This window comes from Roseospira marina, assembly GCF_014197855.1.
GTDB classification, from domain to species: Bacteria; Pseudomonadota; Alphaproteobacteria; order Rhodospirillales; family Rhodospirillaceae; genus Rhodospira; species Rhodospira marina.
This window is the reverse complement of record NZ_JACIGJ010000013.1, coordinates 1-57,671: the sequence shown is the minus strand read 5'-3', so window position 1 is coordinate 57,671 and position 57,671 is coordinate 1. Positions and strand designations below refer to the sequence as shown.

47 protein-coding genes (1 of these 47 running past the window's edge) are annotated in these 57,671 nt (G+C 67.0%); 25 read left to right on the top strand and 22 right to left on the bottom strand.

Going from position 1 to position 57,671, the window contains the following annotated elements; all coding sequences use genetic code 11:
- A protein-coding gene (locus GGD82_RS15400; RefSeq protein WP_150063016.1) for an ATP-binding protein crosses the window boundary here: on the top strand, positions 1–1,440 show its 3' portion. The gene continues 60 nt to the left of window position 1, outside the view; 1,440 of the gene's 1,500 nt are visible here — the last part of the coding sequence; the start codon falls outside the window, past its left edge; it ends in the stop codon at positions 1,438–1,440.
- A gap of 36 nt (positions 1,441–1,476) precedes the next feature.
- Here GGD82_RS15400 and GGD82_RS15395 read toward each other — a convergent pair whose 3' ends face one another.
- From GGD82_RS15395 to pdxH, 4 genes are all read right to left on the bottom strand, one after another.
- The gene (locus GGD82_RS15395) at positions 1,477–3,093 is read right to left on the bottom strand and encodes a Calx-beta domain-containing protein (RefSeq protein WP_150063015.1); all 1,617 of its coding nucleotides are present in this window, start codon (positions 3,091–3,093) and stop codon (positions 1,477–1,479) included.
- A 72-nt stretch (positions 3,094–3,165) separates the two neighbouring features.
- Positions 3,166–4,983, bottom strand: a complete 1,818-nt coding sequence (locus GGD82_RS15390; protein ID WP_150063014.1) for an autotransporter outer membrane beta-barrel domain-containing protein — start codon at positions 4,981–4,983, stop codon at positions 3,166–3,168.
- Between the two features lie 184 nt (positions 4,984–5,167).
- Positions 5,168–6,169, bottom strand: a complete 1,002-nt coding sequence (locus GGD82_RS15385; RefSeq protein ID WP_150063013.1) for a cation diffusion facilitator family transporter — start codon at positions 6,167–6,169, stop codon at positions 5,168–5,170.
- Between the two features lie 52 nt (positions 6,170–6,221).
- Complete coding sequence (gene pdxH, locus GGD82_RS15380) at positions 6,222–6,827, bottom strand: pyridoxamine 5'-phosphate oxidase (protein ID WP_150063012.1); 606 nt, start codon at positions 6,825–6,827, stop codon at positions 6,222–6,224.
- Positions 6,828–7,042: 215 nt separating this feature from the next.
- Here pdxH and GGD82_RS15375 point away from each other — a divergent pair, with 215 nt between their 5' ends.
- From GGD82_RS15375 to GGD82_RS15360, 4 genes are all read left to right on the top strand, one after another.
- Entirely contained in the window at positions 7,043–8,194 is a 1,152-nt protein-coding gene (locus GGD82_RS15375) for a PAS domain-containing sensor histidine kinase (protein ID WP_150063011.1), read from the top strand.
- Positions 8,195–8,387: 193 nt separating this feature from the next.
- The gene (locus GGD82_RS15370; protein ID WP_150063010.1) at positions 8,388–9,128 is read left to right on the top strand and encodes an ABC transporter ATP-binding protein; all 741 of its coding nucleotides are present in this window, start codon (positions 8,388–8,390) and stop codon (positions 9,126–9,128) included.
- On the top strand, positions 9,125–9,874 hold the full coding sequence (locus tag GGD82_RS15365) for an ABC transporter permease (RefSeq protein WP_150063009.1): 750 nt from the start codon (positions 9,125–9,127) through the stop codon (positions 9,872–9,874). Before GGD82_RS15370 ends, GGD82_RS15365 begins: the two co-directional genes overlap by 4 nt.
- A 203-nt stretch (positions 9,875–10,077) precedes the next feature.
- Complete coding sequence (locus GGD82_RS15360; protein WP_150063008.1) at positions 10,078–11,760, top strand: methyl-accepting chemotaxis protein; 1,683 nt, start codon at positions 10,078–10,080, stop codon at positions 11,758–11,760.
- Between the two features lie 120 nt (positions 11,761–11,880).
- On the opposite strand, the gene GGD82_RS21455 is transcribed toward GGD82_RS15360, so the two are convergent.
- Together GGD82_RS21455 and hemN are read right to left on the bottom strand one after the other, a co-directional pair.
- Complete coding sequence (locus tag GGD82_RS21455) at positions 11,881–12,762, bottom strand: cold shock domain-containing protein (protein WP_150063007.1); 882 nt, start codon at positions 12,760–12,762, stop codon at positions 11,881–11,883.
- A 433-nt stretch (positions 12,763–13,195) separates the two neighbouring features.
- Positions 13,196–14,548: an oxygen-independent coproporphyrinogen III oxidase gene (hemN, locus tag GGD82_RS15350; RefSeq protein ID WP_375782133.1), complete on the bottom strand. Its 1,353-nt coding sequence runs from the start codon at positions 14,546–14,548 to the stop codon at positions 13,196–13,198.
- A 314-nt stretch (positions 14,549–14,862) separates the two neighbouring features.
- Between hemN and GGD82_RS15345 the strand changes: the two genes are divergently transcribed.
- The 5 genes from GGD82_RS15345 to GGD82_RS15330 all read left to right on the top strand — a co-directional run bounded on the left by GGD82_RS15345 (position 14,863) and on the right by GGD82_RS15330 (position 19,301).
- On the top strand, positions 14,863–15,648 hold the full coding sequence (locus tag GGD82_RS15345) for a hydroxypyruvate isomerase family protein (protein ID WP_150063005.1): 786 nt from the start codon (positions 14,863–14,865) through the stop codon (positions 15,646–15,648).
- A 21-nt stretch (positions 15,649–15,669) separates the two neighbouring features.
- Positions 15,670–16,068: a DUF1491 family protein gene (locus GGD82_RS21155; RefSeq protein WP_150063004.1), complete on the top strand. Its 399-nt coding sequence runs from the start codon at positions 15,670–15,672 to the stop codon at positions 16,066–16,068.
- 122 nt (positions 16,069–16,190) lie between these two features.
- Positions 16,191–17,117, top strand: coding sequence for a type 1 glutamine amidotransferase (locus GGD82_RS15340; RefSeq protein WP_246163942.1), 927 nt, complete (start codon positions 16,191–16,193; stop codon positions 17,115–17,117).
- Positions 17,118–17,242: 125 nt separating this feature from the next.
- On the top strand, positions 17,243–18,586 hold the full coding sequence (locus tag GGD82_RS15335) for an MFS transporter (RefSeq protein ID WP_150063003.1): 1,344 nt from the start codon (positions 17,243–17,245) through the stop codon (positions 18,584–18,586).
- A 4-nt stretch (positions 18,587–18,590) separates the two neighbouring features.
- Positions 18,591–19,301 carry an HD domain-containing protein gene (locus tag GGD82_RS15330; protein ID WP_170284346.1) on the top strand — a complete coding sequence of 237 codons (711 nt, stop codon included), beginning with the start codon at positions 18,591–18,593 and terminating at the stop codon, positions 19,299–19,301.
- A gap of 13 nt (positions 19,302–19,314) precedes the next feature.
- Here GGD82_RS15330 and GGD82_RS15325 read toward each other — a convergent pair whose 3' ends face one another.
- Positions 19,315–19,710, bottom strand: a complete 396-nt coding sequence (locus GGD82_RS15325) for a RidA family protein (protein WP_246163941.1) — start codon at positions 19,708–19,710, stop codon at positions 19,315–19,317.
- A gap of 110 nt (positions 19,711–19,820) precedes the next feature.
- Between GGD82_RS15325 and GGD82_RS15320 the strand changes: the two genes are divergently transcribed.
- Positions 19,821–20,186 (top strand): hypothetical protein, encoded by a 366-nt coding sequence (locus tag GGD82_RS15320; protein ID WP_150063002.1) that lies wholly within the window; start codon positions 19,821–19,823, stop codon positions 20,184–20,186.
- The gene (locus GGD82_RS15315) at positions 20,183–22,102 is read left to right on the top strand and encodes a pyrroloquinoline quinone-dependent dehydrogenase (RefSeq protein ID WP_150063001.1); all 1,920 of its coding nucleotides are present in this window, start codon (positions 20,183–20,185) and stop codon (positions 22,100–22,102) included. The genes GGD82_RS15320 and GGD82_RS15315 overlap by 4 nt, the downstream gene beginning before the upstream one ends.
- 145 nt (positions 22,103–22,247) lie before the next feature.
- Here GGD82_RS15315 and GGD82_RS15310 read toward each other — a convergent pair whose 3' ends face one another.
- Positions 22,248–24,428, bottom strand: coding sequence for a methyl-accepting chemotaxis protein (locus GGD82_RS15310; RefSeq protein ID WP_150063000.1), 2,181 nt, complete (start codon positions 24,426–24,428; stop codon positions 22,248–22,250).
- A gap of 428 nt (positions 24,429–24,856) precedes the next feature.
- Between GGD82_RS15310 and GGD82_RS15305 the strand changes: the two genes are divergently transcribed.
- Positions 24,857–28,531 (top strand): hydantoinase B/oxoprolinase family protein, encoded by a 3,675-nt coding sequence (locus GGD82_RS15305; RefSeq protein WP_150062999.1) that lies wholly within the window; start codon positions 24,857–24,859, stop codon positions 28,529–28,531.
- A 21-nt stretch (positions 28,532–28,552) separates the two neighbouring features.
- Here the strand turns inward: GGD82_RS15305 and zapE are convergent, their stop codons facing one another.
- The 3 genes from zapE to GGD82_RS15290 form a co-directional block, all read right to left on the bottom strand.
- Positions 28,553–29,737 carry a cell division protein ZapE gene (gene zapE / locus GGD82_RS15300; protein WP_150062998.1) on the bottom strand — a complete coding sequence of 395 codons (1,185 nt, stop codon included), beginning with the start codon at positions 29,735–29,737 and terminating at the stop codon, positions 28,553–28,555.
- Positions 29,734–30,462: a LuxR C-terminal-related transcriptional regulator gene (locus GGD82_RS15295; RefSeq protein ID WP_150062997.1), complete on the bottom strand. Its 729-nt coding sequence runs from the start codon at positions 30,460–30,462 to the stop codon at positions 29,734–29,736. Before GGD82_RS15295 ends, zapE begins: the two co-directional genes overlap by 4 nt.
- Positions 30,463–30,667: 205 nt before the next feature.
- Positions 30,668–31,174 carry a hypothetical protein gene (locus GGD82_RS15290; RefSeq protein ID WP_150062996.1) on the bottom strand — a complete coding sequence of 169 codons (507 nt, stop codon included), beginning with the start codon at positions 31,172–31,174 and terminating at the stop codon, positions 30,668–30,670.
- A gap of 391 nt (positions 31,175–31,565) precedes the next feature.
- Here GGD82_RS15290 and GGD82_RS15285 point away from each other — a divergent pair, with 391 nt between their 5' ends.
- Positions 31,566–32,495 carry an exopolyphosphatase gene (locus GGD82_RS15285; protein ID WP_150062995.1) on the top strand — a complete coding sequence of 310 codons (930 nt, stop codon included), beginning with the start codon at positions 31,566–31,568 and terminating at the stop codon, positions 32,493–32,495.
- Between the two features lie 561 nt (positions 32,496–33,056).
- A complete protein-coding gene (locus GGD82_RS15280) occupies positions 33,057–33,341 on the top strand; it encodes a hypothetical protein (RefSeq protein WP_150062994.1) in 285 nt (94 codons plus the stop codon).
- Positions 33,342–33,391: 50 nt separating this feature from the next.
- Here GGD82_RS15280 and arfB read toward each other — a convergent pair whose 3' ends face one another.
- The 4 genes from arfB to GGD82_RS15260 form a co-directional block, all read right to left on the bottom strand.
- Positions 33,392–33,811, bottom strand: a complete 420-nt coding sequence (gene arfB, locus GGD82_RS15275; RefSeq protein ID WP_150062993.1) for an alternative ribosome rescue aminoacyl-tRNA hydrolase ArfB — start codon at positions 33,809–33,811, stop codon at positions 33,392–33,394.
- Positions 33,812–33,910: 99 nt separating this feature from the next.
- Complete coding sequence (locus GGD82_RS15270) at positions 33,911–34,174, bottom strand: glutaredoxin family protein (protein WP_150062992.1); 264 nt, start codon at positions 34,172–34,174, stop codon at positions 33,911–33,913.
- A gap of 140 nt (positions 34,175–34,314) precedes the next feature.
- Entirely contained in the window at positions 34,315–35,313 is a 999-nt protein-coding gene (trpS, locus tag GGD82_RS15265; protein ID WP_150062991.1) for a tryptophan--tRNA ligase, read from the bottom strand.
- A 114-nt stretch (positions 35,314–35,427) separates the two neighbouring features.
- Positions 35,428–36,510 carry an AI-2E family transporter gene (locus GGD82_RS15260; protein WP_150062990.1) on the bottom strand — a complete coding sequence of 361 codons (1,083 nt, stop codon included), beginning with the start codon at positions 36,508–36,510 and terminating at the stop codon, positions 35,428–35,430.
- 474 nt (positions 36,511–36,984) lie between these two features.
- On the opposite strand from GGD82_RS15260, the gene GGD82_RS15255 reads away from it, so the two are divergent.
- The 6 genes from GGD82_RS15255 to GGD82_RS15230 all read left to right on the top strand — a co-directional run bounded on the left by GGD82_RS15255 (position 36,985) and on the right by GGD82_RS15230 (position 43,206).
- Positions 36,985–38,025 carry a rod shape-determining protein gene (locus GGD82_RS15255; RefSeq protein WP_150062989.1) on the top strand — a complete coding sequence of 347 codons (1,041 nt, stop codon included), beginning with the start codon at positions 36,985–36,987 and terminating at the stop codon, positions 38,023–38,025.
- Positions 38,026–38,178: 153 nt separating this feature from the next.
- Entirely contained in the window at positions 38,179–39,054 is an 876-nt protein-coding gene (gene mreC, locus GGD82_RS15250; RefSeq protein ID WP_150062988.1) for a rod shape-determining protein MreC, read from the top strand.
- 6 nt (positions 39,055–39,060) lie between these two features.
- Positions 39,061–39,576, top strand: coding sequence for a rod shape-determining protein MreD (gene mreD / locus GGD82_RS15245; RefSeq protein WP_150062987.1), 516 nt, complete (start codon positions 39,061–39,063; stop codon positions 39,574–39,576).
- 12 nt (positions 39,577–39,588) lie between these two features.
- Positions 39,589–41,571 carry a penicillin-binding protein 2 gene (gene mrdA, locus GGD82_RS15240; protein ID WP_150062986.1) on the top strand — a complete coding sequence of 661 codons (1,983 nt, stop codon included), beginning with the start codon at positions 39,589–39,591 and terminating at the stop codon, positions 41,569–41,571.
- Entirely contained in the window at positions 41,568–42,731 is a 1,164-nt protein-coding gene (gene rodA / locus GGD82_RS15235) for a rod shape-determining protein RodA (protein ID WP_246163939.1), read from the top strand. Before mrdA ends, rodA begins: the two co-directional genes overlap by 4 nt.
- 85 nt (positions 42,732–42,816) lie before the next feature.
- Positions 42,817–43,206, top strand: a complete 390-nt coding sequence (locus tag GGD82_RS15230; protein ID WP_150062985.1) for a hypothetical protein — start codon at positions 42,817–42,819, stop codon at positions 43,204–43,206.
- 62 nt (positions 43,207–43,268) lie between these two features.
- Here GGD82_RS15230 and GGD82_RS15225 read toward each other — a convergent pair whose 3' ends face one another.
- Positions 43,269–44,615, bottom strand: coding sequence for an alanine/glycine:cation symporter family protein (locus GGD82_RS15225; protein WP_150062984.1), 1,347 nt, complete (start codon positions 44,613–44,615; stop codon positions 43,269–43,271).
- Between the two features lie 283 nt (positions 44,616–44,898).
- On the opposite strand from GGD82_RS15225, the gene GGD82_RS15220 reads away from it, so the two are divergent.
- A complete protein-coding gene (locus GGD82_RS15220) occupies positions 44,899–46,152 on the top strand; it encodes a threonine ammonia-lyase (RefSeq protein ID WP_150062983.1) in 1,254 nt (417 codons plus the stop codon).
- Here GGD82_RS15220 and GGD82_RS15215 read toward each other — a convergent pair.
- A complete protein-coding gene (locus tag GGD82_RS15215) occupies positions 46,127–46,996 on the bottom strand; it encodes an alpha/beta hydrolase (RefSeq protein WP_150062982.1) in 870 nt (289 codons plus the stop codon). The two genes, GGD82_RS15220 and GGD82_RS15215, sit on opposite strands and share 26 nt — an antisense overlap.
- Before the next feature lie 18 nt (positions 46,997–47,014).
- Positions 47,015–48,140 (bottom strand): peptide chain release factor 2 gene (prfB, locus tag GGD82_RS15210; protein WP_150062981.1). Its coding sequence is split into 2 segments (ribosomal slippage): positions 47,015–48,070 and positions 48,072–48,140, totalling 1,125 coding nucleotides; the frame shifts between segments, so codons are not numbered across the junction.
- A 203-nt stretch (positions 48,141–48,343) separates the two neighbouring features.
- Here prfB and GGD82_RS15205 point away from each other — a divergent pair.
- Positions 48,344–49,528 carry a vWA domain-containing protein gene (locus GGD82_RS15205; protein WP_150062980.1) on the top strand — a complete coding sequence of 395 codons (1,185 nt, stop codon included), beginning with the start codon at positions 48,344–48,346 and terminating at the stop codon, positions 49,526–49,528.
- Between the two features lie 242 nt (positions 49,529–49,770).
- On the opposite strand, the gene hemA is transcribed toward GGD82_RS15205, so the two are convergent.
- The 3 genes from hemA to GGD82_RS15190 form a co-directional block, all read right to left on the bottom strand.
- Positions 49,771–50,985, bottom strand: a complete 1,215-nt coding sequence (hemA, locus tag GGD82_RS15200) for a 5-aminolevulinate synthase (protein WP_150062979.1) — start codon at positions 50,983–50,985, stop codon at positions 49,771–49,773.
- 222 nt (positions 50,986–51,207) lie between these two features.
- Positions 51,208–52,599 (bottom strand): aspartate aminotransferase family protein, encoded by a 1,392-nt coding sequence (locus GGD82_RS15195; protein ID WP_150062978.1) that lies wholly within the window; start codon positions 52,597–52,599, stop codon positions 51,208–51,210.
- A gap of 307 nt (positions 52,600–52,906) precedes the next feature.
- On the bottom strand, positions 52,907–53,809 hold the full coding sequence (locus GGD82_RS15190) for an AraC family transcriptional regulator (protein WP_150062977.1): 903 nt from the start codon (positions 53,807–53,809) through the stop codon (positions 52,907–52,909).
- A gap of 205 nt (positions 53,810–54,014) precedes the next feature.
- Between GGD82_RS15190 and GGD82_RS15185 the strand changes: the two genes are divergently transcribed.
- Both GGD82_RS15185 and GGD82_RS15180 read left to right on the top strand, forming a co-directional pair.
- Positions 54,015–55,061 (top strand): aldo/keto reductase, encoded by a 1,047-nt coding sequence (locus GGD82_RS15185; RefSeq protein WP_150062976.1) that lies wholly within the window; start codon positions 54,015–54,017, stop codon positions 55,059–55,061.
- 391 nt (positions 55,062–55,452) lie between these two features.
- Positions 55,453–57,003, top strand: coding sequence for a methyl-accepting chemotaxis protein (locus tag GGD82_RS15180; protein WP_246163936.1), 1,551 nt, complete (start codon positions 55,453–55,455; stop codon positions 57,001–57,003).
- Positions 57,004–57,169: 166 nt separating this feature from the next.
- On the opposite strand, the gene GGD82_RS15175 is transcribed toward GGD82_RS15180, so the two are convergent.
- Positions 57,170–57,466 (bottom strand): hypothetical protein, encoded by a 297-nt coding sequence (locus GGD82_RS15175; protein WP_150062975.1) that lies wholly within the window; start codon positions 57,464–57,466, stop codon positions 57,170–57,172.
- Positions 57,467–57,671: the final 205 nt, after the last annotated feature.

The following is a 57,671-nucleotide window of genomic DNA, read 5'->3' as shown; positions in this document are numbered from 1 at the left end:
GGGACCCTCATGATCGCGTCGCCGGGGGTCGCGCTGCTGGCGGTTCTGGCGGTGACCGGCGTGCTGACGCCGGGGTGGCTGGCGCTCGCTCTGGCGCCGGTCCTGCTGGGCGGGACCGCGCTGATGCTCCTCCCGCACTTGCGCGACCTGCATGCTGTGGAACGCACCGCCCGCGCCCTGGCGGACGGCCGGCGGCTCGGTCCCGGGCCGCCGGAGATCGTCTATTCGCGCGTGGCGCGCGGCCAGATGCAGGCGGTGCAGGACCTGCGTCGCGCCTGCGACCGCCGTCTGACCACACTGGCCATCCGTGCCGAGTCGGACGCGCTGGTGGTGGACAGCCTGCCCGACCCGATTCTGCTGATCGACACCGGCGGGGCCGTGACGCGCGGCAATGCGGCGGCGCGTGCCCTGTTCGGCCGGGACGGGGTCGGTAAGCCTCTGACCCTGCTGCTCCGCGATCCGGTCGTTCTCACGGCCGTCGAGGCGGTGCTGGCCGGTGGTCCCGGCCGCGCGGTCCAGGTGGTGCTGCCCGGCGCGGTGGAGCGGGACTACGAGGTGCGGGTGGGGCCGCTCGCCCAGCCCGACCGCCAGGGCGCCGAGGTTATGGTCTCGATGCACGACGTCTCCAAGCTGGTCCGCCTGGAGCGCATGCGCGCCGACTTTGTCGCCAACGCGAGCCACGAATTGCGCACGCCGCTGTCCAGCCTCGTCGGCTTCGTCGAGACCCTGATGGGGCCTGCCCGCGACGACGCGGACGCCCACGACCGCTTCCTGCCGATCATGCTGGAGCAGGGCCGGCGCATGCAGCGCCTCGTCGAGGATCTGTTGTCGCTGTCGCGCATCGAGATCAACGAGCACGCGGCGCCCACCGATACCGTGCCGTTACCGGAACTCGTGCATCGGATCGCCCGCAGCCTGGAATTGAAATGCCGCGCCAAGCGCTGCGCGATCGTCTTCGACCTGGACCCGGGGCTGCCGCCCGTCGTCGGGGATGCGGATCAGCTCAGCCAGGTGTTCCAGAACCTGCTCGACAACGCTGTGAAGTATGGCCGGCCCGATTCCACCGTCACCGTCTCGGGGCACGTCGTGTCGCAGGGACCGGCGGGCATGCCGGCGCCTCTGCGCGGTCCCCGGCGCGGTCCCTGCATCCACATCGCGGTGCGCGATGAGGGCGAAGGGATCGAGCGCGACCACCTGCCGCGCCTAACGGAACGGTTCTACCGCGTGGATCGCGCGCGGTCCCGCCAGATGGGTGGCACGGGGCTCGGCCTCGCGATCGTCAAGCATGTGTTGGCCCGCCATCGCGGCCTGCTCGTGCCCGAAAGCGTGGTGGGCGAGGGCTCGACGTTTCATGTCTATCTGCCGCTGGCCGCCGATGCCGCCACCGGCGCGCCGTCAAAGACGCACCCGCCCGCGTCGACGGCCAGCGCCACCGGCTGACCCCAGGGGCGACGCCCGTGGTGGGGCGGGGGCGTTCTAACCGCTCCACCCGTCGACCAGGTATCCGACACGCCCCTCCGAGGCCCCGTTCAGCAGGAAGTGGAGCACCGGATCGACACCCGCGTCGGCGACGTCCGGGTTGGCGTCCCGATAGGCCTGCGGATCGAACATCGCGCTCGGCGCCCGGTTCTCGCCGGCTCCGGACAGGGCGTAATGCTGGAGGCCCGACGCGATCGATCCGGCGGCCACGGCGGCGGCGACGTCGGCGTTGTGCTCCAGATACCAGCTCTCGTCGAACAGCGGGTTCGGCGCCCGCCCCTCCGTCAGCCCGAACCGGGCGAAGTGGGTCGCGGCATCCGGGACCGCGCCGGCCGCAATGGCGGCGGCCACGTCGGGATTTTCGTACAGGTAATACGCGGCCTGGAACGGCACTCCGGAGACCACCGACACCGGTCCCTGAATGTCCAGGGTCACGGTCTCGTCCCCGCTGACGATCACACGCAGAGGGTCCACGACTGACGCTGGCGTGGATGGGACGGCGCTCCGCACCACGGAGAGGACGTCATCCGTCGCCGGTTCGGTCGGGTCCAGCGGCTGGCCGCCCAGCCGGGCGCGGATGTCGGTGCCGGCGGCGATGTCCAGCCCGACGGTGCCCTCGCCGGAGAGAGAATCCACGACGATCTCGACCGTGGTCGCTCCGATGGCGCGGAAGGACGCGATGCGGCCCGCGGCCGAGCCCGTGACGGCGAGCGCGAAATCGCTGGGATCGACGTTGACCACGGCGTCGCTGAAGGTGGCGGTGAACGTCACGCTCTCCGCCGTCTCCGCGTGCTCCCAGGGGTATTTCACGCTGGACGGCGTGGTGTCGCCCCCCGCCGCCGTGATCGACACCACCGTGGGAATGGGGGCGTCGCTGTCCGCGATGGTGAACGGAATTTCTGTCTGCGACAGGGTGACGGTGCTTTCGACCGCGCTAAGGCTGACGGTGAATGTCTCGCTGTCCTCGAACAGCGTGTCGTCGACAATGCGGGCCACGTCGACCGTAACGGGGGCAGTCGAGGCGGCCGGGATTTCGACCTCGGACTTGAGGATGACATAGTCGGCGTCGGTGGCCGTGCCCGCCACGAGGGTGATGGCGACCGTGGATGTGTACGACACCGCAGTGTCCGGGGTCAGGACGATCTGAACGGTGCCGGGCGTGTCGTCTTCCGGCAGGACCTGGGAGACCGCCTCGACGGAGAGGGTCAGCTCTTCGGGCGCGGGCGGGACAGGCGGTTCGTAGCCGTCCGCCTGGAAGGTCAGGAGGGCATAGCCGGCCCCAGAGGTGAGCGCGAAGGTGCCGGCAGGGGCGTTGTCGATGTCGACATCGACGCTGACGGGGTCGCCATCTTCGTCGCCGTCGATGGTCAGAACGCCGGTGGCGTAGCTGAAGCCGGTGACCGTGACGCCAGGCGCGTCCACGATTCGGAAGGCATCCCCGTGGCCCAGGTCCGTCACATGAATGGTATAGCCGAAGTACGAAACCGTGCCTTCGAACACGTCCGTGCCGCCGTTGCCCGTCAGGGTGTCGTTGCCGCTACCGCCTTTGAACACATCGTTGCCGCTGGTGCCGACAAGGGTATCGTCGCCGAAGGTCCCGTTGATGGTGGCCATGAACGTCTCCCTCAAGGAACCGGGGGCGTCCTACCGTCGGAACGCGCCCGGCCGGCCGCGCCGTGATCGCGCCTAGAACTGGAACCGGGCCGTCAGCCCGAAACTGGTGCTGTCCGCGTCAGAGCGCGCGACCTCGGTGTTGCCGAAGGCCTCCAGGCTGAACGCATCGTCGATCTGGGCACGGAGCCCGCCGCCGACCAGCGCGCCGAGACGGTCGCCGCCCGCGCTGTTGAGGTAGTCATACTCGAAGCGGGCGGTGGCGAACGGGTGCAGGCGGCTTTCCGCGCCGTACTCCAGCAGGTAGCCGACCTCGCCCGAGGCATGAAGCTGGCCCAACGCGGCATCCTCCGGCGACACCGTCGCGCCGGCGCCGGTCTCGTAATCGCCGATGATCTCGTGGCTGTAGGACACGCCACCACTGCCGAACAGTGTGACGCGCTCACCGAGCCTGTCGTTGTACGACAGGCTGGATGCGCCGACGAACCGGTGCGACAGGTGATCGTGCTCGCCGTCGCCGACCAGGGGCGCGGCTTCGCTGGTGGTGTTGAACCCCAGGCCGTAGGACATCAGGGCATCGATCGAGAACACCTCGCCCAGCAGATGGGCGCCGTACAGCGTGGCGAAGACGTAGTCGACGGCGCGCTCGCGGTTGCTGTCGAACTCGACGTCGATGTGCTCGTACCCGAGGCTGAGGCCGGTCAGGGCCTCGTCGGTGATGCGGTAGTCCGCGCCGCCCATCACGCTGTACTGGCTGCCCCAGAGTTTCCCCAGTCTGTCCTTGGCGTTGTACAGCGACCCGGCCGCGTCGGCCCAGATGCCAAGGCGGCCGACGGTCCAGCCCTCCGGGTCGCCGCCGGCCAGACCGGTCAGGGGGGCGCGGGCCGCGATGGTTCCCTCTTCCGTTTCGTCACGATCCTCGCGGTCCACGAACGGGACGATTGGTTGCCCACGAAGCAGCAGGGAGGCTGCGCGCCCGTTCATCACACCGATCAGGCGGCGCACGGTCGAGCGGTTGTTGGCCACGCCGGAGGATTCCAGTTCGCGTTGCGCGCCCTCGACCTCATCGACGCTCAGGTTTTCCAGGATGGAGTCCGTCACGCCGGGAATGGGGTTTACGGCGTCGACGGTGAGGTTGGTGCCGGCGCTGCGGTCCATGATCGCGCCGTTGGACTCGAGGGCGAGATCCGTGTAGTCCGTGCGGCCCTCGGGAAACAGGCCGGAAATGTCGGACGTCGTTTCATACACCACCGCGTCACCGCGCAGGCGGGCGAGGGTGTATTGGTCGGAGTCGGCGTTGCGAATGACGGCCAGGATCGGGTCGCCGGAGCCCCCGATCGGGCTATCGACGAAGGCGAACAGCTTCACGCCACTGTCGCGAAGCTTCCGGGCCAGCGAGGCCTCGGTGACGGACGCATCGATGACCTGTCGGGTGAAGTTGCTCGTGTTGCCGGAGAACGAGGTTTCGGCCGAGCCGAACGCGATGACCCGGGAGGTGTCCGGGCGGAAGGCGCCGCCGTAGGTGTCGATGGCGCTGGAGATCGCGGCGTACCCATCGCCGACGCCCGTCCATCCGGTCTGGGTCGCCACGGCAGCGTCCACGTCGGCCGCCGTGCCGAACAGGCCATTCCCCACGGTCAGCGCGAGGCCGGTCGGAAAGGTATCGTCCAGCCGAACGGCGCCAAAGGCCGTGTTGGTGCGGCCGGAGGCCCGGAAATCCGCGTCGAGGTCTGTCAGGTTGATCGTGACCCGGCCGTCCGTGGTGTTCGGCGCGTTGGTGATATCAATCCAGTCCAGATCCGCGGCCCAACTGATCGAGGCCGTGCCGGGAGAAACGGCACACGCCATCGCAATTGATGCGCCCAGCCGGGGCATCCATCCCGCCTGCATCATGCTCCGGAGTACCCCCATCCCGCCGTGTTTGCGCGTCCGGCCCGCCGGTCATTACGGCGAACTTTAGCCGTATTGTATCCAATGCTACAGGTATTTCTAGGACGGCGCGTGTTTTTGCCGAGACGTGAGGGTAAGGCGTGGCAGTTCGGCACCGATGATCCCGATCGGCGGGGCCGTTGTTTTTTTATCCTGGCGCGGACGTCCCGGGTTCGGCGTGGTTTGGGTCCGTACCGTCCTCATAGGCGAGGCTGGGGTGGGCTTCCGCGATGCCCGTGGGATCCTGGTGAATCAACACGTCCGCGTCCGGAAAGGCATGCCGGACCCGCCGCTCGACCTGCTCGGCAATGCGGTGGGCTTTCCACAGCGGGAAATCGCGGTCCATCTCCAGATGAAGCTGGATGAACGCCTGCTGGCCGGAGGACCGGGTGCGAAGGTCATGGGCGTCGTGAACATCGGGATGGTCGCGCGCGATGTCCAGGATCCGCAGGCGGTCGGGCTCTTCGAACTCCTTGTCCATCAGCAGGCTCAGCGCGGTGCGCAGGATGGTCCAGCCCGTGAACAGAAGGTACGCGGCGATGGCGGTGGCGAACGCCGGATCGGCCCACGTCAGCCCGGCCCACTGGGTCAGCAGCAGCGAGGCGATGACGCTGAGGTTGATGAGGACGTCCCCGGCGTAATGCATGGAGTCCGCGCTGATGGCCACGGATCGGGTGCGGCGCACGACGTGGCGCTGAAACAGCACCAAGCCCAGCGTGGCGGTGATCGAGACCACCATGACCGCGACACCGACGCCGGAGTGGGCGAGCGGGACCGGGTCGAGAAACCGCGATCCGGCCTCGACCAGCAGGAATAGGGCGGAGCCGCCGATGAATGCCGCCTGGGCCAGACCGGCCAGGGGCTCGGCCTTGCCGTGGCCGAACCGGTGGTCATGGTCCGCCGGTTCCAGCGCGACGCGCACCGCGTACAGGTTCAGCAGCGAGGCGGCGGCGTCGAGCACCGAGTCGACCAGCGTGGACAGCAGCGACAGGGATCCCGTCAGCGACCACGCCACCAGTTTGAACAGGATCAGCGTCACCGCTGTCCCGACCGCGGCATAGGTGGCCCAGCGCATCAGCCGTTCGCTCTCCGGCGGTCCGCTGAAGGCGCGGCCGAGTCCGGTCTGGGTCGGTGCGGCGTCTGGTGTCATGGCGAAGCCTCGGCGTAAGGGGCGGGCGGTCCGGGACCCTAAGGACCGAACCTTAGGGATACAGGCGCTGCGTCTGCCACTGTGTATCGTCCCAGGTATAAACGACACGATCATGCAACCGAAAGGGCCGATCCCGCCAGAATTCGACCCGCTTGGCGACGACTCGCTGGCCGGTCCAGTATGGTGGCCGGGGCACCGGTCCGATGGCGTAGCGGGCCGCGAACTGGGCGATCCGTTTTTCCAGCTCCAGCCGGCTCTCGAGGGGACGGGACTGCGACGAGGCCCAGGCGCCGATGCGGCTGTCCCGGGCGCGCGACTGGAAATAGGCGTCCGCCTCGGCCTCGGTCACGGGCACCACGGGGCCCTCGACGCGGATCTGACGGCGCAGGGACTTCCAGTGGAAGCACAGCGCCGCGCGCGGGTTGGCGGCGAGCTCCTGGCCCTTGCGGCTTTCCATGTTGGTGTAGATCACGAACCCGCCATCGGGGCCGGGCTGGGGAATGACGCCCTTCAGCAAGACCATGCGCACGGACGGCGCGGCGTCCGGCGTTGCGGTGGCCAGCGCAACCGCGTTGGCATCGTTCGGTTCGGTTTTCTCGGCCTCCTTCATCCAGGCATCGAACAGGGCGAAGGGATCGGCGACTTCCAGGGATGACACGCGGGCAATCCTCTCACAACGGTATCAAGCGGTGTCCGGCAGTATCCGCGTCCGGTCCGTTCTGACAACCACATTGCGCCGGTCTGCCGCGCAGGCACAGGGTATAAGGTCCGTCCCTAAGACGTGCCGGGATCTCTTGGCGTGGCGTTGGTTGGGGCTCTATAAATCCAAGGAGGGCTCAGAGCTCGGGCGCCGACGCGTAGGGAGCACGGCACATGGATGGACCCTTTGGACTGGCGGAGGGATGGGATCCGGCACAGATTCTGACGGCCATTAACGAGGCTTTGCGCACCGGGGTCTGCATCACCGACAAAGCGGGGAACCTCGTCAGCGTGTCGAATGGCTGGTGCGCCATTTACGGCACCACGCCGAAGGAGGTTTTGGGCCGGCCCTTCACCGTTGTGGTGCCGCCCGAGGCGCGCGAGGCGGCGGTCCGCATGCACGCGGAATTCCTGGAGTCCGGCGGCGAAGTGCCGGCGGAGTGGGAGGTGCGCCGGCTCGACGGCAAGCCGGTGTGGGTTCGCGTCGGGGCGGCGCGGTTCTTCGATCGCAACGGCGACCCGTTTAAAGTGACGACGGTCGAGGACATTACCGCGCGCAAGATGGCGGAGAGGGCGGCCGCGGAAAGCCACGCCCGCCTGGAACAGCTCAACCGCGACAAGGATCGCCTGTTTTCGATTATCGGCCACGATCTGCGTGGGCCGTTCAGCCCTATCCTCGGCTATGCCGATCTGATGGAAAACCTCGGCACATCGCTGACGGTGGATCAGGCGCTGGGCTATGCCCATAACATCCAGGAGGCCGCCGGCCACGCGCTGGCGCTGCTCGACAACCTTCTGGACTGGGCGCGTTTGCATGTGGAGGCGCGGCCGGTTGTGCCCACCGAGCAGGCTCTGCTGCCCGTGATCGACGATGCCGTCCACAATCTGGCCGCTGTCGCAGAGCGCAAACGTATCGAGGTCGTCGTCATGGCCGACGCGACCGTCACGCTTCGCGTCGACGCCTACATGCTGACGACCGCATTGCGCAATCTGCTGAGCAACGCGCTGAAGTTTACGCCGGAAGGGGGCCGAGTGTCCGTAACCGTGGAACAGGAGGCCGAGGTCGTCCGCCTGAACGTGATCGATACGGGCGTGGGGGTCCGGGCGGAGGTCTTGCGGCGGATCATGGAGGCGGGGGACCCCGTCTCGACCCTGGGTACCCAGAATGAGCCTGGGACAGGCCTTGGCCTTTTGGTCTGCACCGAGATGATCCAGCGTCTGGGGGGGCGGATCGAAGCCGACAGCCAGCCGGGGCACGGCGCTCGGTTCACCCTCGTGCTGCCCCGATCAGGGCAGCCGATTGGACCCGACGAGGTCGCGGCATGACCGACCGCGCCGGTGCCTATCTCAGCGCGCCCCGTATCCTGTTTCCGCGCCATGGTCTGGCTCCGGTTCCGTGTCTGGCCCCTGGTTCGCGTGCATCCCGCCCCCGCGCGGGCGGCGCGTCTTGAGGGGCGGGCGCCGGCTCGCGGTGGCGCGCGCGTGTGGTCCGGCGCCGGGAGTCCAGCCGGGCCTTGGCGTGCGGCTGTCCGAGGCCACGCTCAGCTATGACGGTGTGAGGCTGTTCGCGGACTTGGCGCTGGAGCTTCGGGCCGGGCGGACGACGGCGCTGCTCGGGCCGAGCGGCGTGGGCAAGTCCACCCTGCTGCGTCTGATCGCGGGCCTGGAGGTCGGCGACCATGTGCGGGCGACGGTCGTTTGCGACGATGGCGGTCCGTTGGCGGGGCGGGTGGCCTATCTGGCGCAGCGGGACTCCCTGCTGCCCTGGGCCAGCGCCCTCGACAACGTCGCGCTCGGCGCCCGGCTTCGCGGCGAGCCTCTTCGCCCAGCGCGCAAACGAGCGGCCTCCATGTTGGCCGACGTGGGGTTGGGTGACCGCCTCCACGACCGTCCGGGCCGCTTGTCCGGCGGTATGCGGCAGCGCGTCGCCCTGGCCCGCGCGCTGATGGAAGACCGGCCGGTGATCCTGATGGACGAGCCGTTTTCCGCGCTCGACTTCCTGACCCGCCTGCGCCTTCAGGATCTGACCGCCCGCCTGCTGACCGGGCGCACCGTTCTGCTTGTCACGCACGATCCGCTGGAGGCGCTGCGCCTCGGCGACGCCATCCATGTGCTGCACGGCCGGCCAGCGAACCTCGACGCGCCGCTGGAGCCGCCGGGGGCGCCGCCGCGTGCGGCCGATGATCCGGCGCTACTCGCCCGCCAGGCGGATCTGGTGCGGCGCCTGACGGGCGAACACCATGCGGGGGCCGGCTCATGAAGGGCTTGGTCCGGGGCGTGGTCACCGTCGCGGGGCTGCTTGCGCTGTGGCATCTGGCCTATGTGATGAACGGCCGGCGGTCCTACCTGCTGCCGTCGCCCGAGCAGACCGCGCGCACCGCCATTGAGCGGTTCGACACGCTGGTGCACCACGCCCTGGTGACCTACGGCGAGATCCTGCTGGGCTTGGGACTGGGGACGGCGCTGGGCGTGGCCTCGGCGCTGGCGTTGGTGTCCTGGGCGCCGGTTCGTCGCTGGCTGCTGCCGGTCCTGGTGGTCAGCCAGGCGGTGCCCGTGTTCGCGTTGGCGCCACTGCTCGTGCTCTGGCTGGGTTACGGGCTGGCCTCGAAGGTCGCGATGGCCACGCTGATCATCTACTTCCCGGTGGCGAGTGCCTTTCTGGACGGGCTGCGCCGCACGGATCCGCTGTGGCTGGAGCAGGCGCGGGTGATGAACGCCGGCCGGTGGGCGATGCTGCGTTATGTGCGCCTGCCGGCCGCGCTGCCCGCCCTGGCGAGCGGGATGCGGGTGGCGACGGCGGTCGCGCCGATCGGCGCCGTGGTCGGGGAGTGGGTCGGGTCCAGCGCGGGGCTCGGGTACCTGATGTTGCACGCCAACGCGCGCATGCAGATCGACCTGATGTTTGCCGCGCTGGCGGCGTTGGCGGTGTTCGCGGTCGTGTTGTACCGGGCGGTCGATGCCGGGATGCGCGCGTTGGTGCCCTGGCAGCGCGAGTCCGATGTATAGATGTGAGGACTCTAAGAAAGGTCTGTATCAGACGTATGACCTGCGTCGAGGGTGCTCCGTTTAACCTGTTCTGAATGTAAGGGAATCGTGTAAGGACCGTCCCGAATCGCGCAGACGGAACCAAAAGGCGCGCGCGACCCGGGGTGTTCTTCGTCTGTTAGGACGAATGCGGCCCGAGGCACACGGGGCCGGAGCATTCAAGTATGTCCCTATTTCAGATGAAAATCGGCGGCCGGTTGGCGGTTGTGGTCTTGGCGGCCTTTGTGGCGCTGATCGCGCTGTCGACGTACCAGCTTCTTGCGCAAAAACAGCAGATGATGGCGGATCGTGAGGCCAAGGTCCGCAATGTCGTCGAGGTCGTTCAAGGCGTCCTGGAGCAGATGCGGGCAGAGGTCGACGCCGGGCGTTTGACGGAGGGCGAGGCGAAAGAGCTGGCCAAGGCCACCGTCTCGCGCATGCACTACGATGGCGATGAATACTACTGGCTCGAAACGCTGGATGGCGTGATCATAGCCCACGGTGGCAACCCCGCGCGGATTGGTTTGGATGTCCGTGACAGCCGCGATGCCAACGGAAAATTCTTCCACCGCGAGATCATCGCGGCCGCCAAGGCGGGCGGCGGGTTCGTGCGGTATGCGTTTCCCCATCCTGGGGAACAGGAGCCCGCGCCCAAGATTTCCTATGCGAAGGAGTACGAGCCGTGGGGCTGGTTGGTCGGATCCGGCATCTATATTGATGACGTCAACGCTGTGTTCTGGGATTCGCTGATCGAGTTTGGGTTGGTTGCCATTCTTATCGTCATTCTATTTTCAGCTATTGCGTGGATCGTGGCGAGAAGCATAACAGGCCCCCTTGGTTTCATTGTCGGCAACATGATGAGCTTGGCGGACAACAACAAGTCGATCGACATTCAGTATGCCGATCAAGCCAACGAAATCGGCGATCTGGCGCGGGCGATGAGCGTGTTCCGCGATCGCGCCATTGAGATCGAGCGGCTGCGGGACGATCAGCTCCGCCTGGAGCACGAGGCGGAGGCGCAGCGCAAGGCGTCGCTGTTGGAGATGGCGCGCCACTTTGAGGAGTCGGTGGGGCGGATTGTCGATCAGGTGTCGTCGTCCTCGGCGGATCTGAGCCAGGGGGCGGCCACCCTCAGCGATCTCGCGCGCCAGACCGATACCAAGTCCGCCGACGTATCGGTGTCCGCCGAGGAGGCCTCGTCCAACGTGGCGACGGTCTCGGCGGCCGCCGAGGAACTGACGGGCTCGATTTCCGAAATCAGCCAGCAGGTGACTCACGCTTCGGAGGTCGCGTCTCAGGCGGTCAGCAAGGCGGACGAAGTCGCCGAGACGATGCAGGGTCTGGTCCGGGAGGCGCAGAAGATCGGCGAGGTTCTGAACCTCATCACGGATATTGCCGACCAGACGAATCTGTTGGCCCTGAACGCCACCATCGAGGCTGCGCGCGCCGGGGACGCCGGAAAGGGCTTTGCCGTTGTGGCCAGCGAGGTCAAGAGCCTGGCCCAGCAGACCGCGCGCGCCACCGGGGATATCGACGCGCAGATCGGCGGCGTGCAGTCTTCGACCGAGAAGGCGGTCCAGGCGATCGATCAGATCACCAGCATTATCCGGTCCGTCGATGAGATTGCGGCGTCTATATCGGCCGCCGTGGAGGAGCAGGGCGCCGCCACGCGCGAAATCGCGCGCAATGTGGAGCAGGCGGCGCATGGCACGCGCGCCGTGTCGAACACCATTGACGACGTGCGGCGGGCGTCGAACGAGTCAGGAACGGCCAGCGGGCATGTGCGGGACATGGCGACGAGTTTGGCGCAACAGGCCGAGACGCTGAAGGACGAGGTCCGCCGCTTCTTGGAGAGGGTGCGCGCCTAAAGCACTTTGCGCCGACACGGAGCCGCCGTCGGATTCCGCGTCGGTGCGTGCCCCGCGTAGCCATCGCCCGCCCGCCCGACACCGCTGCGTTCGTCGGGCAGGCGGGGGGGCAGTCCCCTCTTACCCCTGGGCGGCCGCGACCTCGACGACGTGCGGCTGGCCGCCAACCTCCGCCAGGATGTGCGCGGTGACCCAGGCCCGCAGGAACTCCGCCATATCCTCGGTGAACCGCGGCGGGCGTGGCGTGGCAAGGCTACGCTGGCGGAAGTCCGCCATGTCCTTCATCCAGTTCCAGCGGCTGGCGCTGAGCGGCTCGCCGGGGCCGAAGCCGCGCCGCGCGTCCTCGCGGTCCAGATGACAGACGGCGCTCGCGAGCAGGCGGTCAAACAGACGCGCCAACTCGTCGCGGTTGGCGTTGGCGGCCCAGCGGTCGTGCAGGGCATTGGCCAGCGTCACCAGTTCGCGGTGCTCGGCATCGGTGTCGGCATCCTCCACGGCGTAGGCCGCGCGCCACCGCAGCAGTGGCCCGGACGCACGCTCCGGCTCAGCCACCACGGCGATCTGGTCGGCCTGTAGGCCCTTCGGCCCTTCGCTGACGGCCATGCTGACGATCTGGCCCTCCACCAGATCACACAGGCCGCATTGCTCCAGAGTGCGCACGTGTACGAACACGTCCGCCTGGTCGCTGTCCCGGGTGACGAATCCAAAGCCTTTATAGGCGTTGAAGAACTTCACCACACCCGGGCACGCGTCGCTGATCGCGGTGGGGTCGGCGGCGTGTGCCGGCTCCGGCACCTCCATCACCGCGTCGATGCTCTGCACCTCCCAGCCCTTGGGACCCTCAATCAGAGTGCAGTCCAGGAGCGTCCCCTCCGGCAGGCGGTCCAGGCCACGGGCCTCCACCGCCGACACGTGTAGGAATGCGTCCGGGAGTCCTTCGTCCGGACGAACGAAGCCAAACCCTTTCTTCGGGTTGTACCACTTCACAGTAACCTGGGTCACAGCCTTGCTCCCCTCCGCACAACATCGGTGCGCCCTGATCCAATGCGCCCATTAACTATGCAGGTATGCGATGGTTGCTGGCAAGCCCGGGGCCGAGAAAAACCCCGCGGTGGCCGGACTGGCCCTCCGAGTCGGCCGGGTCTTTTCCGCGCTCTGGGGCCAGAACTTGCTATCGAAAGAAGGGGCTGGGCGCCGAAAAGCCGGGATCCGGGCCGGCGGGGATCGCCCGCCGCGTTCGGCGCAGAAAAAAGGTTCCGGTTGCAAGACAACAGGACGGTTGCCGGTATGCGGACCAGCTGTGGGCGAATCGACCAACAGCCCGAGCGTTCGCTTGCGTGTACACGCACAAAGTGAACCCCGCGCCATGGTGACGCGGGGTTTGGTGTCGGTGCCGAAGGGGGCGCGGATGGGCCGCCTTCGCTCGGTCCGCCGGCTAGACCGCCTGACTGTGCCGCTTTTCGCCCACGTTCAGGTACTGGTCGAACTTGGCGCACACGGCGCGGACCAGCGGGCGGCCCATCTCGGTCACGCGCAGGCGGGAGCCGTCGCGGATCACGACACCGTCGGCCTCCAGATCGGAAAGCTGGTCCAGCTCCTTCTGGAAGTCCGAGGCCTTGGCGCCGTATTCCGCCGCCACCGTCTCCAGATCGACGCCGAGGTCGCACATCAGGCGCTCGATGATGGCGCGGCGCAGCTTGTCGTCATGGCTGATGGCGAGGCCGCGCGTGATGGGCGGCGTACCGGCGCGGACGGTGCGCTTATAGGCGCCGATTTCGCCCTGGTTGCCGACGTAGCCCTGCGGCAGCGAGCCGATGCCCGAGGCGCCGAAGGCCACCAGCGCCGGGGCGCTGTCGGTGGTATAGCCCTGGAAGTTGCGGTGCAGGGCCTGCTTGTTCAGGGCCAGCGCCAACTCGTCGTCCGGGGCGGCGAAGTGGTCCAGGCCGACGGTGACGTACCCGTTGTGCGCGAATCGGGCCGAGCCGTTGAGGTACTGGCTCCAGCGTTCCGGCACGCTGGGCAGGGCGTCCTCGGGGATCATCTTCATGTGGGTGCGCATCCACGGCACATGCGCGTAGCCGAAGTACGACACCCGGCGCGGTTTCAGCGCCAGGGCGCGGTCGATGGTGTGCTGGATGCTTTCCGTGGTCTGGAACGGCAGGCCGTACATCAGGTCCATGTTGATGTCGGTGATGCCGTACTTGCGCAGCCACTCGACCACCTGAGCGACCAGTTCATAGGGCTGGACGCGGTGGACGGCCTCCTGCACCTGGGCTTCGAAGTCCTGCACGCCGATGCTGGCGCGGGTCACGCCGACCTCGGCCATCGCCTTGACGTAGTCCTCGGTCGCCGTGCGCGGGTCCATCTCCACCGCGATCTCGGCGCCGTCGAGCATCTCGAAGCGGTCGCGCAGGTGGCGGATCAGGCGGGTGAAGTCCTCCGCCTTCAGCACGGTGGGGCTGCCGCCGCCGAAGTGCATGAACTTGAAGCCCATGCGCGCCGGCATCAGGCCGGCGATCATGTCGATCTCGGTCAGCAGCGCGTCCAGGTAGTCCGCGACGGGGTCGTAGCGCTTGGTGATCTTCGTGTGGCAGCCGCAGAACCAGCACATCTCCTCGCAATAGGCGATGTGGGTGTACAGCGACAGCGGCGTGGCGGGATCCAGTTCGCCCAGCCATCGCGCGTAGGTCTCCGGACCGACCTCCTGCGAGAAGTGCGGCGCCGTCGGATAGGAGGTGTATCGCGGCAGGCGCAGATCGTACTTGGCGGCCAGGTCCTGAATCGTCATCGTCATCCGTCCGTGTTGTGCCGGGGCGACATACTGTACGACGCCACGGATGGGAAAGGGTTTATATTTTCCGTAACGCTTCGTGGGTCAACAGGAAGTGGTCCGGAGTCGGGTCAACAGGTCTGTCATGCGCGGTTGACACGCGCGCTATGGGGTTCGGTTGGTCGTTGTGCTCCCTTAGAGAGAATTTTGCCGGTTGAACGGGACGGTCACGGAAGCCGTAGACCCGTCGAGTCCCGTGGGCTAAGGGAACCCGAACCATCGTCCATCGCCCCCCCTGGCTCTGGCTACCCTTCCTGGGAGACCCCCCGCGCATGCCCCGTTTTGCCGCCCACCTGTCCATGCTGTTCACCGAGGTCGCCTATCCCGACCGTTTTTCCGCCGCCGCCCAGGCGGGGTTTAAGGGGGTGGAACTCGGGCTGCCCTACCACCTGCCCCTGGAGCAGCTGGGGGACCGGATCTCCATGGCCGAACTGGCGGCGGTGACACTCACCGCGCCGCCCGGGGACTGGGGCGCCGGAGAGCGCGGGCTGGCGGCGGTACCGGGCCGCGAGTCAGAGTTCCGCGACGGCCTTGAGATCGCGCTGGAGACGGCCGACTTCGTCGAGTGCCCGGCGGTGGTCGTGATGGCGGGCGTGGTCCCGGAAGAGGACTGGGGGCCGGCCCTCGAAACCTTCATGGACAACCTTGCATACGCGGCCGCCGCGGCGGCGGAGCGGGACCTGCGGGTGCTGATCGGCGCCGTCAATCCGGTGGACGTGCCCGGTGCGTTCCTGACGCGGCCGGAGGACGCGCTCCAGGTGGTCGAGGAGATCGGCAACCGGCATCTCGGCCTTCTGTTCGACCTCTACCACGCCCAGATGGAATGTGGCGCGCTGACCGACACCCTGGAGGATGCCGTGGCGCACCTGGGGCATGTCCGCATTGCGGGTGTGCCCGGCCGCAACGAGCCCGATGCGCTGGGCGAGGTCAACTGGCGCTATTTGTTCGACCAACTCGACGCCCATGGCTATGGCGGCTGGGTCGGGTGCGCCTACCACCCTCGGAGCGAGACGCGCACTGGACTGCGCTGGGCGCGAGACTGGGGTATCGGAGCGTAAGGACGACTCGGGAGGACGACGATGCCCCGCCTGACCGCGGGCCTGCGGGCTCGCGCCATTCTGCGCCTGATCGAGACCCGGGGCGGATTCGGTGCCGTCGTCCGGCGGGGCGACGAGACGGCCGGTGATTTGCTGCTGCGCGTGCGGGCGCCCGATGGCACCGTGGATCTGTACGCCCCCGCGACTCTGCCCGACGGGACAGCCGGGTGGATGCGGATGGGCGGGCCGGGCTATGCCGACGCGGCCGCCGCCGATGCCGCCGTGGATCGCGCCATGACCCGCGATTCGGACCTATGGGTGCTGGATCTGGAGCCGGCGGCGCCCGGCTTTCCCCTGGACGACCCGGTTCTGGACGGTCCGGCGGAGGTGGCGCCGACGGTTGCCGCTGCCGAGGCGTTGTTTCGGCCAAAACGGGCGTGAAAGTAGGCTTGATCGTGTGCCGACGCTCGGGCATCGTCCGGTCCTTGGATGATCTGGGTCGCGTCCGGAGGTCCCGTTCAGAGGGTCCATGGTTGGGGCGTGGCCGTGTGGAGAGTGTTGGCGTGACCGATCGCCCGGTGTCCGATCCCCTGACCGCCGTCCGTCCCGTGGAGGGCCCGCCGCTTCGCTTCCTGCTGGTGGAGGGGAACCCGCGCGAGGCGCGCGACGCGGCGACGCAGGCGGGTGCGCAGGTCGCCAGCGCGCTGTATGCCCGGACACTTCAGGCCCTGAGCCCGGCGGGCACCCGGGTCGAGACCGTCTTCCCCACGGACGCGGACGGCAGCGATCTGCCGGCCGGGATCGACTGGGGGCAGGTCGACGCGGTCGCCTGGACCGGTTCCGCGCTGAATGTCTACGACGATCACACGCCGGAAGTCGCGCGTCAGATCGCCCTGGCCGATGTGGTGTTCGGGCAGGGTGTGCCGTTCTTCGGAAGCTGCTGGGCGCTTCAGGTGGCGACCGTCGCGGCCGGTGGCACGGTGGCCGCCAACCCGCGCGGGCGCGAGGTCGGCCTCGCGCGCAAGATTCTCCTGACCGACGGCGGGCGGGCGCATCCCCTGTATGCGGGGCGCGCGCCGGTGTTCGACGCCGTCGCCATCCACACCGACGAGGTGACGCGCCGGCCGCCGGACTGCACGGTCCTGGCCGGCAACGCGATGAGCGTGGTCCAGGCCGCCGAGATCCGCCATCGGGGCGGGACCTTCTGGGGCGTGCAGTACCACCCGGAATTCGATATCCGCGAGATCGGACGCCTGTGCCGCCGCTATGCGGACACCCTCATCGCCCGCGGGATGTTTGCGGATCGGGAGGCGTTGGATCGCCACGTTGCGGAGTGCGAGGCGCTGGCCGACGACCCGGCGGGGCGCGCGGATCTGGCTTGGCGCCTGGGAGTCGACGCCGATGTGCTCGATCCCCGCACGCGCCTGACCGAGGTCCGAAATTGGATCGAGTGTCAGGTGATCCCGCGCCGGCTCGATCGCGCCGCCTAAGCGTTGTTTCGCGTGGCGCGGGACGTGGACGGATGTCCGTGCCGCCAGCCGTGTTCTGATCCCCTTGCTCGCGCCGGGCGCGTGTCTCCCGTCGTCGCTGCCCGTCCCCCATGGGAGCCCGTGTTATGTGGCTGTCGTTCCGCTCCGTCGCCGCGCTGTTGGTCAGTGTCGGCATCATGTTTCTCGGTCAGGGTCTGCTGAACACCCTGCTGGGCGTCAACCTCGCCGCGCGGGACCTGCCGTCGACGATCAGCGGGCTGGTCATGTCCGGCTACTTCCTCGGCCTCGTGCTGGGGTCGATCCTGGCCATTCATGTCATCCATCGGGTCGGACACATCCGGGCGTTCGCCGCTCTGGCCTCGACGTTCTCGGCCGCGGCGCTGGCGCATGCGTTTTTCAGCGACCCGATCTTCTGGGGGGTGCTGCGCGTCATCGCCGGCTTTTGCTGCGCCGGCCTGCTGATGTGCACCGAGAGCTGGCTGAACGAGGTGTCGACGCGCGAAACGCGCGGGACCGTGCTGTCGATGTACATGATCGCCACCTACCTGTCGCAGGGCATCGCGCAGTTCCTGCTCGGTGTCGGGCAGACCGGCGGCTACGTGCTGTACGCCCTGGTGTCCATCCTGCTGTCGATGGCGCTGGTGCCGGTGGCTCTGACCAAGGTGAAGGGGCCGGCCTTGCCGACGCCGCGCCGATTCGGATTCCGGACGCTGGTCTCGATCTCGCCCACGGGCGTGATCGGCTGTCTGTCGTCGGGCGTCGCGCTGGGGGCGTTCTACGGCGTGGGACCGCTGTTCGCCCGCCAGATCGGGCTCGACCTGTCCGGGACGGCCGCGTTCATGTCGGCGATCATTCTGGGCGGCCTGATCCTGCAATGGCCGCTGGGCTGGATCTCCGACCGGTTCGACCGCCGGCCGGTCATCATTGTTGTGGCCCTGTGCCTGTCGGCCGTCTGTGCCGGGCTGGCGGGGCTCGGGCTGGCCAACCTCGACCTGAACGCTTTCGGCCCGACCATCGCGCTGCTGACCCTGGCGGCGCTGTTCGGCGCGCTGGCGTCCACGCTGTATCCGCTGTCGGCGGCCCTGGCCAACGACTGGATCGATCCGGAGGATATGGTGCCGGCCTCCGGGGGGCTGCTGCTGGCCTACAGTATCGGCGCGGTCATCGGCCCGATCGTCGGCTCCGTCATCATGGACCTGATGGGGCCGCACGGCCTGTTCGCGATGATCGTCGTGGTGGGGATCGTGCTGGCGGCCTTCACCTTTGTCCGCATGCAGATGCGCGAGTCCGTGCCCATGGAGGAGCAGGCGCCCATGCAGGTCATGCCCCGCATGACCGCGATGGCCTACGAACTGATCCCGACCGAGGACGAGAACGGTCAGCTTTGCTTCAACTTCGACGCGCCGCCCGAACCGGCCAACGAGACCGACGACGGCGGGGACGAGACTGCTGCCGGGGAGGCCGCCTGATCCCATGGCCACCACACCCTCCCTATCCAGCCGCAGCCCACGCCGCGGTGCGCCGGCCGAGCCTGCGCCGCCACCCCGCACCCGGCCCGAGACCCAGGCCCGCCTCGCGGCCCATGCCCCGCGCACGTGGCAGCGCATGCTGTCCGGCCGGCGGCTCAACCTGATCGAGCCGTCGCCGCTGGATATCGAGATTGCCGACGTTGCCCTGGGTCTGGCCCGCAACACGCGCTGGAACGGGCAGACGTCGGGGGATCACGCATGGTCCGTGGCGCAGCATTCCGTGCTGGTGGTCGAGATCGTCCGCCGTCTGCTGGCCCCCCGGCGCGACACGAGCCTTGAACTGGCGGCGCTGCTGCACGATGCGTCGGAGTACGTGACCCACGACCTCATCACGCCGCTGAAGTCGGTGGTCGGCGACGTGTTCAAGGAGGTCGAGGACCGCTTGATGGTCGCGGTCCATATGCGGTTCGGCCTGCCGCGCCGCCTGGATCTGGAGCGCAAGGCCATCGTCAAGCGCGCGGACCTGATCGCCGGCGCGACGGAGGCGGTGCAACTGGCCGGGTTCCAGCCGACGGAGGTGCGCACGCTGTTGGGGATCAAGGAAAAGCCCCTGCCGGACGTTACCCTGCATCCGATGCCGTCGCGGGAGGCCGAGCGCCTGTTCCTGGACACCTACGAGGCTCTGGCGGCCCGCTATGCGCTGGAACGGCGGTAAATCGGCGCCGCGCTCAGGTCTGCGGCACCCAGGCGATGCAATCAATCTCCACCAGGGCATCGACCGCCAGTGCGGTGACGCCGACACAGGTGCGCGCCGGGCGCAGCTCAGGCGGGAAATACGTCTCGTACACGGCATTCATGGCGGCGAAGTCGCGCGGAAAATCCGTGAGGTAGACGCGCACCTGCACCACGTCCGGCCAGGACGCGCCGGCGGCCTCCAGCACCAGCGCGAGGTTATCCATCACACGGCGGGTCTGTTCCTCGACGCCGCCGGCCACTAGGGTCAGGCCGCCGCCGGGCAGGGTGGGCATCTGCCCGGTGACGAACAGGTAATCCCCGGCGCGGACGGCGTGACTGAACGGGGCCACGGGGGTGGGGGCGCCCGGGGCCATCACATGCTCGATCATGGTCGCGGTCCTTTGCTGATGCGGTGGGCCGGTCGGGTGAGGCCCTTGATGTAATCCCAATAGGTGCTAAATGGACTCGAAAGTGGGTTCATTGCGCCAAAGGAATTACAATGAGTAACGGCAGAGTGGGAGCCTACGGGCTCGGTCTGGCGGCCGCCGTAGGACTGGGGCTCGCCCTTTACACATATGCGACGCCATTGACCGGTGTGACCGGAACCGCGGGTGCGGCTATCGCGATTGCTTTGGCGACGGCGGTGCTTGTTTCGGCGGTCGGTCTTGTGGTCTCGCGGCGCCCCGGCTGGCGTAATGTCTTGCATGCGCTGGCGTTTGTCGCTCTCGTCGGGACGGCGATCGCTGCCTTTTTCCTGCATGAATGGGGCGTGCTCGTGGCCATGGCCCTCGGGCTGATGGCGCTGCTGGTCAGCCTGACCGGCATTGGGGCACGGACCCACAGCCGCACGGAGGTGTCGGGATGAGACACGGTCATCGCGCCGGGCTCGCCGGACTTCTGCTGACCGCCGGCCTCGCCGCGCCCGCGCTGGCGCAGGACACCGCCCGTTGGGATACGTTCCACGGGCAACTCAACGCACAGAAGTATTCGCCGCTCGATCAGATCACCGCCGACAACGTGGACCAGCTCGAAAAGGTCTGGGAGATCCACACCGGTGATATCTCGGACGGCACCGGCGACCGGCCGGCGACCGTGTGGTCGGCCACCCCGATTTACGCCAACGCGACGCTGTACATCGGTACGCCGTTCTATCGCATCCTGGCCCTTGATCCGGCGACGGGCGAGGAAAAGTGGAGCTTTGATACGCATTCGAGCCTGGAGGCTCTGACCCAGCCCGCGCTCAAGAACCGGGGCGTGGCCTATTGGGCGGCGGAGGACCCCGCTGAAGGCGAGACCTGCCAGAAGATCGTCTACCTGGGCACCATGGACGCGCGCCTGTTTGCGGTCGATGCCGACACGGGACAGCCCTGCGCGGGCTTCGCCGACAACGGCGTGTTCGACCTGAACCAATTCAACGACACCAACGCGCGCTGGCCTCTGTCGCTGTTGCAGCCGCCGACGGTGGTGGGCGATCACCTGTTGCTGGGCTGGGCCGGCAAAGACTGGGCGTTCGCGGAGGCGCCGCCTGGGTCGGTGTTCTCGCTCAACGCCCGGACCGGGGAGGTGGAGTGGGTGCTGCCGACCCTGCCGGAGGACATTCGGGAGAAGACCGGCACCGCCAACGTCTGGACCGCCATGTCCGCAGACGAGGAGCGCGGTCTGGTCTACCTGCCGATCTCCAGTCCGTCGCCGAACTATTGGGGCGGCAACCGGACCGAATCCATTCCGTTGGCGACCTCCACCACCGCCGTCGATATCGAGACCGGTGACGTGGTGTGGTCCCGGCAATGGGTGCATCACGACATCTGGGACTACGACACCAATTCGGCGCCGACGCTGGTCGACATCACCGTGGACGGGACGACGATCCCGGCGCTGATCCAGGCGACCAAGCAAGGCTTCTTGTTTGTCGTGAACCGGGAAACCGGCGAGGACGTCTGGCCGATCGAGGAACGGCCGGTCCCGTCCGGTGCCGTGCCCGGCGAGGTGTACGCCCCGACCCAGCCGTTCCCCACCAAGCCCGCGCCGCTGCTGGACCAGTCCACGAAGCCGGACGTGTGGTGGATCGCCGACGCGGTGGGGTTCGGAGAATGCTCGGCGCTGTTCGATCGGCTGCACTACGACGGCATGTACAGTCCGCCGACCACCGAGGGCGCGGGCGTGATGGCCTACCCCGATAGTTCGGGTGGGGTGCAGTGGGGCGGCGTGGCGTTCGATCCCGAAAGTCAGACCGCGATCGTGAACACCTCTCACATCGTGCAGTACATCCAGCTTTTCAGCCGCGCGGATTACGACACGCACACCGGCGGGTCGGGCAACGAGAGCGGGTTCTATCCGCAGACCGGCGCGCCCTTCGGCATGTCGCTGAAGGTCGCCATGAACTGGCTCGGCATGCCGTGCTGGGCGCCGCCGTTCGGGGAACTGGTCGCCATTGACATGCACACTGGCGACGTGTCCTGGCGTCGGCCCATGGGCGCATCGCAGAAGTACGGCTTCTACATGCCGGAGTCCCTGGGGTCACCGACCATTGGCGGGCCGGCGGTCACGGCCGGCGGCGTGATCTTCATCGGCGCGTCCATGGACGCCAAGGTGCGGGCCTACGCGCTGTCGGACGGGCGCGAGCTGTGGGAAGACATCGTGGAGGCGCCGGCCGTGTCGGTGCCCGCCGTCTATGAGCACCAAGGCCGCGAGTATGTGGCCTTCGCCGTGGGCGGCAACACGATCCTGAAGGATCAGGTCGGCGATCAGGTGGTGGTCTACGCCCTGCCGGAGGGCCGCTGATCGCCACCGGTGTTGGCGGGCGAGAGGGGGGCCGCTTAGAGCCGATCGTTCAAAACCGGACGCACAGAGTGGCCCCCTTTTGAACGTGAGCCGGCTCTAAGAAAAAGGTCCCTTTCGTGCCGGTTGGCGAGACGCCGGGTGGGTCTCAGGACCGGCGGATCTTTTCCAGGAACTGCCGCAGGGCCGCGCCCAGGTTCCTGGCCTCCTGCGTCAGGTCACTGGCGACCCCGAGCAGCGCGTGCGCCTGTTCGCCCGAGGCCTGCACATCCTGGCTCATCATGCCGATGGTCGAGGACACGTTGCCGGTGCCGTCAGCCGCGGCGCTGACGTTGCGGGAAATCTCCTGTGTCGCGGCGTCCTGCTCCTCCATGGCGGCGGCGATGGTGGCGGAAATGGCGTTCACCTGATCGATGACGGTTCCGACGTTCTCGATCAGGCCGGCCGTTTCCTGCGTGACCCGCTGCATGTCCTGAACCTGGGTGCTGATGTCCTGGGTCGCCTTGGCGGTCTCGTTCGCCAGGGATTTGACCTCGCCAGCGACGACGGCAAACCCCTTGCCCGCATCACCGGCGCGGGCGGCCTCGATCGTGGCGTTGAGCGCCAGCAGGTTCGTCTGGTTCGCGATGTCGGTGATCATTTGCACGACCGCGCCGATCTTGTTTGCGGCGGCGGTCAGCCCCAGCACCTGCGCGTTGGCCTCTCCGGCCGCCTTGGCGGCCTTGCTGGCGATTCCGGCGGAGGTGTTGACCTGCTGGCCGATCTCGCGGATGGACGCCGACAGTTCTTCGGTGGCCCCCGCCACGGCCTGGACGTTGCCGCTGGCGTGCTCCGCCGCCGAGGTGACGCCGGTGGCCTGTTCCGCCCCGCGCTTGGCCGCCTCGTTCATGGCGGAGGCTGCGGTGGTCATGCGCTGCGCCACACTATCGACCTGACGGACCACATCGCTGACGCTGCTTTCAAGGTCATCCGCGAGTTGAAGCATGGTCGCGCGCCGGGCGCTCTCGGCGGCCTTCTGGTCTTCAAGCCGTTGGGCGATGGACGCCTTCAGGTCGTCGCGCATCTTGATCAGGGCCCCGCCCAGAACGCCGATCTCGTCTTCCGAGGTCACGGTCAGCGTGCGCTCGAAATCACCATCGGCGATGCCTTCGGCGAAGCGCGCGCTGTCCTTCAGCGGGCGTGCGAGACTCCCCGCCAGAACCCACATAAGTCCGATGCCCACCACCGTCACGGCCAGACCCATGGCGATCTGGATCATCACCGCGGTCGTATTTCGCTCGCTCAGGTTCTCGGCCAACTGGGCCGCCTCCGCGAGGGCCACAGACCGGGGCACCTGAATCGACACCGCCCAATTGATGCCGGTGTCGCCCAACTGGAGGGGGGCGAAGGCGCGCAGGGTATCGGACCGCTCGTCGCTCGAAACCGTCGGTTCGGCCGCGCGGATCACGGCGAGGTCGGACGACCAGTCGGGACTGAGTGATTCAGCGGACTGGCCGACCATGTCCGGGTGTTTTGAGTGGGCCACCAGCAGGCCTTCTTCATTTAGGATCACCACTTCGCCCTGGCCCCGAAAAATCGACGCGCTGACCCGCTCAGCCAGGTCCGCGATGAACGTCAGGTCATAGTCGGCCCCCGCCACCCCCAAGAACGTGTCGTCCACGATGATGGGGGCCGAGAACGTGGCCAGATACACTTTCCGCCCCTGCACCACATAGGGCAGCGGCCCGAGGACGCTGGGGCGTCCCGTTTCTTGCGGGCCTAGAAACCACCCACCCTTTCGCAAGCCGTTGGGATGACGACTGTCGCTGTCGTATTCGACCAGGGCCTGAAGTCCGAGCTTGCCATCCTGGCGGGTCCAGTACGAAAGGAACCGTCCGGTGTCGTCGGTTCCCTGGTCCCGTTGACCGCGAAAGTCCGCGTCGCGCCCGTCGATGGCGTCGGGCATCCAGGCGGAATAGGTGCCGTTGAAGGCCGGGTTGTTCAGCAGGACATGTCGCAGGATTGCGTTCACCTGCGCGCGGCGCACATCGGGCGGCGTGGTCACCGCACGGTCCGCGGCGGCCATGACGGTAAAGGCATCGGCCAGGGTTTGCGCGGTTGTCAACGCATCGATCAACTCGGCGCGGATCGCGCCGCTTTGCGCTTCGGCGGTGGAGAGCAAAAGGTCTTCGGCGTTGCCTTCCATCTCATTGGTTGTCTCGTCCGCCACGAACCCAGCATTGAGGTTGGCGACAATGACACCGGTGGTGACCAGCAGAAGGGCTGAGACGACGAGACACACACCGGACAGGGATGCGATCTTAAGCTGAATTGACGTGAACCGGACCATATGCATTGCCTCCGGGCCGCGCGATTGGCGCAAACGCTTTTTGTGTGTCCGATACCATCTATACCGGACATCGGAGGGCAACCAAATGTGAAAAGAAAAAAGGGACCCTGATGTGCTCGCAATTATAGAATTCCGTCTGCTGTCTCGGGTCGAGAAATGAACCTCTCCTATTTTTTATATCCCTGGTCTCGTGCGTATAATGTGTCGGACCGTTTGGGTGCGTTTGGTTTTTGAAGCGTTTTCTGTGTCCAAACCGGAGTCGCTCAGGGTGTCGGGTCGTCTATCAAAGCGAGTGGACAGATGACTCGGCTATCGGCCTTCTCCGGTGGGGCCGGTTCGGGCGCGTCACGTTCCGGCGAACCTGATATAACGCCACGCTGTCGCTTCGTTGGCTTTCGCTCCTGTTTGCGTCCGGAGACCGCCTGTCGATGACCGAGTCCCCCGCGTCCCCCGCGTCCCCCGCCGCCGGATCGTCCCAGCCGACCCCATCCCGCAACGCCCCCCAGGCCGCCGAGACGTCGGACCTGTGGCAGATCTGGATCGACCGGGGCGGCACCTTCACGGACCTGGTGGCGCGGCGGCCGGACGGTGCCCTGGTCACGCACAAGCTGCTGAGCGAGAACCCGGAGCAGTATGCCGACGCGGCCCTTCAGGGCATCCGCGACCTATTGGGGGTGGGGCCGGACGATCCCATTCCGGCGGACAGGATCGAGGCCGTGAAGATGGGCACCACGGTCGCCACCAACGCCCTGCTGGAGCGCAAGGGCGACCGGGTCGTGCTGGTCACCACGCGGGGCTTCGGCGACGCCCTGCGCATCGGCACGCAGAACCGCCCCGACCTGTTCGCGCGCACCATCGTGCTGCCGGAGGTGCTGTACGAGCGCGTGGTGGAGGTGCCGGAGCGCATGACCGCCGAGGGCGAGGAGATCCTGCCCCTGGATGAGGACGCCGCCCGCGCCGGTCTTCAGGCGGCCTATGACGACGGCATCCGCGCGGCCGCCGTCGTGTTCCTGCACGGCTACCGCTATCCGGAGCACGAGGCGCGCGTGGCCGCGATCGCTCGCGCGGTCGGGTTCCCCCAGGTCTCCGTCAGCCACACCGTCAGCCCGCTCATGAAACTCGTCGGGCGTGGCGACACCACCGTTGTGGACGCCTACCTGTCGCCGATCCTGCGGCGTTACGTCGATCAGGTGGCGGGGGACCTGGGCGACGTCCGCTTGATGTTCATGCAGTCCAACGGCGGCCTGACCGACGCCCGGCTGTTCCAGGGCAAGGACGCCATCCTGTCCGGCCCGGCCGGCGGGGTCGTGGGCATGGTGCGCACGGCGGAGATGGCCGGCTTCACCAAGCTGATCGGCTTCGACATGGGCGGCACCTCCACCGACGTGTCGCACTACGACGGCGATTACGAGCGCACGTTTGACACCCAGGTGGCGGGGGTGCGGGTGCAGGCGCCGATGATGCGCATCCACACCGTGGCGGCGGGGGGCGGCTCCATCCTGCATTTCGACGGCGCACGCTTCCGCGTTGGTCCGGACAGCGCCGGGGCCAACCCGGGCCCGGCGTGCTACCGGCGGGGTGGGCCGCTGGCGGTGACGGACTGCAATGTGGTCCTGGGCAAGCTGCAACCGGATTACTTCCCGCGCGTGTTCGGGCCCAACGCCGACGAACCGCTGGACGCCGAGGCCGCCCGCGCCGGGTTCGCCGCCATTACCGAGCGGATCGGGGATGGCCGCCCGGCCGAGGCGGTGGCCGAGGGCTTCCTGAAGATCGCGGTCGAGAACATGGCGAACGCGATCAAGACCATCTCCATCCAGCGTGGCTACGACGTCACCGAATATGCGCTGGTCTGCTTCGGTGGGGCAGGCGGGCAGCACGCCTGTCTGGTGGCCGATGCGCTCGGCATGTCCACGGTGTTCCTGCATCCGTTCTCCGGCGTGCTGTCGGCCTACGGCATGGGGTTGGCGGACGTGCGCACGATGGGCGAGCGCGCGGTCGAGGCGGCGCTGGACGAGGCTGGGGCGACCGACGCGGCGGTGGCCCTGGGCCACCTGGCCGAGGAGGGGCGGGCCGACATCGCCCGCCAGGGCCTCGACGAGACCGACGTCACGGTGTTGCGCAAGGCGCACCTGCGCTATCAGGGCTCCGACACCGCGCTGGTCGTGGACGCCGGGTCGGCGGAGGCGATGGCGACCGCTTTTGCCGAGGTGCACAAGGCGCGCTACGGCTTCGTTCTGGACAAGCTGATCGTCATCGAGGCCGTCTCCACCGAGACCATCGCCACCTCGGTCGCGATCGACGAGGCCGATCTGGACCGGCCCGCCCGCGACGGCGATCCCGAGCCGCGCGACCGGCGGCGGTTGTTCAGCGGCGGCCAATGGCACGACGCCCCCATTCACGACCGCGACGACCTGCGCCCCGGGGACACCATCGCCGGGCCGGCGATCATCGTGGAGCCGACCGGGACCCTGGTGATCGAGCCGGGCTGGCGCGCGGCCTTCACGGGCAAGGGCCACATCGTGCTGGAACGGGCGGAGGCGCGGGCCGGCGCCCACGCCATCGGCACCCAGGCCGATCCGGTGATGCTGGAGGTGTTCAACAACCTGTTCATGAACATCGCCGAGCAGATGGGCGCCACGCTGCAAAACACCGCCTATTCGGTGAACATCAAGGAGCGGCTGGACTTCTCCTGCGCCGTGTTCGACGGCGCCGGGCATCTGATCGCCAACGCGCCCCATATGCCGGTGCATCTGGGCTCCATGAGCGAGTCCGTGCGTGCCATCATGGCGGTGCATGCGGGCACCATGCGGCCGGGGGACGTGTTTGTCACCAACGCCCCCTACAACGGCGGCACCCACTTGCCCGACGTCACCGTGGTTACCCCCGTGTTCGACACGGACGGGCGCGAGATCCTATTCTACGTCGGGGCGCGCGGCCATCAGGCCGACATCGGGGGCATCACGCCGGGGTCCATGCCGCCGACCTCCACCACCGTCGAGGAAGAGGGCGTGCTGATCGACGCTTTCCACCTGGTGGACGCCGACGCCGGGTTCCGCGAGGCGGCCTTGCTGGCGCTGCTGGAGGGCGGGGCGTGGCCGGCGCGCAACCCGCATCAGAACATCGCCGACCTTCAGGCCCAGATCGCCGCCAACGAAAAGGGCGCGCAGGAGCTGCGCCGCATGGTCGATCACTTCGGGCTGGAGGTCGTGCGCGCCTATATGGGCCACGTCCAGGACAACGCGGAAGAGACGGTGCGTCGCGTGCTGGGCGTGCTGGAGGACGGCGCGTTCACCGTCGCCATGGATGACGGCGCCGAAATCCACGTCCGTATCACGGTGGATAAGGCGGCGCGCAGCGCGGTGGTGGACTTCACCGGCACGTCACCGCAGCAGCCGGGCAACTTCAACGCGCCGAAGCCGATTACGCGGGCCGCCGTGCTGTATGTGGTCCGCACCCTGGTGGACGAGCCGATCCCGATGAACGAGGGCTGCCTGAAGCCGATCGAGGTCCGCGTGCCGGAGGGCTGTATGCTCAACCCGGCCTATCCGGCCGCCGTCGTCGCCGGCAACGTGGAGACCAGCCAAGCGGTGGTGGACTGCCTGTACGGCGCGCTTGGGGTCTTGGCCTCCGCCCAGGGGACCATGAACAACCTGACCTTCGGCAACGCCCACTATCAGTATTACGAGACGATTTGCGGCGGGGCCGGGGCCGGGCTGGACCACGACGGCGCGTCGGCCGTTCACACCCACATGACCAACAGCCGCCTGACGGACCCGGAGGTGCTGGAATTCCGCTTCCCCGTGCTGGTGGACGATTTCCGAGTGCGGGCGGGCTCGGGCGGCGCGGGGGCCCAGCGGGGTGGCGACGGCGTGGTGCGCCGCCTGCGGTTCCGCGAGGCCATGACCGCCGCCATCCTGTCCAACCGCCGCCGGGTGCCGCCGTTCGGCCTGCACGGTGGCGCGGACGGGGCCTGTGGGCGCAACACGGTGGAACGCGCCGACGGCACCGTCGAAGAGCTCGGCCCCACGGACTCCACGGCCATGGCCCCGGGCGACGTCTTCGTCATCGAAACCCCGGGGGGCGGGGGGTATGGGAAAGGGTAGGGGGTGCTGCGCCCTTCGCCGCTATGCCCCCGCGCCGTGCCGATCCAGCAGGTGCGGGCGGCCGAGGTAGTCGGCGGCCTGCATCTCGATCAGGCGGGAGACGGTGCGGTCGAACTCGAACCGGCCTTCGCCTTCGGTGTACAGCTCCGTCGGCGGCACGGCGGCGGAGCAGATCAGGGCCGTGCGGTGCTCGTACAGGGCATCGATCAGCAGCACCAGACGACGCGCGCGGTCCCGGTCGCGCGGCCCCAGAGCCGGAATGCCGTCCAGGATGACGGCCTCGTACAGGCTGGCGATTTCCAGGTAGTCGTTGGCCCCGAGCGCCCGGCCGCACAGGTCGTCGAACCCGAACCACGCCACGCCGTTGCCGGCACGCGGGACGGGCACGGTCCGGCCCTGCACGGTCACGGTGTCGGGGGCTTCCGGCGTACCATCGAGCAGGGCGTTGAAAATCCGCTCCAGGGCCGCCGCGCTGTCTGCATTCAGGGGGGCGTGATAGACGGTCTGCCCGCTCAGACGACCCAGGCGGTAGTCCTGCTGCGCGTCCAGTTCCAGAACATCCAGCCGCGCCTCCAGCAGGTGGATGAAGGGGATGAACTTCTCGCGTTGGAGCCCGTCTTTGTACAGGTCCGTCGGATGCCGGTTCGAGGTGGTCACGACCACCACCCCTCGATTCAGCAGGTGCTCGAACAGGCGCGCGACGATCATGGCATCGGCGATGTCGCGGATTTCCATCTCGTCGAGGCACAGTAGGGTGACGGCGTCCGCGATCTGGTCCGCCAGCCGCACCAGCGGGTCGCGGCCGTCCTGACCCGCGCGGCGCCATGCGTGCAGCGTCTCGTGGACCTCGCGCATCAGGGCATGGAAGTGGACGCGGCGCTTGCGCTCCAGCGCGGCGCCGCTATGCAGCAGGTCCATCAGCATGGACTTGCCGCGTCCGACCGCGCCGTGGATGTACAGCCCGCGCGGGGCCATGGCCGCGTCGATCTCGGCCGTTCGGCGGGAGCGTCCGGGCAGAAGCCGGCCGAGCAGACCGCCGCCGCTGGGGCCGCTCTTCCCGGCCGGGCGGTTACGGTCATGCGCGGGCAGGATCGCCGCCAGCGCATCGAGTCGATGCACGACGTGTTCCTGCGCGGTGTCGGGGCGTAGCGTGCCGTCTTCAAGCAGGGCGCGGTAACGCGCCAGCGGTCCGTCGGTGAGGGTCACGGAAGGGGCTCGCCTCCGGCCCGCGCCGGCCCGCCGCCCGTGGGGAAGCCCAACCGCGCCGCCGCCACCACCGCGCCCGTCCGGTTGTGGACCTTCAGCGCTTTCAGAATGGCGGTGACGTGCAGCTTCACCGTGCCCTCGGACAGGTCGAGGACACGGGCGATCTCCTTGTTGGACTTGCCCTGCCCAAGCAACCCCAGAACCTCGCGCTGCCGCGGGGTCAGGCTGGCGGCCGCCGGGGAGTTCATGGCGGTGGCGGCGGGATCGGCCATGGCCTCGGCCGAATTCATGCCGAGGGGCAGGGCGGCCTTCAGGCTGGCGACCTCGCCGTCCTCCAGCAAGGCCGGCGGCAGGTAGACGCCGCCGGACAGGACCAGACGCAGCGCGCCGATCATCACCTTGCTGCTCGACGTTTTTGGAATGAAGCCGGAGGCGCCGAGCCGCACCGCGTCGGCCACAAGCCGCCGGTCCTCGGCCGCCGTCAGCACGACCAGCGGGGTCTCCCCGACGCGCTGCTTCAGCGCCGTCAGCCCCTCGTTCCAGGTCATGCCGGGCATCACGAGATCAAGCAGCACGAGATCAACGCCGGGCGGCTCCGAGGCCCGGGTGATGGCTTCGTCGAAGGTGCTGGCCTCAAGAATCTCCAACGCGGGATCCAATTCGGTCAGCACCAGGCGCAGTCCGTCCCGGAACAAGCCGTGATCGTCGGCGATCAGAATTCTCACCGGAGCCTCATGTCTCTGGGCGGCGGGCCGTGTGCCGACGCTTGCCGCGCTCCGTCCCTCACTCGCTCAGGCCGGGGCCTCGCTGAAGCCCTGTTGAACCTAGCCTTTCGTCATAGCGCCATCTTAGGCGTGTTTTCGTTCCCTGGCAAAGTGTTCCGTGGCGGTTCACGATTCCGTGTCGGCGGGGCGGGGGCGGCGGGAGTCCTTAAAGACGAGGGGGTGCCGGAAGATGCCCGCCGGGATAGACGGAGCCGTCCGCAGGATTGCGCCCCCCAGAATCGCCCCGAAAAGAGGGTGATCGGCCGGAGTCGCGCCCGCCGGGGCCCGGGGGTTGGGTGCCGGCGCCGGGGGCGTCCGGCGCGACGCAGGTGAAGTGAGCCCGCCAGGGCTGCATCAGGCGGCACTGCAAGAGGTCCTCGCTGTCGAAGCGGGCGGCGCGGCCGGTCTCGGCACAGACCGCGTTGGCCAGGGCGGCGACCTCGGCCGGAGACGTCTCGCCCTTGGCGTAGCAGACGACCGGCGCGTCGGGCGAGGAGGCGCCGACGGTCTGGGTGCTGCCCGCCTCGCGCCGGGCATCGACGAAGGGCGCCCCGCAGGCCGTCAGCAGAAGCGCCGCGGCCACGGCCGTCGCCACGGCCGGCACGGTCCGACGGCGGTGTGGCGCGGACCGAACGGCGGGGGCGGGGGGCTGGCGACAGGCGGTCAGGGGCATCGGAGGCGGTCCTGGCTGAAGGGGGCGACACCGTACCGGCCTCGGCGGCCGGCAACAAGCGCCGGGCAGGGAGTCCCGAATGGGGTCCGGGTGCGTCCTGCGCTGTCGTCCGTCCTGCTCTATGACGCCAGTGTGCCACTGCGGGGGGCATTCCAGGGTTTGACAGCGCTGTCGTCCAACCGCGCTTGCGCCCCGCCCCGAGGCTACAGTATGACGGAGCTCGGCGTGAGGCCCAAAAGGGGCTTTGTGGTGCCGACAAACGCTTTGGTCGCGTGCGGCTGGGCGATGCGCGCCAGACCGGACCGTGCACTGCGGACTCCGCGCGCGGTCGGGCGGTTCACGGGCCCGGACAACAGGCGGTACGACGCGCCGTACAAAAGGAGAAACGGGCATGGCGGACGCCAAGCATCGACTGGTGACGCGCAGCGATTTCGACGGTCTGGTCTGTGCCGCGCTGCTGAAGGAACTCGACCTCGTCGACGAGATCAAGTTCGTCCATCCGAAGGATATGCAGGACGGCAAGATCGACGTCACGGGCAACGATATCACGACGAACCTGCCATACGTGCCCGGCGTCCATCTCGCGTTCGACCACCACCTGTCGGAGACGGTCCGCGTTGGCCGCCATGACAACCACATCATTGATCCGCTGGCACCGTCGGCGGCGCGCGTCGTCTATGAGCACTTCGGCGGCAAAACGGCGTTCCCGCGCATTTCCGACGAGATGATGGAAGCGGTCGACAAGGCCGATTCCGCCCAATACGACAAGGACGAGGTTCTCAATCCCAAAGGCTGGGAACTCCTGAACTTCATCATGGACGCGCGCACCGGCCTGGGCCGCTTCCGCACCTTCCGGATCTCCAACTACGATCTGATGATGACGCTGATCGACTGCTGCCTCGATCACGGCATCGATGCCATCCTGGAGTTGCCCGACGTGCGCGAGCGCGTCGACCTGTACATGGAGCATCAGGAGCGCTTCAAGGATCAGCTCCAGCGCTGCGGTACGGTGCACGGGAACCTGGTGGTCCTGGACCTCCGTCAGGAGGAGACCATCTGGGCCGGCAACCGCTTCATGGTCTACGCGCTCTATCCCCAGTGCAACGTGTCGATACACGCGCTGTGGGGCCTGAAGCAGCAGAACACGGTGTTCGCGGTCGGCAAGTCGATCTTCGACCGGTCCTCCCGCACCAACATCGGCGCGCTGATGCTGGAATACGGCGGCGGCGGTCATCACGCCGCCGGAACCTGCCAGATCGCCAACGACAAGGCCCGCGACGTGATGGCCGAACTGGTGGCGCGGATCACCGCCGACGGCTGATCCGGCCCCGCGCGGGGCGCTCCCGCGCTTGCTTGGGAGCGCGGACACGCCCAGCCTTATCCGTCTCGGTATGTCGCGGGGCGGCCGCGTGTCGGAACGGTGCGTGAGCGCGCAGCTCCGGCTGGCCAACCCTCTTTGCGTGCAATGATGCCCGAGCCGATCATTGCGGAGAGGGTGTCGGATGCGCCTGTTCGATATTGGGAAAGCGGTGGTGCACGGTGTCCCGTCTCGGAGCCGGGATGGTTCTGACACATTACATTTGGTACGTTGATCGCAAGAAAAATGGTTGCGCGGGCTATCACAACATTTGCAATTCGATTTGGGGTTGGGTCTGTTGCGGGCGTGGTGTTGGCACAGGGTGTTCTTGAACGCGCATCGAATGCCTCGCACAGGCTTCGGGCGACTAATCCAAGCATATATAATAGATTGAGAGCTTAATCTCTTGATTTTTTGTGTTTTCTTTTAGAGAATGGTCTTGCTTAATTTATTTAATATAGTGCGCAATCGAGTAAAATCTCAGTTTAAGTTGTGGGCATTTGTAAAAATTGGGGACGCCCTTAAATGAAGCGCGTTATGCCATATCTAGTCCAATTTTTTATTGACATGGCAGGCACCGTCCTCCTGAGCGTGTACATTATGTCGTCGTTGGTCGGCTGCTTTCTTCTGTTTTATCTCAGCCACGATGCTTACACTGCGCTTGGCGTGCGTGATGCTGACCTAGCCGCGTTCGGCACATCGGTCGCCGTGTTTTTTCTGCTGGGCGCGTGTTATGTGGGTGTGGCGGTGGCCATTCACCGGCGCCGCGCTGTTCGGCGCCCCACGGTGGATCCGAAGCGCGGCCGGTAAAGGCTGCGGCGCCCGCCGGTATCACGACACCAACCAGTATCCGTTCTGGCTCAATCCAGGTTCGGGCGGCCGCGCAGGGATTTCGTGCGGCCGCGCTGGGCCTTGCTGGCCAGCCGCCGCTCTTTCGCGGCGCGGCCGGGGCGGGTCGGTGTGCGCGACCGGGGCACATATGTGGCTTGGCGGATGAGCTCGGCCAACCGTTCCCGCGCATCGGCGCGGTTGCGCTCCTGCTGACGGAAGCGGTCGGCGTTGATGACCAGGACGCCGTCGCGCGTCAAGCGCCGCCCGGCGAGCCGTTCCAGCCGGGTCCGCACCGCGTCGGGCAGCGACGGCGAGCGGCGCACGTCAAAGCGCAGGCACACGGCCGTCTCGACCTTGTTGACGTTCTGGCCGCCGGGACCGGAGGCGCGCGCGAAGGTCTCCTCGATCTCGGTGTCGGGAATCGCCAGGGTCGGTGTCACGGTCAGCATGGCGGAACGGGCTCCGTTCGGGCCGGGGCGCCGCGCCGCCGAAAGGGGAGGGCCGGTGCGGGGGGGCGCATGGCGCGGCTCCCGGCCCGGCCGACCCCTTTAGCTGGCGGCGCCTGCGGCCTTCAGCTTTTCGAGCAGCGCCTGCTCGTATTGCTTCAGCGTGTCGTATCCGCCGATCAGGTGACCATCCATCAGGATCTGCGGCACCGTCTTGGCGTCCGGCAGCCGCTGCTTCATCTCGGTGAAGGCCGCCGCGGTGGACACATCGTGCTCGGTGTAGGAAATGCCGTGCTCCTGCATCCAGGCCTTGGCCTTGGCGCAGAACGTGCAACTGGATTTCGTATAGATCTCGACCTGAACCATGCGTGTCGTCCTCCTTGCACCGGAACGGGGTCGATATAGGCCGGACACCCCCGCCCCCGCAACCCGCGCGCCCGAGGGAGCCGCGCGCGATGGCCGCGTTTCCGATGGGCGCGCCTTGGAAGGACCCCGGCCGTGTCCCGTCAGGGACGCAGGAAGCCGACCGTCTCGTAGACCTCGTCCAGGATCGGGCCGGCGATGGCCTGGGCGCGCTCCGCCCCGCGCTTCAGGATGGCGTCGATCTCGTCGGGGTTGGCGAGCAGGCGGTTCATTTCGGCGTTCATGGGGCCGAGCACCTCCACGGACAGGTCGGTCAGGGACTGCTTGAAGGCGCTGAAGGGCTGGCCGCCATGCTCGGCCAGCACCGCCTCGCGGGTCGAGTCCGACAGGGCGGCGAAGATGCCGACCAGATTCGCGGCTTCCGGCCGGTTCTCTAGGCCTGCGATCTCGCTGGGCAGCGGCTCCGGGTCGGTCTTGGCCTTGCGGATCTTCTGGGCGATCAGGTCGGCGTCGTCACGCAGGTTGATGCGCGAAAAATCCGATGTCTCGGACTTGCTCATCTTCTTGGAGCCGTCGCGCAGGGACATGACGCGCGTCGCGGTGCCCAGGATCAACGGCTCCGTGATCGGGAACACCTCGCGCCCGAAGTCGTTGTTGAACTTCTGGGCGATGTCACGGGTCAGCTCCAGGTGCTGCTTCTGGTCTTCGCCCACCGGCACATGGGTGGCCTTGTACAGCAGGATGTCCGCCGCCATCAGGTCCGGATAAGCGAACAGCCCGACCGAGGCGTTTTCCTTGTGCTTGCCGGCCTTTTCCTTGAACTGCGTCATGCGGTTCAGCCAGCCCATGCGGGCGACGCAGTTGAACACCCACGCCAGTTGGGCGTGCCCCGGCACGGCGGACTGGTGGAAGATGATGCAGGCTTCGGGGTCGATGCCGGCGGCGATGTAGGCCGCCGTGACTTCGCGCGTGGTCCGAGTCAGTTCCGCCGGGTCCTGCCACACGGTGATCGCGTGCATATCGACGACGCAGAAGATGCTTTCGTAGTCCTTCTGCAGCTGAACCCAGTTGCGGATCGCGCCAAGATAGTTGCCGAGATGCAGGTTACCGGTCGGCTGAACGCCGGAGAAGATACGCTTCATCGTGGAGGGTGTCCGAACGAAAGGAAGGATGGCGGCGGGTTAGACCAATCCCGCCCTCCGGTCAACCGGGATGGCCGTTGTGCGCCCGTGTCGGCACGGAGCGCCCGTGTGGCGTCAGGCGCCGGTCGTCTGCTCCTGGTTTTCGGCGTGGCGCAATTGTCCGTCGCTGGACAGGAGGATGGCGATCGGCCGGGTGGCCGGGAAGTAGGACATCACGATCATGATGATCCCCGTCAGCGGCACGCAGAGGAACATGCCGACGACGCCCCAGACGCTGCCCCAGATCACCAGCGACAGGATCACGACCAGCGGGCTGAGGTTCAGGGACTGCCCCATCAGGCGTGGTTCCAGGATGTTGCCGATGGAGAACTGAAAGCTGCCGAGGACCCCGGCGACCACCAGCGCCTGCGCCGGCGTATCGAACTGGACCAGCGCCAGAACGGCGGGAAACGCCACCCCGAGCAGTGAGCCGATGGTCGGGATATAGTTCAGCAGAAAGATGACGACGGCCCAGAACGGCGCGTAGTCCACGCCCACGATCAACAGAACCCCGTAGCTGACGGCCCCGGTCAACAGGCTGGTCAGCGTTTTGATCCAGACGTAGGTCTTGATGTCCACCTGGATCCGACTCAGCAGGGTCCGGACCCAGTTTTCCCGCTCCGGGTCGGGAAACAGGGCGTGCAGCTTGGCGCCGAACCGCCGCTGTTCCACCAGCAGGAACAGGGTGTAGACCAGGATCAGCCCGGCCTGTCCGACCAAGCTCGACACCGCGCTTGCGATCTGTGGGACCAGATCCGCGATCTGGATCTGCTGGATGAGGTCCTCGATATTGACCGGACCGTTGAACCCGAACAGCGTCGCGGTATCATGCAGCAGCGAGCGCAGGTTCTTCTGGTATTCGGGGGCGGCCTCCGTAACGTCGGCGATGTTCTGGCTCGCCATGCGCCCGAACAGAATGAGCAACAGCGTGATGACGCCCAGCGCCAGCGCCATGCACACCTTGCCCGGCAGGCGCGGGCCGATCCGGGGCAGGGTGCCGATCCCCTCCGCCAGCGCGTTGATGAAGTACCAGACGATGACCGCCACCGCGAAGGGCACCAGGATGTCCTTGCCGACGATCAATAGGGCGCCCAGCAGCACCACGGCGCCGAACCACAGAATGCCCGTCAGTGTGCGTATCAGTCCTTCGCCGGCCATGGGGGTGCGGCCTCCTTCTGATAGGTGTCGCGCGCGCAAGAACGATCATACCACCACGCCATGGAGGGAAAAGACAGCCGGCACGGCGCGATGGTTGACGGTTCGTTCACGATGACGACGATAAAATGTCTTCCTATCATTCACGAGCGATTGACATCGGGGTGGGAACGTTCCTTGATTTCGTCCGCGGGTGAAACGCGACTACCATCCCTTGGATCATCCGGCGGTCGAACCGCCGCGGTCCCGGGGCTGCCGTCTGCGCAGGGCATCGAGACCCTCTTCGGGGCCGGGAAAGGCATGGACAGCACGCCCCGCCATCGGGCATATGACCGCATCGGGCGGGTGGCGGCGCGCGCCGGATCCCTTGAATGTGCCCGTATCACAGGGCAGCGGCCGGGTAGGGCGCCGATCCGGGAGGAGCCGGGACGTGAGGCTGTCGCATTGAAACGCGAGACGCGGGGTGAGTGAGGACACATGTTTTCCAGGATGACGGGGTGGCTGTCCGCCGACATGGCCATCGACTTGGGCACCGCCAACACCCTCGTGTACGTGAAAGGGCGCGGCATCGTCCTCAACGAACCCTCCGTGGTTGCGATCGCGGAACACAAGGGCCGCAAGCAGGTCCTGGCCGTGGGTGACGAGGCCAAGCAGATGCTGGGCCGCACGCCGGGGAACATCCAGGCCATTCGGCCGCTTCGCGACGGCGTCATCGCCGATTTCGAGGTGGCGGAAGAAATGATCAAACATTTCATCCGCAAGGTTCACAACCGGCGCAGCTTCGCCAGCCCGATGGTGATCATTTGCGTGCCCTCCGGCTCCACCGCCGTCGAGCGCCGCGCCATCCAGGAAAGCGCCGAGGCCGCCGGAGCCCGCCGCGTCTATCTGATCGAAGAGCCCATGGCCGCCGCCATCGGCGCCGGCCTGCCGGTGACCGAGCCGACAGGCTCCATGGTCGTGGACATCGGCGGCGGTACCACCGAGGTGGCCGTCCTGTCCCTGGGCGGCATCGTGTACGCCCGCTCGGTCCGGGTCGGCGGCGACAAGATGGACGAGGCGATCATCGCCTACATCCGCCGCAACCATAATCTCCTGGTCGGCGAGGGCTCGGCGGAACGGATCAAGAAGGACATCGGCAGCGCCTGCGCGCCCGCCGAAGGCCCGGGCCGCACCATCGAGATCAAGGGCCGCGACCTGATGAACGGCGTGCCCAAGGAGCTTGTCATCAGCGAGGCCCAGATCGCCGACAGTCTGGGCGAGCCGGTCGCCGCCATCGTCGAGGCGGTCAAGGTCGCGCTGGAGCACACGGCGCCCGAACTGGCCGCCGATATCGTCGACAAGGGAATCGTGCTCACGGGCGGCGGTGCGCTGCTCAGCAATCTGGACTTCGTGTTGCGCATGTCGACCGGTCTGCCGGTCTCCATCGCCGACGATCCTCTCTCCTGCGTTGCTCTCGGTACCGGGCGTGCGCTGGAGGAAATGAAGAAGCTGCGGAACGTTCTGACGACGATGTACTAGGTCCGGGCATCCGGTCCGGGACCGCGCGGTTCCGATCCATCCGTTTGAGGTGTCGGCGTACCTGCCGTGCCCGCCCTTTCGGGAGCGCGCGGATCGACGATCGACCCAAAACCGCGCACCCGCCCGCTTGTGTCGGCGACGAGGCAGCCCGCAATGCAGCCCAACGGCCAGATGTCCCGTTTCGGGGCCATGAAGGTGGCCTTGCACCGGCTCGCCTTCGTCGTGCTGGTGGTGGCGGCGTTCGGCCTGATGCTCCTGGGGAAGGCCGACACGGTGCTGGTCGCGCGCCTGAGCCACACGGTGACCGATGCGTTGGCCCCGGTGCTGGAGGTCATGTCGAAACCGGCCGCCAGCGTCGGTGCGGTGATGAACAACATCCGTGAACTCGCCGCCATCCGCGAGGAGAACGCCCGTCTGCGTGAGGAGAACCAGCGCCTGCTGCGCTGGCAGACCCTGGCCCGCCAGCTCCAGGTGGAGAACCAGCGGCTGCGCGAGCTGTCGAATCTCGTGCCGGATCCGCGCCCTGGTTACATCACGGGCCGGATCGTGGCGGACACGGGCGGTGTGTTCGCCCGCAGCCTGCTGGTGACGGCCGGCGCCCGCGACGGCGCCCGCAAGGGGCAGGTGGTGGTCGCGGCGGAGGGCCTGGTGGGGCGCTTGACGGAGGTCGGGCACCGCTCCAGTCGGGTGCTGCTGCTGACCGACATCAATTCGCGGGTACCGGTCATCATGGAGGAAAGCCGCGCGCGGGCGATCCTGCTCGGCACCAACGACAACCAGCCGGAGTTGGCGTTCTTGAAGGCCAAGACCGGCATCTCGCCCGGGGACCGAATCGTCACCTCGGGGGTGGCGGGGGCCTTTCCGCCCGGGATACCGGTGGGGGTAGTCGCCTCGGTGGATGAGGGCCACATCCGGGTTGAGCTGTTCATCGAGGAAGGCCGCCTGGAGCTGGTGCGCATCCTGGATTTCGGCACGGAGGGCATCGTGGCCGATCCCGGGCCGGGGACGCCCCCCGACGCGACGGAGTAAACGGCCATGCGGCCGACGCTATGGCAGATCCTGGACCAGACGGCGCGGCGCCTGCTGCCGTTCGCGCTGTCGCTTCTGCTTCTGCTGCTGGCGATCGCGCCGATGACGAGCCCCGGCTTCATGCGGGCCGGCCCGATGGTCACGCTGCTGTGCGTGTACTACTGGGCGGTCCACCGGCCGGACATGATGGGGTATCTTGGGGGCTTCCTCCTGGGTTTGCTGGAGGACATCCTGATGAACACCCCGCTGGGCGTCAGTTCGCTGGTGCTGATGCTGACCCAGTTCGTGGTTCTGACCCAGTACCGCTTTTTCGTGGGCAAGCCGTTCCTGATCACCTGGTGGGCGCTGGCGCTGGTGGCGCTCGGGGCGATCCTGTTGAAGGCGCTGGCGGTGGCGCTGCTGTCCGGCTATGTCGTGGCCCCCGCGCCCTTGGCGACCAGTTACGGCTTGACCCTGCTGTTGTATCCGATCCTGGCCTGGGGCTTTGATCGGACCCATTTCCTGCTGACCAAGGAGTCGTGAGGACGGCGCGCCATGCAGAAGGACGGTGATCGGTCAAAGGTGTTCACCCGCCGGGTCGTGTTGCTGGCCGGCGGCAAGGCGCTGCTGGTCACGCTGCTGGGCGCGCGGATGTACTACCTCCAGGTCATGGAGGCCGAGAAGTACCGCACCCTCGCCGAGGAAAACCGCATCAACATGCGGCTGATTCCCCCGCCGCGCGGGCGTATCGTCGATCGCCACGGGGTGCCGCTGGCGGTCAACCGGCAGAACTTCCGCGCCCTGGTCATCGCGGAGCGGACCCGGGATCTGGAGCAAACGCTCGCGACCTTCGGCCGGCTGGTGCCGTTGACGGACTATGACCGCCAGCGGGTCATCAAGGAAATCAAGCGTCGCCGCAGTTTCGTGCCCGTCGCCGTGCGGGAGAACCTGACCTGGGAGCAGATGGCGATCGTGCAGGTGCACGCGCCCGATCTGCCCGGTGTGTCCATCGACGAGGGCCTGACCCGCGATTACCCCTACGCCGATATGGCCTCGCACATTCTCGGTTACGTCGCTTCCGTGTCCGAGGAGGACATCGACGCCGGCAACGATCCGCTGCTGCAACTGCCGGACTTCCGCATCGGTAAGGCGGGCATCGAGAAGGTGTACGACCTGCCCCTGCGGGGCACCAGCGGCACCAGCCAGGTGGAGGTCAACGCGGTCGGTCGCATGATCCGCGAGCTGCGTCGCGAGGATGGGGAGCCCGGCCACGAGGTCCAACTGACCCTGGACATGCGGTTGCAGGACTACGTCTCGCGCCGTCTGGGCGATGAAAGCGCCGCTTGCGTGGTGATGGACGTGCACACGGGTGAACTGCTGGCGATGTCCTCGATGCCGGCCTACGACCCGAACGCCTTCGCCCGGGGCCTGAGCAACGCCGAGTGGGGGGAACTGGCCGGAAACCCGCGCGCCCCCCTGCGCAACAAGGCGCTGGCGGGGCAGTATTCCCCCGGCTCCACCTTCAAGATGGTCGTGGCGCTGGCGGCTCTGGAAAGCGGCATCATGACGCCCGAGCAAACCGTCTACTGCCCCGGGTTCCTGCAACTGGGCAACCATAGGTTCCATTGCTGGAAGCGGTGGGGGCATGGGCACATGAACCTGACCTCGGCCATCGAACAATCCTGCGACGTCTATTTCTACGAGGTTTCGCGACGCATCGGGATCGAGCGTATCGCAGAGATGGCGAACCGCCTCGGCCTGGGAGCCCCGCTCAACATTGAACTGCCGGGCGAGGCGGCGGGGCTGATCCCCACCAAGGCGTGGAAGTCGGCGACTCTCGGCCAGCCGTGGGTGCAGGGCGAGACCCTGGTGGCCAGCATCGGGCAGGGCTATGTCCTGGCCACGCCGCTTCAGTTGGCGGTCATGACGGCGCGCATCGCCAACGACGGCCTGGCCGTGCGCCCGACGCTGTCGCGTCAGGCCATGGTCGATGGCAGCCTTCAGGAGCAGCCGACCCCGGCGTTCGAGACCCTGGGCATTTCCCGCTCCTCGCTGGCGGTGGTCCGGAACGCGATGTGGCGGGTGCTCAACGGCAATCGCGGCACCGCACGGGCCTCGGCCATTGATCTCGATGGGATCACCATGGCCGGCAAGACCGGGACATCGCAGGTCCGCCGCATCAGCATGCAGGAGCGTCAGAGCGGCGTGCGCGGCAACGACGAACTGCCGTGGAAATACCGCGATCACGCCCTGTTCGTCGCTTACGCCCCGGCGGAGGCGCCGCGCTACGCCATTTCGGTCATCGTTGAGCATGCGGGAGGCGGGTCGCGCTACGCTGCGCCGATCGCCCACGACGTCATGATGGAAACCCTGCGGCTGGATCCGTCGCGCCGCCGCGCCCCCGAAGAACTCGCGGCCATCGTGGACAACCCGCCGCCGACCCCGGCGGAACGCCAGGCCGCCGAGGCGAACGCCGACGGTGCGGCGGCCGGTCCGGACGGGGGCGGTGGGGCGCCGACGGGGGAGCGCACGGAATGATCAACGACGGCTTGATGACGGCGCGTTTGCGCCGGGGCGAAATGACGCTGGGCGAAAAGCTCTGGCAGATGAGCTGGTCGCTGCTGTTCCTGATCGGCACTCTCGCCGGGATCGGCGTCCTCATGCTGTACTCCGCCGCCAACGGCAACATGGAGCCCTGGGCGTCGCGGCATATCGCGCGCTTCGGGGTTGGGCTGGTGTTGCTGGTGACCATTGCTCTGGTCGATATCCGGCAGTGGATGCGCTACGCCTACTGGCTCTATGCGCTGGCGTTCGTCCTGCTGGTGGCCGTGGAGATCAAGGGCACCATCGGGATGGGCGCCCAGCGGTGGATCGACCTGGGCTTTTTCCAACTTCAGCCGTCCGAACTGATGAAGGTGGCCCTGGTGCTGGCGCTGGCGCGGTTTTTCCACGGCGCGGACCTTCAGGATGTGGCGCGGCCCTTGTACCTGATCGGGCCGGCCCTGCTGGCGCTGGCGCCGGTGGCGCTGGTGCTGAAGCAGCCGGACTTGGGCACGGCGTTGATGCTGCTGGCCGGCGGGGGGGTGCTGTTCTTCGCCGCCGGGGTGCGGCTGTGGCTGTTCGGCGTGGTTCTGGTCGCGGGGTTGGGTACGATCCCGGTCGCCTGGCAATTCCTGCATGACTACCAGAAGGACCGGGTCCTGACCTTTATCCATCCGGAGCGCGATCCGTTGGGGGCCGGCTACCATATCCTTCAGTCCAAGATCGCGTTGGGCTCTGGCGGAATGATGGGTAAGGGCTTCCTTCAAGGGACCCAGAGCCACCTGAACTTCCTGCCGGAGAAGCAGACGGATTTTATTTTCGTCATGCTGGCCGAGGAATTCGGCATGTTTGCCGGCATGGGCTTGCTGGTTCTGTACGTCCTGGTGCTGGCCTATGGGATGGGCATCGCCATCCGGGCGCGCAATCAGTTCGGGCGGCTGGTGGCCATCGGTGTGACCTCGACCTTCTTTCTGTACGTGTTCATCAACGTCGCCATGGTGATGGGGCTGATCCCGGTGGTCGGGGTGCCCTTGCCGCTGGTCTCCTATGGCGGTACGGCCATGCTGACCCTGATGATCGCCTTCGGCCTGCTGATGAGCGTCTGGGTCCACCGGGATGTGCAGATCGGACGGCGCGGAGCCTACGACGATGGCTGACAGGGCGGGCCGCTCAAGGTCGGGGTCCGGGAGCCTGACGCGATCGGGACGGCGGCGGCCGCCGTCGCTCGACGATCCGCGGGCGGTGGACGCCGCGTTGCATGCGGCGGTGGCTCAACTCGAGTCCGTCTTGGCGGAGCAGGAAAGTGCAACCAACCGCATTCTCGGGCTGGCCGAACTGCTGATGGCGCATGCGCCGGATGCCGCGACGCGGCTGCGCATCGAAGCGATTATGGAGACCTGCGCGTTTCAGGACGTGACCGGGCAACGGATCCGGCGCGTGCGGGGCCTGTTGTCCCGCCTGACGACGCTGCGCGGTGGGCCGTTCCGGTTGGGGCCGCGCTCCAGCGCCCCCACCAGTCCCCGTCCGACACCCGTGCCGGCCCGCGACGCTGGGGATGGCGCGGATGCCGGGGAGGACGGCGAGAAGGGGCTGACCCAGGCGGACGTCGATCGCCTGTTGCACAATCGGTGAGCCAAGCCGTCCGACGGACCCGGGGACGGCGGCTGGCCGCGCCCCGGGTCCGCCGCGTCCGCTTACTTCTCCGGCAGAGACTTGAAGTAGGTGCGGCTGACCGCGAACACGGTGCCGCTCAGGGCGATCAGGGCGATCAGGTTCGGAATCGCCATCAGCGCGTTCATGATGTCGGCCACGGTCCAGATCAGGCCCAGGTTTCCGACGGCGCCGACAACGACGCCCACGACCCACAGCAGGCGGAACGGCAGCACGACCTTCGGGCCGAAAATGAACTGCGCCGCGCGTTCGCCGTAGTAGCTCCAGCCCAGAATGGTGGTGAAGGCAAACACGACCAGCCCGATGGTCACGATCCAGTCGCCGCCGGGCAGGCCGGTGTCGAACGCCAGCGCCGACAGTTCGGCCCCCGTCTGGCCGCTGGTCCAGGCGCCCGTGGTCAGGATGACGAGGGCGGTCATGGTGCAGACCAGGATGGTGTCGATGAACGTGCCGAGCATGGCCACGCAGCCCTGACGCACCGGGTCATTGGTCTTCGCCGCGGCATGGGCGATGGGCGCGCTGCCCAGGCCGGCCTCGTTGGAGAACACGCCGCGTGCGACACCGAAGCGGATGGCGGCCATGACGCCGGCGCCGGCGAAACCGCCCGCGGCTGCCGTTCCGGTGAAGGCGTCCGTGAAGATCAGCGACAGGGCGGCCGGAACATCGGCGTAGTTGACGCCCAGGATCGTCAGCGCGCTGATGATGTAGAGCACGGCCATCAGGGGCACGAGATGCTCGGCGACACTGCCGATTCGCTTCACACCGCCGATGATGACCATGAAGGTCAGCGCGGCCAGGACAAGGCCGGTGGCCAGCGTCGGAATGCCGACGGTGCCTTCCAGCGCCTGCGCGACCGAGTTGGACTGCACGGTGTTGCCGATGCCGAACGCGGCGATGGTGGCGAACAGCGCGAACAGCCAGCCCAGCCAGGCCCAGCGTCGGCCCAGGCCGTTGCGGATGTAGTACATCGGGCCGCCGACGTAGCGCCCGTTCGCGTCGGTTTCGCGGTAGCGCACCGCGAGCACGGCCTCGGCGTACTTCGTCGCCATGCCGACCAGGGCGGTCAGCCACATCCAGAACACGGCGCCGGGGCCGCCCAGGAAGATGGCGGTGGCGACACCGGCGATGTTGCCGGTGCCGATGGTGGCGGACAGCGCGGTGGTCAGAGCCTGGAAGGGCGTGATTTCACCCTCGTGGCCGGCCGCGACCTTGCGGCCGCCCACCATGAGGCGGAAGCCGTAGAACAGTTTGCGCTGGGGAAGAAATGCTAAGCCGAGCGTCAGGTACAGGCCCGCGCCCAGAAGAAGGACCAGCATCACGGGGCCCCAGACAAACCCGCTTACCTGTCCAAGAAATTCTGAAATGTCCATTGTCCCATTGACCTTTCCTGCGGCCGATGCCGCTAGAGTGGCAGGGGACGCGGGCCCGGGACGGACACGCGCCGTTGTGTATCACTGTCTGTCTAAAGGTCTTGCCACCCCCGCGGCAACTGTCCAGGGGTATGCTCGGCGGCAATCGCGCGTCGGTCAGCCGTCGGTCGGGGCTCCCATGCGGGGTTTTCAGGGGGCGCATGTCGCGCCCAGCCTTTTCAACGCCCCCGCCGCCTTCGTACTCTTCCCGGCCGTTCGTTCTGTCATCGGAGAGACTCGACCCATGCCCGACACCCCCCCGGACGCCCAGCCGTGGACCATTACCGTGGACGATGTGCGCGCCGCCGCCACGCGGATCGCGGACGCGGTCCCGCCGACGCCGTTCCTGCCGTCGCGGACGCTGTCCGATGTGACGGGGGCCGAGATTTTCATTAAGTTCGAGAACCTGCAATTCACCGCCGCGTTCAAGGACCGGGGGGCGCTGAATCGGCTGCTCGACCTGACGGAGGCGCAGCGCAAGGCGGGCGTGATCGCCGTCTCGGCGGGCAACCACGCCCAGGGCGTGGCGTACCACGCGAGCCGTTTGGGCGTGCCGTCGGTGATCGTGATGCCGGTCAACACGCCGTTCGTGAAGGTCAAAAACACCCGGGCCTTGGGGGCGCGCGTCGCCCTGGCGGGCGACACTCTGGCCGAGTCGATGCCCCGGGGCCGGGAGATCATGGAGGAAGAGGGCTTAACCTTCATCCATCCCTATGATGATCCGCGCATCATGGCGGGGCAGGGCACGGTGGCGTTGGAGATGCTGGCAGAGGTGCCCGACCTTGACGTCATCATCGTGCCCGTGGGGGGCGGCGGCCTGATCGGCGGTATGGTCACGGCGGCCCGCGCCATCCGGCCGGACATCGAGATCGTGGGGGTGCAGACGGAGTTCTATCCCGCCATGGCCGATGCTCTTGCGGGTCGGCCCTCCCTGGTCGGGGGGCAAAGCGTGGCGGAGGGCATCGCGGTCAAGACGCCCAGTCCGGCGGCGCGCCAGATCCTGGCCCAGCACGGGGTCGATGTGGTGGTGGTGCGCGAAAAGGTGATCGAACGTGCCATCAACCTGTATCTCAACGTCGAAAAGACCGTGGCGGAAGGGGCTGGCGCGGCCAGTCTGGCCGCCATCCTGGCCGATCCGGAGCGTTTCCGCGGCCGGCGGGTCGGGCTGGTGCTGTCGGGCGGTAACATTGATCCGCGGACGCTCGCGTCCGTGATCCTGCGCGGTCTGACCCAGGACGGCCGGCTGGGCACGCTGTCCGTGGAGGCCACCGACACGCCGGGGCAGCTTGCCGCCGTCGCCGCGATCATCGCCGCCAAGGACGGTAATGTGATCGAGCTGGCACACAACCGGCTACTTCCGACAATGTCCGCGAAGTGCACGGACCTGTCGTTCACGGTCGAGACTCAGGGCCGCGCCCACCTGGAGGAGATCGCCCAGGCGATCCGGGACGCCGGCTATCGGGTCTGGCACATCAGCGCGCCACCCCGCCCGGAATAACTGGGGCCGAGGCGGGTGGAGGCGGCAGGGTGTCCAGAAACCGCACGAGCCGCTCCATGGCGCCGTGCTCGATCAGGTCGACGTGGTTGCCGTCGGGGAAGAACACCCCTTCCGCCCGGGGGTTGCCGGCCGCGCGCGCGATCTCCAGCAGGCGCCGGCCCATGGCGACGGGCACCAGATCGTCGTGCTCGCCGTGCAGCACCAGCAGCGGCGCCTTCAGGCTCTGAACCGCCGCCACGTTGTCGAAGGGGTGCCGGACCAGCAGCCCGGCCGGATACAGCGGGTACTGGCCCTGGGCGACGGCGCGCATGGACGTGAAGCCGCCCTCCAGCACGACGGCAGCGGCGCCGGCCTCCACCGCCAGGGGCAGGGCGGTTCCGGAGCCGATGGATTCGCCGTAATGCACGCGCTGCTCGGGGCCGAACCCCTGCGCCTCCAGGAAGGCGAGGGCGGCGCGGCCGTCCTCCCGGAACCCCGCTTCGCTGGGATCGCCCGGGTTGCCGTTGTAGCCCCGGTACCCGACCAGCATCACGCCGAGCCCCCGATCGAGCAGCGCGCGCGCCTTGTGGGCACGGTCGGCGAGGGTTCCGGCGTTGCCGTGGAAGTAGACCACCACCCGGCCGCGCCCGTCCGGCGGCGGTGGGGCGTACCAGGACATCAGGTCCAGCCCGTCCGCCGTGGTCACCGTGACCGGGGTCAGTTCCGGCGCGGGGGTCTCGGACGGTGGGGGCGGGGGCGGCCCCGGCTGGAACATCAGCCGGTCCTGGAACGTGTACAGCAGCGCGCCGACGCCGACATAGGTGGCCACCAAAACCGTGGCGGCGCCGACGATCAGGCTGTTCATCGCGCGTCCGCCCCCAAATCAGGCCGACGCCGCTGCGTCCGTGGTTGCCTCCACCCGGGCCGCCAGCGCGGCCGCCATGAAGCGGTCCAGGTCGCCGTCGAGCACGCCTTGGGTGTCGGACGTCTCCACGTTGGTGCGCAGGTCCTTCACCATCTGATAGGGCTGCAACACGTACGAGCGGATCTGGTGGCCCCAACCGATGTCCGACTTGGAATCGGCCAGCGCCTGCGCTTCCGCCTCGCGCCGCTGCAATTCCGCCTCATACAGGCGGGACCGCAGCATGTCCCAGGCGAACGCCTTGTTCTGGTGCTGCGACCGCTGCGACTGGCATTGCACCACGATGCCGGACGGCAAGTGGGTAATACGCACCGCGCTGTCGGTCCGGTTGACGTGCTGGCCGCCGGCGCCGGAGGCGCGATAGGTGTCGATGCGGCAGTCCTTGTCCTCGATGACGATGTCGATGGAATCGTCGATCACCGGATAGACCCAGACCGAGGCGAAGCTGGTGTGCCGCCGGGCCGAGCTGTCGTAGGGCGAGATGCGCACCAGCCGGTGCACGCCGCTTTCCGTCTTCAGCCACCCGTAGGCATTGGTGCCCTTGATCTGCATGGTGCAGGACTTGATGCCGGCTTCTTCGCCCTCGCTTTCTTCGATGTAGTCCACGCTGTAGCCCTGGGCCTCCGCCCAGCGGGCATACATGCGCTGCATCATGCGCGCCCAGTCCTGCGCCTCGGTGCCGCCGGCGCCGGCGTGGACTTCGAGGTAGCAGTCGTTGCCGTCGGCCTCGCCGGACAGCAGGCTTTCCAGCTCGCGGCGGGCGGCGTCCTCGCGCAGGGCGCGCAGTTGGTTTTCACCCTCCTGGATGGACTCCTCGTCGTCTTCGGCCTCCCCCAACTCGATCAGGGTGATGGCGTCCTCGACCCCGGTTTCCAGCGCGCGGAAGCCGGCCACGGCGTTCTCCAGCCGGGTCCGTTCGCGCATGAGGGTCTGCGCCGCGTCGGGCTTGTCCCACAGCGTAGGGTCCTCGACGAGGGCGTTCAGTTCGTCCAGGCGTCTGAGAGCGTTGTCCCAGTCAAAGATGCCTCCTCAGCAGTGCCATTGACTGCTGGATCTGGTCGACCAAGGTTTGCGCTTCGGCGCGCATGGCGAAAACTCCGTCCTTCTGAGCGTTTCAAAACGGGAGGGGGACAATAGTGCCCCTGACCCGGAGCGTAAAGGGTGAGGCGTGACGCGCGCGGTCGGCGGTGCGCGCCCCTTTGCCCCCACCCCTTTGCCGCCCGCCCTTGCGGCCCGTACACTGGTCCCCATGTCCGTCGTAGGCGTCACACGCAGCGGGATCCGTCGCCCATGTTCCTCACGCTCTTCTACGATCTGCGCAAGGCCAAGGTGCCGGTGTCGCTGAACGAGTATCTGACGCTGCTGGAGGCGACGGCGGCCCAGGTGCCGGGACACAGCGTGGACGACTTCTATTATCTGGCGCGCGCCACCTTGGTGAAGGACGAGCGCAATCTGGACAAGTTCGACCGGGTGTTCGCGCAGGTCTTCAAGGGCCTGGAGGCGCCCGAGGGCGAGGCGGGCGAGACCGCCGCGATCCCCGAGGCGTGGCTGCGCGCGCTCGGCGAACGCTTCCTGACCGAGGAGGAGAAAAAGGAGGTCGAGGCGCTGGGCGGCTGGGAAAAGCTGATGGACACCCTGCGCCAGCGCCTGGAGGAGCAGAAGGGGCGCCACGAGGGCGGCAATAAGTGGATCGGCACCAAGGGCACGTCGCCGTTCGGCGCCTACGGCTACAATCCGGAAGGCATCCGTATCGGGCAGGATCGCTCCCGCCACCGCCGCGCCGTGAAGGTGTGGGACAAGCGGACGTTCCGCGACCTCGACGACTCGGTGGAGATCGGCACCCGCAACATCAAGGTCGCGCTGCGCCGGCTGCGTCGCTTCGCCCGTCAGGGCGCGGCGACGGAGCTGGACCTCGACGACACCATCCGCTCGACCGCGCACCAGGGCGGCATGCTCGACCTGAAAATGGTGCCGGAACGGCACAATACGGTGAAGGTCCTGCTGCTGCTCGACGTCGGCGGGTCGATGGACGACCACATCCGGGTGTGCGAGGAGCTGTTTTCGGCCGCGCGCTCCGAGTTCAAGCACCTGGAGCACTACTACTTCCACAACTGCGTCTACGAGGGGCTGTGGCGCGACAACCGCCGCCGCTGGCAGGAGCAGATCCCCACCTGGGACGTGCTGCGGACCTACCCCAAGGACTACAAGCTGGTGATCGTGGGCGATGCGTCCATGAGCCCGTACGAGATCGCCTACGCCGGCGGCGCGGTCGAGCATTGGAACGAGGAGCCGGGGCAACTCTGGATGACCCGCCTGCTGGACCAGTTCCCCCACGCCGCGTGGCTGAACCCGGTGCCGGAGGCGCACTGGCGCTACACCCAGTCGATCCAGATGCTGGAACGGGTGATGGGCGGGCGCATGTTCCCGCTGACCCTGGACGGCCTCGACCGTGCGATGGGCGAGCTGAATCGGTAGGGTGTGGTTCGCTGTGCATCTCCTCTCCCCGGCGGGGGGAGGGGGTAGGTGTGGCGCTCGATGGGCACACCGATCTCCGCATCAACCCCACCCCGTCCCTCCCCTATCCAGGGGAGGGGGCGGACCCATGTGGCGCCCGAAAAAACACCCCCCGACCGGTGCGGACGGGGGGCGACAACGCGAACGATGACGACGGCAGAACGGCCGACGCGGGTGGTTTCCGCCCGCGCCGGGACCTTGGATCAGGCCGCCTGCTGGTCGATTTCCAGCGTGCTCCAGACGTCGAGCAGCGCCGCGACCAACTGGTCCATCAGCGCGTCGTCGTGCAGCGGGGTCGGGGTGATGCGCAGACGCTCCGTGCCGCGCGGCACGGTCGGGTAGTTGATCGGCTGCACATAGATGTTGTGACGGCGCAGCAGCAGGTCGGAGGCCTGTTTGCACTGCGTCGCGTCGCCGACGAGCAGCGGCACGATGTGGCTGACCGAGTCCATCACCGGCAGGTTCAGCTCGCGCAGGCGGCGCTTCAGGGTGGCGGCGCGCTCCTGGTGGCGGATGCGCAGCTCGTTGTGCTGGCGCAGGTGCTGGATGCTGGCGCGCGCGCCGGCCGCGATGCCCGGCGGCAGCGACGTTGTGAAGATGAAGCCGGCGCCGAAGCTGCGGACGAAGTCCACCATGTCGGCCGAGCCGGCGATGTAGCCACCGATGCAGCCGATGGCCTTGCCCATGGTGGCCTGGATGATGTCGATGCGGTCGGCGACGCCGTCCCGCTCGGCCACACCCGACCCGAACTCACCGTACATGCCGACCGCGTGCACTTCGTCGAGGAAGGTCAGCGCGCCGTGCTTCTCGGCGACGTCGCAGATGTCGGCGATGGGGGCGATGTCGCCGTCCATGGAGTACACGGATTCGAACGCCACCAGCTTCGGCGTGTCCTTCGGATACTCGGACAGCAGCCGGTCCAGGTCCTTCGGATCATTGTGCTTGAAAATCTTCTTGGGGGCGCGGGAGTGGCGCACACCCTCGATCATGCTGTTGTGGTTCAGCGCGTCGGAGAAGATCACCAGATCCGGGATCTGCTGACCCAGCGTCATCAGCGTGGTCAGGTTGGCCACATAGCCGCTGGTGAAAATCAGGGACGATTCCTTGCCGTGCCAGGATGCCAGTTCATTTTCCAGCAGGACATGCTCGTGCGTCGTGCCCGAGATGTTGCGGGTGCCGCCGGCGCCGGCGCCGACCGCCTGGACCGCTTCCGCGATGGCGTTGGTCACGACCGGGTTCATACCCATGCCCATGTAGTCGTTCGAACACCAGATCGTCACGTCATGGGTTTCGCCGTCGCGGTGATTGACGGCCATCGGGAATTTGCCGGTGCGACGCTCCAGGTCGCAGAAGACGCGATACCGCCCCTCGTCGCGCAAATCACGCAGACGGCTCGCGAAGTAGGTCTGATAATCCATCGGTCACGTCCTCTTGGTCAGACGATGCCCCGATCCACGATGACCTGTGACCCTGTCCCTTCGACACAGGATGTCTGTGTCCCAGAGGTCACCCCATCGCCAGGCGGGGGGAGTTCGGCAAACGGAACAACGGAAGCAAGGGGCTGTCGATCCGGCCGGGCCAGGTCCCCCGCGGGGCTGGAAACCGCCCCGCACCCGATCCGGAGATGCGACAGCCGGGCGTTACACGAGACCCTCGGCCCTGCACCAGGCCAGAGTGTCATCCAGGGCCAAGGCAACTCGCTCGACCATGGCGTCAACCTCCTCGTCGGTAATAATCAGCGGCGGCGAGAAGGCGATCGTATCACCAATGACGCGGGTGATGACCCCGCGCCGGTGCAGGTGCCGTCCGAGGGCCGCGCCCACGCCCTGGGCGGGTTCGAACGGCTGGCGCTTGGCCTTGTCGCGGGCAATCTCCACCCCGGCGATCAGGCCGACACCGCGTACCTCGTCGACCAGCGGATGGTCGGCCAGGGTGCGCAGGCGTGCTTGCATGTGCGGTCCGACCGTGGCGGCGTGCGCGAACAACTCGCGTTCCTCGTAGATCGTCAGCACTTCGTTGGCGACCGCGCAGGCCACGGGGTGCCCCCCATAGGTGTACCCATGCCCGAGGATCCCGATACGGCCGGCGTTGTCCCGGATGGGCTGGTAGACCGCCTCCGACAGCATCAGCGCGGACACCGGCATGTAGCCGGAGGACAACTGCTTGGCGCAGGTCAGCAGATCGGGTTGCAGGCCGAAGGTCTGGCTGCCCCACACGTTGCCGGTGCGGCCGAAACCGCAAATGACCTCGTCGGCGACCAACAGCACGTCGTGCTTCTTCAGCACCGCCTGAATCTTCTCGAAATACGTCGGCGGCGGCACCAGCACGCCGCCGGCGCCCATCACCGGCTCGGCAAAGAACGCGGCCACGGTCTCGGGCCCCTCGGCCTCGATCAGGGCGTCCAGGTCTTCCGCGCAGCGGGTGGCGAAGGCCTCCGGGCTCTCGCCCTCGACCGCGCCATGGTAGTGGTGTGGGCAGGTGGTGTGCAGGATGCCCGGCAGCGGCAGATCGAAATCGCGATGATTGTTCGGCAGGCCGGTCAGGCTGGCGGTGGCGAGCGTGACACCGTGGTAGCCCTTGATGCGGCTGATGATCTTCTTCTTCTCGGGCCGGCCGAGGGCGTTGTTGTAGAAGCGGATCAGCTTGATGGCGGTGTCGTTGGCTTCCGACCCGGAGGTCGAGAACAGCACCTTGGACATGGGCACCGGGGCCATGGCCAACAGCTTCTCGGCAAGGTCGATGCCGGGAACGTGCGCTTTCTGGCCGAACGGGTGGTAGAACGACAGCGCGCGCATCTGGTCATAGGCGGCGCGGGCCAGACGTTCCTCCGCCGAAAAGCCGAGGGCCGTGCACCAGAGGCCGGCCAAGCCCTCAATGTAGCGTTCGCCGGCTTCATCCTCCACCCAGACGCCGTCGCCGCGGGTCACGATCACCGGGCCGTCGGCCTCCAGCGCCAGAGGATTGGTGTAGGGGTGCAACTGGCTGCGGACATCGCGGGCGGCAGCCGAGTTGGGACGCGGAACCTGAGTCATTGCAGGACTATACTCCGGACAGGAGCCCTTGGCTTCGCCATCATTTCGATCAAAAAACCACGCCGCGCCCGGTCGGTCGATTGCGTCGGTCGAACAGCGCGCTGGATCATCGGACGACGGCGATCACCTCACGGCGGGCGCCTCCATTAGTCAAGCAAAATTGACACATTGGCGTGTCAATGTCACGGACTTGATGACACTCCTGTGGAAAAATCCCGCCGTTTTCTGCGGATGCGGCGCGTTCGCATGGGCTTGAGAGCGGCCCCCCGGTGTCCGACCCGTACGCGAGCTCGAGTCTCTTCGCCGGTTACGGGGGCGGGTCGGGGTCGAACCCGTGGGCGCGCAGAAAGGTGGCGTCGCGCAGCGGGGGCGCCCCGAATAGACGGCTGTACTCCCGGCTGAACTGGGACGGACTTTCATAGCCGACCTGAAAACCGATTCCGGCCGCGTCACCCGCCTGCGCGGCCAACAGACGCCGGGCTTCCTGCAATCGGATCTGCTTCTGGAACTGCAATGGGCTCATGGCGGTGGCCGCCTTGAAGTGGCGGTGAAAGGTCGTGGGGCTCATGCCGACGTGCCGCGCCAGGGTGTTCACGCGCAAGGGTTCGCTATAGTGGGCGCGGATCCAGGCCGTGGCGCGGCTGATCTGGGCCAGCCGGCTGCCCGTGGTCACGATCTGGCGCAGCATGGCGCCCTGTTCGCCGGCGGCGAGGCGGTACAGGATCTCCCGCTCGATCAACGGTCCCAGCGCGGGAATGTCGGTCGGGTGGTCCAGCAGGTCCAGAAGCCGCACGGCAGAATCGAGCAAGGCCGGCTCCGTCCGGCAGACCTGGAAGGCGACCGCTTCCGCGACGTCGGGCGGCGGCGCGGGCAGGGTCAACAGCACATCGGCCAGAAGGGCGCGGTCCAGCGTCAGCACCATCGCAAGATACGGTGTTTCCCGGCTGGCCTGGTCGATTTCGGTGCGGGCGGGCAGGTCCAGCGAGACCACGACATGGTGGCCGGCCCCGTAGCGCAGTTCCTGATCGCCGATCATCACCCGCTTGCTGCCTTGTGCGACCAGACAGAGCAACGGTTCATACAGCGTGCGCGCCGGAACCGTGGGCTTGGTGGCCCGCATTAGGCGCACCCGGGGAACGGGGGTGTCGGTGCGTCCAGGTCCGCAATGCCGGTCGATCCGGGCGAGCAGATCATCAAGGGTTGCCGTCATGCCGTGATCCGTTCCATCGTGGGGCTGGCGCGTACTGTACACGGGTGGCGAGGCCGCGCCAGCGCCGATGATCCCGAAATGAAAGGATCAGGCAAGAATCCGAAAGCAATCGGCTACAGGATCCGGGGCGGGGCGGGCTATGTCAGTGGGGCGCCGCCGGGGACCCCGGCGCGCCTCCTCTTTCCCGAACCGACAGGAGCCGACCGTGCGATACAACACTTTGGGTCAGACCGGCTTTATGGTCTCCGAGCTGTGCCTGGGCACCATGACCTTCGGCGGCGACGACGGCATGTGGGGCCAGATCGGCCATGTGCCGCAGGCCGATGCCGATGCCCTGGTCCGCACCGCGCTGGATGCGGGGATCAACTTCATCGACACCGCGAATGTGTACTCCAAGGGGCTGTCCGAGAAGATCACCGGCCAGGCCCTGAAAAACCTGGGTGTCCCCCGCGACGAGGTGGTCGTGGCCACCAAGGTTTACGGCCGCTTTTCCGATCATCCGAACGGGGCCGGCGCGTCACGCGGCCATATCCTGGACCAGTGCCGGGCCAGCCTGGAGCGCTTGCAGCTCGACCACATCGACCTGTATCAGATCCATGGCTTCGATCCGGTGACCCCCATTGAGGAGACACTGGAGGCGCTCAACGATCTCGTCCGGCTGGGCTATGTCCGCTACATCGGCGTGTCGAACTGGGCCGCGTGGCACATCGCCAAGGGCCTTGGCATCTGCGAGCGACGCGGCTTCGCCAAGATTCGCTCGCTGCAAGCGTACTACACCATCGCCGGCCGCGACCTGGAACGCGAGATCGTGCCCATGCTGCGGTCGGAGCAGCTCGGCCTGATGGTCTGGAGCCCGCTGGCCGGCGGGTTGCTGAGCGGCAAGTACAGCCGCGACGGCGCTGGGGGCGAGGAGGGCGCGCGCCGCGCCATCTTCGACTTCCCGCCGGTGAACAAGGACCGCGCCTTCGACATCATCGACGTCATGCGGCCGATTGCCGAGACCCATGGCGTCAGCGTGGCACAGGTCGCGCTGTCGTGGCTGCTGCATCAGTCTGCCGTGAGCAGCGTGATCGTGGGCGCCAAGCGGGTGGATCAGTTGACGGACAACATCGCCGCCAGTGATCTCGACCTGTCCGAGGCAGAGCTTGCCACCCTGGACGAGGCCAGCCGCCTGACGCCGGAATATCCCGGCTGGATGATGGAGCGGCAGGGCGACTACCGAACGGCGTTGAGCACGCCTCGGCGGGCATAACCCGCGAGGCATCCGACCGGGCGCGGGGGAGTGGGCTGCGGGCTCCCTCTGCGCCTTTCGGCGGTTTTAATGCGCCCGGTGCATCCAATCCGGACGGTGCGCGCGTATAGAGGGACTGTGGCCGATGGTTCCCAAAAGTCTGCAGTCTGGGGGCACATTTCAAGCAAGCCCAGGCCAAACGTCGTACGTTCAGATATGAAAAAAGGAGGGGTGGCCGCTATAAGGCCGACCAGGGAAATATTCGCGTTTGCCATGGAAGCCCTGTAGCCTATATGAGTTGCAGCGCCGGGCGGCGAAAAATGTTTGTGCTGGGATCGCTTTTTGATTGCGGTGTGTTCTGAGCGCGAAGTTCACAACCATTGTTTTGCCCTTTGTTTTTGGGACGCGGAAGATGCGAATGGTTCTGAATTTTATATCAAATGTCGTGGGTCTCAGCCGGCCAGGGGCAAAAAAATCTTCGCGCGAAATGTCCGATATTCTCTCCGCGCTTAATCGGTCGCAGGCGATCATCGAATTCACGACGGATGGGACAATCCTGACGGCCAACGACCGATTTCTCGACCTGATGGAGTACACATTGCCGGAGATCCGCGGCAAGCATCATCGCATATTCGTTGATGCCGCCCTTGCGGCCAGTCCGGAGTACAGAGAATTCTGGAATGCATTGAATCGGGGTGAGTACAAATCGGCACAGTTCCTGCGCATGAGCAAGAGCGGAAGGAAAGTATGGATCGAGGCCTCCTATAACCCGGTCTTTGGAAAGAACGGCAAGCCTTACAAAATTATAAAATACGCGACAGATATTACGAAAAAGTCCCTTTCATCGGCTGAAAAAGACGGACTTATTAAGGCAATTAACCGCGTTCAGGCGGTCATTCAATTCGAGATGGATGGAACCATTATTGATGCTAATGAGAACTTTCTGAAGCTCATGGGATACTCACTTCCGGAGATTAAGGGGAAAAATCACCGGATTTTCACCGATTCTGTCTTTGCCGCGAGCAAGGAGTACAAGAATTTCTGGGCGCAGCTCAACGCCGGTGAGTATCAGGCGGCGCAATTCATGCGCCTTGGCAAGGGCGGAAAGGAAGTCTGGATCGAGGCCTCCTATAACCCGATCTTCGACATGACCGGCAAACCGTTCAAGGTCGTCAAAGTCGCGACAGACCTGACAGAACGCAAGGAGCAGAACCGGGAGATCGCCCGTGATTTCGAGGAAAACGTGTCCTCGCTTGTGCAGGTGCTGTCGTCATCAACGCAGGACATGCAGAACACGGCCCACACCTTGGCGGCCGCGGCGGAAGAGAACAGCGCGAAATCCAGTGCCGTCGCCTCCGCCACGGAAGAGCTTTCCGTCTCTGTCGATGAAATATCGAATCAGGTCACCCATTCGGTGCGCATTGTTGGCGATGCGGTCGAAGAGGCGCGGCGGTCCGAAGACCTCGTGGCAAGCCTGCTTGAGGCGGCCTCGAAAATCGGCGATGTCACCCGTTTGATCTCGGATGTCGCCGACCAAACCAACTTGTTGGCGTTGAATGCCACCATCGAGGCCGCGCGGGCCGGCGATGCCGGAAAGGGCTTTGCCATCGTGGCGTCGGAGGTCAAGTCGCTGGCGGGACAAACCGCCAAGGCGACCAACGAGATTTCGAACCAAATCGATGGCATTCAGAACGTCAGTCAAGAAACGGCAAGCACCATAAAGAAGATCGCGGCCATTATCGAGCAGGTCAACGAAATCAGTACCGCCATTTCTGGCGCGGTTGAGGAACAGTCCGCAGCGACGCGCGAAGTGTCTTCAAATATCATGGCTGTCCAGGCGGCCGCCAGCGAGACCGGGCAATCGTCCGCGTCCGTGCTGGAGGTATCAAAAGACCTTTTCGAGCGGTCGGCGGACTTGCAGGCGCGCGTCGATGACTTCTTGACGAATGTCCGGGCCATGTAAGACCCCCGACGGACCCTGCCTCCAAAGCGGGTCCAGCGGCCAGGTGAGTCCTCCGGGGGGATGTCTGACCGTGGCGCCGGACTCTGCCTCCTCTCGGACCACGCTCCAGGGGTAGGGGCACCGGCACACTCGTAGGATGAGCAGGGGGCGCACGATGTGTGGTACGTCAGACCCATGACGCTCCAGCCCAGCCCACGACGGCCACGGCGATCAGACCTACAGAGAACATGCGACTCACCCACCGCTTGGACAGCCTTATAGCGATGGCCTGACACAGGATGACGAGACCCACAAGCGCGGTGCCGGCCACCACGCGGTCCCCCGCACCGGGATCCTCCGGCACGGCCGGCAGATCCGGTGCCATATCGAGCATCCAGGCGTATTCATTGCCTGGTAGAGAAAATAAAACGATGACCGCTGCTAAAGAAATAAAGTGAAATGTAATTTGAGTGAACCGTTTCATGTGGCGCCTCGTTTATTTTTATTTATAATATTTGATAAGTCACTGGAATCTGTCCAAAAATTTTATTATGAAGTCGCCGTAGTTCAGCCGCGCGCCAAAAAGTGGCAGGGGGTACCGTCCAGGATCTTTCGCACATTTCGTCACGCGACGGCTCCGGATGAGGAGGCCTGCATCGCGTGGAGCGGCTCCATATTCATGTATCGGC

Excerpts from the sequence above, each read along its gene's own strand:
- GGD82_RS15335 (WP_150063003.1), top strand. The coding sequence starts at position 17,243 with ATGTGGCTGTCGTTCCGCTCCGTCGCCGCGCTGTTGGTCAGTGTCGGC.
- GGD82_RS15255 (WP_150062989.1), top strand. The coding sequence starts at position 36,985 with ATGTTTTCCAGGATGACGGGGTGGCTGTCCGCCGACATGGCCATCGAC.
- GGD82_RS15375 (WP_150063011.1), top strand. The coding sequence starts at position 7,043 with ATGGATGGACCCTTTGGACTGGCGGAGGGATGGGATCCGGCACAGATT.
- GGD82_RS15205 (WP_150062980.1), top strand. The coding sequence starts at position 48,344 with ATGTTCCTCACGCTCTTCTACGATCTGCGCAAGGCCAAGGTGCCGGTG.
- GGD82_RS15220 (WP_150062983.1), top strand. The coding sequence starts at position 44,899 with ATGCCCGACACCCCCCCGGACGCCCAGCCGTGGACCATTACCGTGGAC.
- mreD (WP_150062987.1), top strand. The coding sequence starts at position 39,061 with ATGCGGCCGACGCTATGGCAGATCCTGGACCAGACGGCGCGGCGCCTG.
- GGD82_RS15195 (WP_150062978.1), bottom strand. The coding sequence starts at position 52,599 with ATGACTCAGGTTCCGCGTCCCAACTCGGCTGCCGCCCGCGATGTCCGC.
- GGD82_RS15320 (WP_150063002.1), top strand. The coding sequence starts at position 19,821 with ATGAGTAACGGCAGAGTGGGAGCCTACGGGCTCGGTCTGGCGGCCGCC.
- mreC (WP_150062988.1), top strand. The coding sequence starts at position 38,179 with ATGCAGCCCAACGGCCAGATGTCCCGTTTCGGGGCCATGAAGGTGGCC.
- GGD82_RS15285 (WP_150062995.1), top strand. The coding sequence starts at position 31,566 with ATGGCGGACGCCAAGCATCGACTGGTGACGCGCAGCGATTTCGACGGT.
- GGD82_RS15390 (WP_150063014.1), bottom strand. The coding sequence starts at position 4,983 with ATGATGCAGGCGGGATGGATGCCCCGGCTGGGCGCATCAATTGCGATG.
- GGD82_RS15175 (WP_150062975.1), bottom strand. The coding sequence starts at position 57,466 with ATGAAACGGTTCACTCAAATTACATTTCACTTTATTTCTTTAGCAGCG.
- GGD82_RS15325 (WP_246163941.1), bottom strand. The coding sequence starts at position 19,710 with ATGATCGAGCATGTGATGGCCCCGGGCGCCCCCACCCCCGTGGCCCCG.
- GGD82_RS15360 (WP_150063008.1), top strand. The coding sequence starts at position 10,078 with ATGTCCCTATTTCAGATGAAAATCGGCGGCCGGTTGGCGGTTGTGGTC.
- arfB (WP_150062993.1), bottom strand. The coding sequence starts at position 33,811 with ATGCTGACCGTGACACCGACCCTGGCGATTCCCGACACCGAGATCGAG.
- GGD82_RS15330 (WP_170284346.1), top strand. The coding sequence starts at position 18,591 with ATGGCCACCACACCCTCCCTATCCAGCCGCAGCCCACGCCGCGGTGCG.
- GGD82_RS15315 (WP_150063001.1), top strand. The coding sequence starts at position 20,183 with ATGAGACACGGTCATCGCGCCGGGCTCGCCGGACTTCTGCTGACCGCC.
- GGD82_RS15260 (WP_150062990.1), bottom strand. The coding sequence starts at position 36,510 with ATGGCCGGCGAAGGACTGATACGCACACTGACGGGCATTCTGTGGTTC.
- GGD82_RS15305 (WP_150062999.1), top strand. The coding sequence starts at position 24,857 with ATGACCGAGTCCCCCGCGTCCCCCGCGTCCCCCGCCGCCGGATCGTCC.
- GGD82_RS15225 (WP_150062984.1), bottom strand. The coding sequence starts at position 44,615 with ATGGACATTTCAGAATTTCTTGGACAGGTAAGCGGGTTTGTCTGGGGC.
- GGD82_RS15280 (WP_150062994.1), top strand. The coding sequence starts at position 33,057 with ATGAAGCGCGTTATGCCATATCTAGTCCAATTTTTTATTGACATGGCA.
- GGD82_RS15190 (WP_150062977.1), bottom strand. The coding sequence starts at position 53,809 with ATGACGGCAACCCTTGATGATCTGCTCGCCCGGATCGACCGGCATTGC.
- GGD82_RS15395 (WP_150063015.1), bottom strand. The coding sequence starts at position 3,093 with ATGGCCACCATCAACGGGACCTTCGGCGACGATACCCTTGTCGGCACC.
- trpS (WP_150062991.1), bottom strand. The coding sequence starts at position 35,313 with ATGAAGCGTATCTTCTCCGGCGTTCAGCCGACCGGTAACCTGCATCTC.
- GGD82_RS15345 (WP_150063005.1), top strand. The coding sequence starts at position 14,863 with ATGCCCCGTTTTGCCGCCCACCTGTCCATGCTGTTCACCGAGGTCGCC.
- GGD82_RS15310 (WP_150063000.1), bottom strand. The coding sequence starts at position 24,428 with ATGGTCCGGTTCACGTCAATTCAGCTTAAGATCGCATCCCTGTCCGGT.
- GGD82_RS15180 (WP_246163936.1), top strand. The coding sequence starts at position 55,453 with ATGCGAATGGTTCTGAATTTTATATCAAATGTCGTGGGTCTCAGCCGG.
- GGD82_RS15385 (WP_150063013.1), bottom strand. The coding sequence starts at position 6,169 with ATGACACCAGACGCCGCACCGACCCAGACCGGACTCGGCCGCGCCTTC.
- GGD82_RS15365 (WP_150063009.1), top strand. The coding sequence starts at position 9,125 with ATGAAGGGCTTGGTCCGGGGCGTGGTCACCGTCGCGGGGCTGCTTGCG.
- GGD82_RS15290 (WP_150062996.1), bottom strand. The coding sequence starts at position 31,174 with ATGCCCCTGACCGCCTGTCGCCAGCCCCCCGCCCCCGCCGTTCGGTCC.
- GGD82_RS21155 (WP_150063004.1), top strand. The coding sequence starts at position 15,670 with ATGCCCCGCCTGACCGCGGGCCTGCGGGCTCGCGCCATTCTGCGCCTG.
- hemN (WP_375782133.1), bottom strand. The coding sequence starts at position 14,548 with ATGACGATTCAGGACCTGGCCGCCAAGTACGATCTGCGCCTGCCGCGA.
- GGD82_RS15270 (WP_150062992.1), bottom strand. The coding sequence starts at position 34,174 with ATGGTTCAGGTCGAGATCTATACGAAATCCAGTTGCACGTTCTGCGCC.
- GGD82_RS15215 (WP_150062982.1), bottom strand. The coding sequence starts at position 46,996 with ATGAACAGCCTGATCGTCGGCGCCGCCACGGTTTTGGTGGCCACCTAT.
- mrdA (WP_150062986.1), top strand. The coding sequence starts at position 39,589 with ATGCAGAAGGACGGTGATCGGTCAAAGGTGTTCACCCGCCGGGTCGTG.
- rodA (WP_246163939.1), top strand. The coding sequence starts at position 41,568 with ATGATCAACGACGGCTTGATGACGGCGCGTTTGCGCCGGGGCGAAATG.
- hemA (WP_150062979.1), bottom strand. The coding sequence starts at position 50,985 with ATGGATTATCAGACCTACTTCGCGAGCCGTCTGCGTGATTTGCGCGAC.